General features: G+C 63.9%; 50 protein-coding genes and 1 tRNA gene (1 of these 51 only partly in view). 14 read left to right on the top strand and 37 right to left on the bottom strand.

The genetic code is table 11. The features are described 5' to 3' along the window. From SIN08_RS11560 to SIN08_RS11530, 7 genes are all read right to left on the bottom strand, one after another. Nucleotides 1-864, bottom strand: the 5' portion of a protein-coding gene (locus SIN08_RS11560; RefSeq protein ID WP_322451726.1) for a dihydroxyacetone kinase subunit DhaK. 759 nt of this gene lie to the left of the window's left edge; only the first 864 of its 1,623 coding nucleotides appear in the window; the start codon lies at nucleotides 862-864; its stop codon lies beyond the left edge, outside the window. Nucleotides 865-876: 12 nt separating this feature from the next. Then, nucleotides 877-1,872, bottom strand: coding sequence for an ABC transporter ATP-binding protein (locus SIN08_RS11555; protein WP_322451725.1), 996 nt, complete (start codon nucleotides 1,870-1,872; stop codon nucleotides 877-879). After that, nucleotides 1,865-2,962: an ABC transporter ATP-binding protein gene (locus tag SIN08_RS11550; RefSeq protein WP_322452148.1), complete on the bottom strand. Its 1,098-nt coding sequence runs from the start codon at nucleotides 2,960-2,962 to the stop codon at nucleotides 1,865-1,867. The genes SIN08_RS11555 and SIN08_RS11550 overlap by 8 nt, the downstream gene beginning before the upstream one ends. 3 nt (nucleotides 2,963-2,965) lie before the next feature. Next, nucleotides 2,966-3,193 (bottom strand): hypothetical protein, encoded by a 228-nt coding sequence (locus tag SIN08_RS11545; RefSeq protein ID WP_322451724.1) that lies wholly within the window; start codon nucleotides 3,191-3,193, stop codon nucleotides 2,966-2,968. Next, a complete protein-coding gene (locus SIN08_RS11540) occupies nucleotides 3,190-4,128 on the bottom strand; it encodes a carbohydrate ABC transporter permease (RefSeq protein ID WP_322451723.1) in 939 nt (312 codons plus the stop codon). Before SIN08_RS11540 ends, SIN08_RS11545 begins: the two co-directional genes overlap by 4 nt. After that, on the bottom strand, nucleotides 4,125-5,072 hold the full coding sequence (locus SIN08_RS11535) for a carbohydrate ABC transporter permease (RefSeq protein WP_322451722.1): 948 nt from the start codon (nucleotides 5,070-5,072) through the stop codon (nucleotides 4,125-4,127). The genes SIN08_RS11540 and SIN08_RS11535 overlap by 4 nt, the downstream gene beginning before the upstream one ends. Nucleotides 5,073-5,148: 76 nt before the next feature. Continuing rightward, entirely contained in the window at nucleotides 5,149-6,474 is a 1,326-nt protein-coding gene (locus tag SIN08_RS11530; protein WP_416208054.1) for an ABC transporter substrate-binding protein, read from the bottom strand. A gap of 284 nt (nucleotides 6,475-6,758) precedes the next feature. Between SIN08_RS11530 and SIN08_RS11525 the strand changes: the two genes are divergently transcribed. After that, complete coding sequence (locus SIN08_RS11525; protein ID WP_322451720.1) at nucleotides 6,759-7,781, top strand: LacI family DNA-binding transcriptional regulator; 1,023 nt, start codon at nucleotides 6,759-6,761, stop codon at nucleotides 7,779-7,781. An 856-nt stretch (nucleotides 7,782-8,637) separates the two neighbouring features. On the opposite strand, the gene SIN08_RS11520 is transcribed toward SIN08_RS11525, so the two are convergent. The 4 genes from SIN08_RS11520 to SIN08_RS11505 form a co-directional block, all read right to left on the bottom strand. Beyond that, nucleotides 8,638-8,714, bottom strand: a tRNA-Met gene (locus tag SIN08_RS11520). 287 nt (nucleotides 8,715-9,001) lie between these two features. Further along, the gene (locus tag SIN08_RS11515; RefSeq protein ID WP_322451719.1) at nucleotides 9,002-10,279 is read right to left on the bottom strand and encodes a TRAP transporter large permease; all 1,278 of its coding nucleotides are present in this window, start codon (nucleotides 10,277-10,279) and stop codon (nucleotides 9,002-9,004) included. Between the two features lies 1 nt (nucleotide 10,280). Continuing rightward, on the bottom strand, nucleotides 10,281-10,784 hold the full coding sequence (locus SIN08_RS11510; RefSeq protein ID WP_322451718.1) for a TRAP transporter small permease: 504 nt from the start codon (nucleotides 10,782-10,784) through the stop codon (nucleotides 10,281-10,283). Between the two features lie 66 nt (nucleotides 10,785-10,850). Beyond that, the gene (locus SIN08_RS11505; protein WP_322451717.1) at nucleotides 10,851-11,822 is read right to left on the bottom strand and encodes a C4-dicarboxylate TRAP transporter substrate-binding protein; all 972 of its coding nucleotides are present in this window, start codon (nucleotides 11,820-11,822) and stop codon (nucleotides 10,851-10,853) included. A gap of 476 nt (nucleotides 11,823-12,298) precedes the next feature. On the opposite strand from SIN08_RS11505, the gene SIN08_RS11500 reads away from it, so the two are divergent. Then, nucleotides 12,299-13,357, top strand: coding sequence for a phenylacetaldoxime dehydratase family protein (locus tag SIN08_RS11500; protein ID WP_322451716.1), 1,059 nt, complete (start codon nucleotides 12,299-12,301; stop codon nucleotides 13,355-13,357). Nucleotides 13,358-13,361: 4 nt separating this feature from the next. Here the strand turns inward: SIN08_RS11500 and SIN08_RS11495 are convergent, their stop codons facing one another. The 9 genes from SIN08_RS11495 to SIN08_RS11455 all read right to left on the bottom strand — a co-directional run bounded on the left by SIN08_RS11495 (nucleotide 13,362) and on the right by SIN08_RS11455 (nucleotide 22,656). Continuing rightward, complete coding sequence (locus SIN08_RS11495) at nucleotides 13,362-14,189, bottom strand: aspartate dehydrogenase (protein WP_322451715.1); 828 nt, start codon at nucleotides 14,187-14,189, stop codon at nucleotides 13,362-13,364. Further along, on the bottom strand, nucleotides 14,176-14,877 hold the full coding sequence (locus SIN08_RS11490) for an ABC transporter ATP-binding protein (RefSeq protein ID WP_322451714.1): 702 nt from the start codon (nucleotides 14,875-14,877) through the stop codon (nucleotides 14,176-14,178). The genes SIN08_RS11495 and SIN08_RS11490 overlap by 14 nt, the downstream gene beginning before the upstream one ends. Then, complete coding sequence (locus SIN08_RS11485; RefSeq protein ID WP_322451713.1) at nucleotides 14,871-15,629, bottom strand: ABC transporter ATP-binding protein; 759 nt, start codon at nucleotides 15,627-15,629, stop codon at nucleotides 14,871-14,873. The genes SIN08_RS11490 and SIN08_RS11485 overlap by 7 nt, the downstream gene beginning before the upstream one ends. Further along, nucleotides 15,626-16,609 (bottom strand): branched-chain amino acid ABC transporter permease, encoded by a 984-nt coding sequence (locus SIN08_RS11480; RefSeq protein ID WP_322451712.1) that lies wholly within the window; start codon nucleotides 16,607-16,609, stop codon nucleotides 15,626-15,628. The genes SIN08_RS11485 and SIN08_RS11480 overlap by 4 nt, the downstream gene beginning before the upstream one ends. An 18-nt stretch (nucleotides 16,610-16,627) precedes the next feature. Beyond that, nucleotides 16,628-17,542, bottom strand: coding sequence for a branched-chain amino acid ABC transporter permease (locus tag SIN08_RS11475; RefSeq protein ID WP_322451711.1), 915 nt, complete (start codon nucleotides 17,540-17,542; stop codon nucleotides 16,628-16,630). 65 nt (nucleotides 17,543-17,607) lie between these two features. After that, nucleotides 17,608-18,768 carry an ABC transporter substrate-binding protein gene (locus tag SIN08_RS11470; RefSeq protein WP_322451710.1) on the bottom strand — a complete coding sequence of 387 codons (1,161 nt, stop codon included), beginning with the start codon at nucleotides 18,766-18,768 and terminating at the stop codon, nucleotides 17,608-17,610. A gap of 64 nt (nucleotides 18,769-18,832) precedes the next feature. Continuing rightward, nucleotides 18,833-19,384, bottom strand: coding sequence for a 3-hydroxyanthranilate 3,4-dioxygenase (locus SIN08_RS11465; protein ID WP_322451709.1), 552 nt, complete (start codon nucleotides 19,382-19,384; stop codon nucleotides 18,833-18,835). 42 nt (nucleotides 19,385-19,426) lie between these two features. Beyond that, nucleotides 19,427-20,380 (bottom strand): dihydrodipicolinate synthase family protein, encoded by a 954-nt coding sequence (locus tag SIN08_RS11460; RefSeq protein ID WP_322451708.1) that lies wholly within the window; start codon nucleotides 20,378-20,380, stop codon nucleotides 19,427-19,429. Beyond that, the gene (locus tag SIN08_RS11455) at nucleotides 20,377-22,656 is read right to left on the bottom strand and encodes a xanthine dehydrogenase family protein molybdopterin-binding subunit (protein WP_322452147.1); all 2,280 of its coding nucleotides are present in this window, start codon (nucleotides 22,654-22,656) and stop codon (nucleotides 20,377-20,379) included. Before SIN08_RS11455 ends, SIN08_RS11460 begins: the two co-directional genes overlap by 4 nt. A gap of 122 nt (nucleotides 22,657-22,778) precedes the next feature. On the opposite strand from SIN08_RS11455, the gene SIN08_RS11450 reads away from it, so the two are divergent. After that, a complete protein-coding gene (locus SIN08_RS11450; RefSeq protein WP_322452146.1) occupies nucleotides 22,779-23,690 on the top strand; it encodes a LysR family transcriptional regulator in 912 nt (303 codons plus the stop codon). A 25-nt stretch (nucleotides 23,691-23,715) separates the two neighbouring features. On the opposite strand, the gene SIN08_RS11445 is transcribed toward SIN08_RS11450, so the two are convergent. From SIN08_RS11445 to bhcR, 5 genes are all read right to left on the bottom strand, one after another. Next, complete coding sequence (locus SIN08_RS11445) at nucleotides 23,716-24,594, bottom strand: alpha/beta hydrolase (RefSeq protein WP_322451707.1); 879 nt, start codon at nucleotides 24,592-24,594, stop codon at nucleotides 23,716-23,718. 143 nt (nucleotides 24,595-24,737) lie between these two features. Further along, on the bottom strand, nucleotides 24,738-24,995 hold the full coding sequence (locus SIN08_RS11440; protein WP_322451706.1) for a hypothetical protein: 258 nt from the start codon (nucleotides 24,993-24,995) through the stop codon (nucleotides 24,738-24,740). A 137-nt stretch (nucleotides 24,996-25,132) separates the two neighbouring features. Continuing rightward, a complete protein-coding gene (cueR, locus tag SIN08_RS11435) occupies nucleotides 25,133-25,531 on the bottom strand; it encodes a Cu(I)-responsive transcriptional regulator (protein WP_322451705.1) in 399 nt (132 codons plus the stop codon). A gap of 61 nt (nucleotides 25,532-25,592) precedes the next feature. Continuing rightward, nucleotides 25,593-28,106 carry a heavy metal translocating P-type ATPase gene (locus tag SIN08_RS11430; RefSeq protein ID WP_322451704.1) on the bottom strand — a complete coding sequence of 838 codons (2,514 nt, stop codon included), beginning with the start codon at nucleotides 28,104-28,106 and terminating at the stop codon, nucleotides 25,593-25,595. 107 nt (nucleotides 28,107-28,213) lie between these two features. Further along, entirely contained in the window at nucleotides 28,214-29,056 is an 843-nt protein-coding gene (gene bhcR, locus SIN08_RS11425) for an HTH-type transcriptional regulator BhcR (protein WP_322451703.1), read from the bottom strand. A 162-nt stretch (nucleotides 29,057-29,218) separates the two neighbouring features. Here bhcR and bhcA point away from each other — a divergent pair, with 162 nt between their 5' ends. From bhcA to SIN08_RS11380, 9 genes are all read left to right on the top strand, one after another. Continuing rightward, the gene (gene bhcA, locus SIN08_RS11420) at nucleotides 29,219-30,424 is read left to right on the top strand and encodes an L-aspartate--glyoxylate aminotransferase BhcA (RefSeq protein WP_322451702.1); all 1,206 of its coding nucleotides are present in this window, start codon (nucleotides 29,219-29,221) and stop codon (nucleotides 30,422-30,424) included. 5 nt (nucleotides 30,425-30,429) lie between these two features. Then, the gene (bhcB, locus tag SIN08_RS11415; protein ID WP_322452145.1) at nucleotides 30,430-31,383 is read left to right on the top strand and encodes a beta-hydroxyaspartate dehydratase BhcB; all 954 of its coding nucleotides are present in this window, start codon (nucleotides 30,430-30,432) and stop codon (nucleotides 31,381-31,383) included. A gap of 15 nt (nucleotides 31,384-31,398) precedes the next feature. Further along, entirely contained in the window at nucleotides 31,399-32,553 is a 1,155-nt protein-coding gene (gene bhcC / locus SIN08_RS11410; RefSeq protein ID WP_322451701.1) for a 3-hydroxy-D-aspartate aldolase BhcC, read from the top strand. Continuing rightward, on the top strand, nucleotides 32,553-33,527 hold the full coding sequence (bhcD, locus tag SIN08_RS11405) for an iminosuccinate reductase BhcD (protein ID WP_322451700.1): 975 nt from the start codon (nucleotides 32,553-32,555) through the stop codon (nucleotides 33,525-33,527). The genes bhcC and bhcD overlap by 1 nt, the downstream gene beginning before the upstream one ends. A gap of 450 nt (nucleotides 33,528-33,977) precedes the next feature. Further along, complete coding sequence (coxB, locus tag SIN08_RS11400) at nucleotides 33,978-34,805, top strand: cytochrome c oxidase subunit II (protein ID WP_322451699.1); 828 nt, start codon at nucleotides 33,978-33,980, stop codon at nucleotides 34,803-34,805. A gap of 58 nt (nucleotides 34,806-34,863) precedes the next feature. After that, the gene (gene ctaD / locus SIN08_RS11395; RefSeq protein WP_322451698.1) at nucleotides 34,864-36,639 is read left to right on the top strand and encodes a cytochrome c oxidase subunit I; all 1,776 of its coding nucleotides are present in this window, start codon (nucleotides 34,864-34,866) and stop codon (nucleotides 36,637-36,639) included. After that, nucleotides 36,636-37,343 carry a cytochrome c oxidase subunit 3 gene (locus SIN08_RS11390; protein WP_322451697.1) on the top strand — a complete coding sequence of 236 codons (708 nt, stop codon included), beginning with the start codon at nucleotides 36,636-36,638 and terminating at the stop codon, nucleotides 37,341-37,343. The genes ctaD and SIN08_RS11390 overlap by 4 nt, the downstream gene beginning before the upstream one ends. An 11-nt stretch (nucleotides 37,344-37,354) precedes the next feature. Next, nucleotides 37,355-38,077 (top strand): heme-copper oxidase subunit III family protein, encoded by a 723-nt coding sequence (locus tag SIN08_RS11385; RefSeq protein ID WP_322451696.1) that lies wholly within the window; start codon nucleotides 37,355-37,357, stop codon nucleotides 38,075-38,077. A gap of 9 nt (nucleotides 38,078-38,086) precedes the next feature. Then, complete coding sequence (locus tag SIN08_RS11380; RefSeq protein ID WP_322451695.1) at nucleotides 38,087-38,458, top strand: cytochrome C oxidase subunit IV family protein; 372 nt, start codon at nucleotides 38,087-38,089, stop codon at nucleotides 38,456-38,458. Between the two features lie 128 nt (nucleotides 38,459-38,586). On the opposite strand, the gene SIN08_RS11375 is transcribed toward SIN08_RS11380, so the two are convergent. The 4 genes from SIN08_RS11375 to SIN08_RS11360 form a co-directional block, all read right to left on the bottom strand. Beyond that, a complete protein-coding gene (locus SIN08_RS11375; RefSeq protein ID WP_322451694.1) occupies nucleotides 38,587-39,405 on the bottom strand; it encodes a DUF2189 domain-containing protein in 819 nt (272 codons plus the stop codon). Between the two features lie 317 nt (nucleotides 39,406-39,722). Then, nucleotides 39,723-40,559: a purine-nucleoside phosphorylase gene (locus SIN08_RS11370; RefSeq protein WP_322451693.1), complete on the bottom strand. Its 837-nt coding sequence runs from the start codon at nucleotides 40,557-40,559 to the stop codon at nucleotides 39,723-39,725. Nucleotides 40,560-40,576: 17 nt separating this feature from the next. After that, entirely contained in the window at nucleotides 40,577-41,893 is a 1,317-nt protein-coding gene (locus SIN08_RS11365) for an amidohydrolase (RefSeq protein ID WP_322451691.1), read from the bottom strand. Nucleotides 41,894-42,004: 111 nt separating this feature from the next. Further along, nucleotides 42,005-43,087, bottom strand: coding sequence for a class I SAM-dependent methyltransferase (locus SIN08_RS11360; protein ID WP_322451690.1), 1,083 nt, complete (start codon nucleotides 43,085-43,087; stop codon nucleotides 42,005-42,007). 68 nt (nucleotides 43,088-43,155) lie between these two features. On the opposite strand from SIN08_RS11360, the gene SIN08_RS11355 reads away from it, so the two are divergent. Next, complete coding sequence (locus SIN08_RS11355; RefSeq protein WP_322451689.1) at nucleotides 43,156-44,226, top strand: GlxA family transcriptional regulator; 1,071 nt, start codon at nucleotides 43,156-43,158, stop codon at nucleotides 44,224-44,226. Between the two features lie 86 nt (nucleotides 44,227-44,312). On the opposite strand, the gene SIN08_RS11350 is transcribed toward SIN08_RS11355, so the two are convergent. The 7 genes from SIN08_RS11350 to SIN08_RS11320 all read right to left on the bottom strand — a co-directional run bounded on the left by SIN08_RS11350 (nucleotide 44,313) and on the right by SIN08_RS11320 (nucleotide 52,884). Next, nucleotides 44,313-45,059, bottom strand: a complete 747-nt coding sequence (locus tag SIN08_RS11350) for an SDR family NAD(P)-dependent oxidoreductase (RefSeq protein WP_322451688.1) — start codon at nucleotides 45,057-45,059, stop codon at nucleotides 44,313-44,315. Between the two features lie 97 nt (nucleotides 45,060-45,156). Then, entirely contained in the window at nucleotides 45,157-46,707 is a 1,551-nt protein-coding gene (locus SIN08_RS11345; protein ID WP_322452144.1) for a SpoVR family protein, read from the bottom strand. A 12-nt stretch (nucleotides 46,708-46,719) separates the two neighbouring features. Next, nucleotides 46,720-48,027, bottom strand: a complete 1,308-nt coding sequence (locus tag SIN08_RS11340; protein WP_322451687.1) for a YeaH/YhbH family protein — start codon at nucleotides 48,025-48,027, stop codon at nucleotides 46,720-46,722. 23 nt (nucleotides 48,028-48,050) lie between these two features. Further along, entirely contained in the window at nucleotides 48,051-50,000 is a 1,950-nt protein-coding gene (locus tag SIN08_RS11335) for a PrkA family serine protein kinase (RefSeq protein WP_322451686.1), read from the bottom strand. A gap of 464 nt (nucleotides 50,001-50,464) precedes the next feature. Continuing rightward, nucleotides 50,465-51,226, bottom strand: coding sequence for a LuxR C-terminal-related transcriptional regulator (locus tag SIN08_RS11330; protein ID WP_416208053.1), 762 nt, complete (start codon nucleotides 51,224-51,226; stop codon nucleotides 50,465-50,467). Nucleotides 51,227-51,528: 302 nt separating this feature from the next. Further along, nucleotides 51,529-52,260, bottom strand: a complete 732-nt coding sequence (locus SIN08_RS11325) for a Crp/Fnr family transcriptional regulator (RefSeq protein ID WP_322451685.1) — start codon at nucleotides 52,258-52,260, stop codon at nucleotides 51,529-51,531. A 321-nt stretch (nucleotides 52,261-52,581) separates the two neighbouring features. Further along, nucleotides 52,582-52,884, bottom strand: a complete 303-nt coding sequence (locus tag SIN08_RS11320) for a hypothetical protein (RefSeq protein ID WP_322451684.1) — start codon at nucleotides 52,882-52,884, stop codon at nucleotides 52,582-52,584. On the opposite strand from SIN08_RS11320, the gene SIN08_RS11315 reads away from it, so the two are divergent. After that, nucleotides 52,874-53,869 (top strand): hypothetical protein, encoded by a 996-nt coding sequence (locus SIN08_RS11315; RefSeq protein WP_322451683.1) that lies wholly within the window; start codon nucleotides 52,874-52,876, stop codon nucleotides 53,867-53,869. The two genes, SIN08_RS11320 and SIN08_RS11315, sit on opposite strands and share 11 nt — an antisense overlap. 160 nt (nucleotides 53,870-54,029) lie before the next feature. On the opposite strand, the gene SIN08_RS11310 is transcribed toward SIN08_RS11315, so the two are convergent. After that, nucleotides 54,030-56,727: hypothetical protein (locus SIN08_RS11310; RefSeq protein WP_322451640.1), on the bottom strand; the 2,698-nt coding region annotated here is incomplete at its 5' end.

The following is a 56,727-nucleotide window of genomic DNA, read 5'->3' as shown; positions in this document are numbered from 1 at the left end:
TGCTGGCCCGACGATCCCCTCAAGCCGCGCCCCAATCGAGGATTGCGCGAGTTCATGGACCAACACCCCCATTTCAAGCATGGAGGTGCCGCCGAGATTGTTGAGAAGAGCCACATGCGGGCCGTCGGGCATGACAGCCGACAGCTTCTCGCACATGGCGCCGACCGCCGCCTTGGCGTTGGAGAACGGAACCTGCTCAACCCCGGCTTCACCGTGGATACCAAGCCCGAGTTCGGCCATGCCTTCGGGAATTCGCTCCTCCTTGGCGGCACCTGGAACGCGACATGTATCGAGTGACATGCCGATGCTTTTTGTGCCTTCGATCACCCGCTCAGCGGCTTTCGCGACTGTTGCGAGATCCGCGCCCTGCTCGGCCAGGGCACCGGCGATCTTGTGCACGAACAACGTACCGGCCAGGCCACGCGCCTGCGGCAAATCGGGAAGCGCGATATCGTCGTCGACAATCACCATGGACACCTTGTGTCCGAATGCGCGGGCACGCTCGACGGCAAGGCCGAAGTTCAAACGGTCGCCGGTGTAGTTCTTGACGATGACGAGGCAGCCTGCCGGCCCTGTGACGGCGAGGATACCGGCCAGCACGGCGTCGACCGATGGTGAGGCGAACACGTCACCGCAGACAGCGGCCGTCAGCATGCCTTCACCAACGAATCCAGCATGGGCCGGCTCATGGCCGGAGCCTCCACCGGAAACCAGCGCAACCTTGTCCTTCTTCCAATCCTTGCGGACCACCACACGGATATGCGGGTAGCCGTCGAGCCTCACGAGCCGGCCTCCGGAAGCCGCCACCACGCCGTCCACGGCCTCGGTAACGATGTCTTCCTTGCGGTTCAAAAACTGAGTCATCTTCAAATTCTCCTAGACGACGCGCGCGCCGTCGGCGTCAAAATAGTAAGCGTCCTGTGGCCGTACCTTCACCACGTCTCCCGGCTTGAGCGAGGTATGCGGGTCGGTGACCGTCACCAGATCATGTTGCTTGAAAGCGAGATGAAGGCGCGTCTGGTCACCAAGCCGCTCGACACGCACCACCGAACTCTCTTCACCCTCGCCCTGTACGATGTGTTCCGGCCGCAGCCCGATGGTACGAGCGCCAGTCGGAGCACCGGCGAATATATCAGCAGGCAGAAGATTGATGCGCGGCTGGCCAAGGCGACTGGCGGCATAGACGCTGACCGGGTTTTCGTACACATCCCTCGGCGAGCCGAATTGCGCCAGACGACCATGGTCGAGGACGCCGACATGGGTGGCCATGGTCATCGCCTCGACCTGATCGTGCGTCACATAGAGAAGCGTTGCGCCCGATTGCGCCTGTATACGTTTGAGTTCGATACGCAGCTCCGCACGAAGCTTGGCGTCGAGCGAACTCAACGGCTCATCCATCAGATAGATCGCTGGCTTGCGCACCAGCGCGCGTCCGATCGACACGCGCTGCATTTCGCCGCCGGAAAGCGCGGTCGCCTTGTTGTCGAGCTTATGAGCGATGCGCAGCACTTCCGCCACGTCCCGCACTTTGCGCTCCATCTCTTCCCTCGGCGTCTTGAGCAGAGGTGATTTGAGCGGGAACTCCAGGTTCTGACGCACCGTGAGATGCGGATAGAGCGAGTATTGCTGGAACACCATGGCGACATCGCGCTGCGCTGGCGTCAGGTCGAGCACGGAGCGCCCGCCAATGAGGATTTCACCGCTGTCGGGATGTTCCAATCCCGCCACAATGCGCAGCGTCGTCGTCTTTCCGGCGCCAGTCGGTCCCAGCAGCACCACCAGGGAACCATGCGGTACGGTCAATGAAACATCGTCGAGAGCCTTCTGGCCGCCGAAACTCTTGGAGATGCTGCGCAGGATCACTTCAGCCATGAGTGAGCACTCCCCTATTGGCTTCCGAAACAAGCGCCCGCCCGGTTTCCGCGTCGAAGACGGTGAGCGTGCGCGAATCAAGCGTCAGCCCGACCCTTTCTCCCACCGCAACCGGGTCGGCCGCAGAAAGCCGCGCCTTCATCGCACCATTCGGCGTCTCCAAGGATACGATCTGGGTGGTGCCCAGATACTCCGTCGCAGTGACTTCTCCTCTGTAGGGGGACGCGTCATCGAGGCGGATATGCTCCGGGCGCACTCCAAGAGCCAGCTTGCCTTCCGCGCCTTCGAGGAGCTCTGGAACCTTCATCGTCGTTCCGTTGAGGTTGACGGCGGCCGCACCAATGCCCAACACGGATTCGAAGCGCAGAAAATTCATCGATGGGGAGCCGATGAAATCGGCCACGAACATGGTTGCCGGCCAGTCATATATGTCCTGCGGCACCCCGAATTGCTCAACCACGCCATGGTTCATCACCACGATCTTGTCCCCCATCTGCATGGCTTCGAGCTGGTCGTGAGTCACGTAGACCGTTGTCGCGCCCATCCGATCATGCAGGTTGCGCAATTCATGAGCCATATGCTCTCGGAATTCGGCATCAAGGGCGCCGAGCGGCTCGTCCATGAAGAACGCCTTGGGTTCGCGCACGATCGCTCGCCCAAGAGCCACGCGCTGCCGGTCGCCGCCGGACAGTCCGCCAACAGGCCGGTCGAGGATGTTTTCTATGCCCAGAATGCCGGCGACCTCCGCCACTTTCTTCTTGACCTGTGCCCTCGGCGCGCCCTGGCTTACCAGCGGATAGGAGATGTTCTTGCGCACACTCATGTGCGGGTAGAGCGCGAACATCTGGAACACGAAGGCGATGTCCCGCTGGTTCGCCCGCTTTTGACTCACTTCCTCGTGGTCGATGAAAATTTCGCCTGAAGTCGGCAGTTCCAGCCCCGCCATCATCCGAAGCGTCGTCGTCTTGCCGCAGCCCGAGGGGCCGAGCAGCATGAAGAATTCGCCATCCTCGATCGTGAAGCTGGAGGATTGCACGGCGGTGAAGTCGCCGAATTCCTTGCGCAGATTTCTGATCTCGATCCTGGCCATCATCTACTCCGGAAAGTGCGAAACGATGATGAAGCCGACCGTCCCGACGAGCAGGACGATAAAGCTGTAGGTGTAGGCCCACAGAAAAAACGGCTGCATCAGCATCACGACCCCAAGTCCGATCAAGATGCTGGCACCCAGCTCCCATGGACCACGCACCAAGATCCGGCGGGCATTGCGTTGCTTCCGGCCGTCATGACCGGATGTGCGGGTGGTGTCGGACAGGCTCATTTGCGCACGGCTCCGAAGGTAATGCCGCGAAGGAGGTGTTTGCGCAGCAGGATGGTGAAGACCATGACAGGCACCAGGAACAAGGTGGCGCCTGCGGCCACTGCCGGCCAGTCCTGACCGCCCACGCCGATGATGGTCGGGATGAAGGGCGGTGCGGTCTGCGCCGTGCCGGAGGTCAGAAGTACGGCGAAAGCGTATTCGTTCCAGGCAAAGATCAGGCAGAAGATGGCGGTGGAGGCGATGCCGGTGGCGGCCTGCGGCAGCACCACCTTGTAGAAGGCCTGGAATCGCGTGTAACCGTCAATGAGTGCCGCTTCCTCATATTCGACCGGAATCTCGTCGATGAACCCCTTCAGCAGCCACACCGACAGCGACAGGTTGACCGCCGTATAGAGCAGGATCATGCCCAGATGCGTGTCGTTCAGCCCCAGGTGCCGGTACATCAGGAAAATGGGGATGGCGACGGCGATCGGCGGCATCATGCGCGTCGACAGGATGAAGAACATCAGATCGTCCTTCAACGGTACCTTGAAGCGCGAGAAGGCGTAAGCGGCGATGGTGCCGAGGAACACCGACAGGAAGGTCGAGCCAAAGCCGATGATGATGGAGTTGAGGAAGCGCTCGCCGTAACGCGACGGCCCGACGATCACCATGTCGTACTTGCGCACGATGCTGTCATACCAGGTTTGCGGTTCGCCCAGCTGCTCCAGCGTATCGGCGCTGGCGCGAGTGCGCGTGGTGAACAGGTTGACGTAACCCTCAAGCGTCGGATCGAAGACAACCTTCGGCGGATAAGCGATCGCGTCCGAGGGTGTCTTGAAGCCGGTGGCTATGATCCAGGCCAGCGGCATGAGGGTGACGGCCGCATAGAGGATCACGAGAAAGCCGGCGAACAGCTTCTGGCGATCGGACGGTTCCGTTACTGAGAAACTCATCTCTCTTTCACCTTGTTCAAGGCTTTCACATAGATCGAGGCGAGGCCGAAGACGGTCACGAACAGAATCACCGCGTAGGCCGAGGCAAAGCCCGTGTGCCACTTTTCGAAGGCTTCACGTTTGAGGTTGATGGAGGTGAGTTCGGTCGTGGAGCCCGGCCCACCACCGGTCAGCTGCACTACCAGATCGAACATCTTGAAATTCTCGATGCCGCGGAAAAGCACGGCCAGCATCAGGAACGGCAACACCATCGGAATGGTGATGGTCCAGAACTGGCGCCACTTGCTGGCACGGTCGCATTCCGCCGCCTCATAGATGCTTTCGGGGATGGAGCGCAAACCGGCGAGGCAGATCAGCATGACGAAGGGCGTCCACATCCAGGTGTCGACGATGACGATAGCCCAGGGTGCCAGCGCCACCTCGCCGATCATCGAGAAGCTGGACGGGTCGGCACCGGTCAGGAACCCAATCACGTAGTTGAACAGGCCGATCTGCGGCTGGTACAGAAATGTCCAGAAATTACCCACCACCGCCGGCGAAAGCATCATCGGCAGCACGATGACGGTGGTCCAGAGATCGCTTCCGCGGAACTTCTTGTTGATCAGATAGGCGAGTGTGAAACCAATCAGCACCTGAAACGCAATTGTCCAGAAAAGAAAGTGTGCGGTCGCCTGCATCGTGCCCCAAATGTCGCTGTCGGTCAGGATGCGCTCGTAATTGCGCGAGCCCACGAATTCCGCTTCGCGGTTGGGACGATTGACCCTGAAATTGGTGAAGCTCAGCCAGACTGTCCAAATCAGCGGGAAGATGTTGATGGCGAGCAGCAGCGCGATCGTCGGAGTGACGAAAATCCAGGCTATCGCGCGGTCGGACAAGCCTCTGACACGACGCACGACGCTACGCGGTGTCGCCTCGGCGACACGCTCTATCGGTGAGATGGACATTGTCTGGCCTTCATCCTGAAGCGAACGGGGGTGATGCCGGAATCGGGTCCGGCATCACCGGGAAGCGTATCGCGCGTCAGTATTTGCCTTCGTCCTCGAAGACCTCGGTCCAGTCCTCAGCGAGCCTGTCCAAGGCCTCCTGCGCCGTTCCGTTGCCGGCGACGACATAGTCGTGGACGCGGTCCTGCATGGCGAGCAGAAGCGAGGCATAGGCCGGCTCGGCCCAGAAATCCTTCACGATGGCCATGGAATCGAGAAAGGTCTGCGCGTAGGGCTGACTGGAGGCAAAGCCGGGATCCTCGACCACCGCCTTAAGCGCCGAGTAACCGCCCGACTGCCACCATTTCTGCTGAACTTCGGGCTGGGCGAACCACTTGATGTATTCAAGCGCCGCATCCTGCTTGTCCGAATAGGAGACAACCGAGATGCCCTGGCCGCCGAGCTGCGCGAAATGGCCGTCCGGACCTTTCGGATTGGCGAAATAGCCCGACTTTCCACCACCGACATTCGGGTCCGCTTCGACACCCGGCCAGATAAAGGCGAAATTCATCTGCAACGCCACCTGCCCCGATTTGTAGGCATCGATATTTTCCGACATGTACCAGTCCGAGGAGCCGGGCGGCGTACAGCAATCATAGAGCTCCTTGTAGAACTCCAGCCCCTTCACCGCGCCTTCGGAATTGACGAAGCCGTCAAGTTCATAGGGCTTTTCGGGGTTTTCATACTGGAAGCCGTAATTGTAGAGGGCGTTGGTCACACCCATCGTAATACCTTCGGAGCCGCGCTCGGTGTAGATCGCAGCACCATAGACCTTGCGCCCGTCGATCTCGCGTCCCTGGAAGAACTCTGCGACCTCCTTCAACTCGGCCAATGTCTCGGGAGCGGCCAGATCACGCCCATACTTCTCCTTGAATTCCGCCTGGATCTCGGGCCTGTCGAACCAGTCCTTGCGGTAGGTCCAGCCAACCACGTCGCCAAAGGCCGGCAGCGCCCAGTAATTCGGCGTCCCCTTCGGCCACTCTGAATAGCCGGTCACCGTCGCGGGAATGAAGTCATCCATGGTGATGCCTTCTTTCTCGAAGAAGTCGTTCAACTTCACGTAATGACCGCTTTCGGCCGAGCCGCCGATCCACTGGCTGTCGCCGATCATAAGATCGCAGAGTTGGCCACCGGAATTAAGCTCGTTGAGCATGCGGTCGGCAAAATTCGGCCACGGCACGAACTCGAATTTCATTGTATGACCCGACTGCTGTTCGAAGTCCTTGGACAATTCCACCAGCGCGTTGGCCGGGTCCCACGCGGCCCAGCAGAGCGTCAGTTCGTCCGCGTTCGCGGGCGCCGAAACAGCGAGTCCGGCGGCAAGGCTGCCGGCGGCAACGGAATTCACGATCTTGGTTTTCATGCGCATATCTTCCTCCCAAGCCGCCCCAGTTGGAGAAGCGGCGCACGCCTTTAAGGCGCTATTATCTGCGCGAGGAGCCCAGGCGTCTCCTGGCAGGTCCCCTCCCTCAGCACTTCCGGCAGCGCGGCCAACAATCCTCACATCCGCCGCCTGCATGAAACTAGACATAAATGAGGTGCGTACCTCATATCAAGTTCTTTTTGAGGTGCGTACCTCATTTTTCTTGCCATCAATGCCAGCTTGGCTGATAACGGCTCGCCGTTGCGTGGAGTTTAGGAGCGGGAATGCGTCCCACCACAAAGGATCTTGCCAGAGCGGCGGGCGTTAGCCTGGCGACAGTAGACCGCGTCCTGAACGAGCGCCCGAATGTCAGCGACCGTTCGGTGCGCAAGGTGCATGATGCCATCGAGCGTATCGGATTCGAGCGGAATCTCGCCGCGGTCAATCTCGCCCGCAGCAGGACCTACCGATTCCACTTCGTGCTGCCGGAGCGTGGCGACCAGTATCTTGCGGAACTGCTCGCCGAAGTCGACGCGGCGCGCGCGACCCTGAAATCCGACCTCGTCGAGGTCAACGTCATGCGGCTTGACATCGAAGACCCGCATGCTGTCGCCAACCAGCTCTCTTCCCTCGATCCCGGGGAGGTGGACGGTGTGGCGGTCATGGCGCCCGAATCCCCGCAGGTGCGCGACGCGGTAATGCGCCTCAATGAGCGCGACATTCGCGTCGTGCAGTTCCTGTCGGGCCAGGCAAATCTGGGGCATCACGACTTCGTGGGCATCGACAACGTCGCGGCGGGCGCAACCGCAGGACGCCTGGTCGGACGGTTCAGCAGTGGACGCCATGGCCGGATCGCGGTGATCACTGAAACCATACAATCGCAGGACAGCCTCAAGCGTCGACTGGGTTTCGACCGGGTGATCAACCAGGGATTCCCCGCTCTCCAATGCCTGCCCACGCTGGAGACGCATGGAGACGCCGGGCGTGCCGAGCGCATTATCCGGCAGACCTTCGCCAACTATCCCGACATCGTCGCAGTCTACATCATGAGTTCGGAAGCACGCGTGCCGCTCGAAGCCGTATCGCGCTACGCCGCACTCGAGAATCTCGTGGTGGTCGCCCATGAGCGGACCCCGTTCAACGAACAGGCTCTGCGTGATGAGCGCATCGACGCGATCATCGCCCAGAATCCGGGGCACGCCGTGCGTAGCGCCCTGCGCATCCTACGCGCCCGCGCCGATAAGCGTCAGCCTTTCGCCGCCCAGGAAAAAATGCGGATCGAAATCCTGCTGGCGGAAAATCTGTAGCTTACCAACTCCTGTGCACAATTCGATCCGGTCGAGCAGGTCTGGCAATGTCTGCGCGCCAGCTTCGCCTTCAACTGCGTCTGCGACACATACGACTTCATCATCAACCGCCTGCGACGCATGGCGAAACTGCTCGCCCAGGTACGGACGATCACTTCAATCGGAATGAGCAATTGGACGCAGACCGGTCAATTGTGGGGCTGTCGGCCGAGGACGACATCCTCACTTGGGGTTTTACAGCAGAGCGGGGGAGTAATCGTCTTGCCGGTTCCATTGACGCACCCGAGGTGGGCCTGAAGGGCGGTCGGCGCATACGCGTTGGTGAGCAGGTTCATGAGGTGGTTTGTGCCAAGTCTCTTGGCTACATCATCCAGGAGCCTGTAGCGGGGTAATCCGCTGTTAGCCCTTCGAACACCTGTGGTACGGAATATGGTGCGGATGCCTTCACGCGCCGTTACGGGCGGCGGCGGATGTGGACGGTTCGCCGCCGCCGCCTTATCCAAAAAAACACCTGAGATGACGACCGCGCGGAAAGCAGGCGAGGCCCATGTAGTACATGATGATGATGATGGCGATATGCCGTGCTGACGATCCCGACCAGCAAGTCCAAACTTACTCGTACAATCGTCGCTTTGCTCTAAAGTCAGTGTCAAAATTCCAGAAATCAGCGTCCGGCTACAATGCGGCGAAGAAGCTGATTGTTTGTGGACCGTGAGAAGGCTTTGAATGGCTCTCAAACGACTATCGAGCGGAACCGCGCTGCTGAAAAACCCGGTGTCAAAATTGAAAATCGCGCTGACCGGCTACACTTAGGTACGTTCTGTTACCTATGTCTCCGGGTCGTACAGGGGATTGGTGGTAGCGGAGGAGGGACTCGAACCCCCGACACAAGGATTATGATTCCTCTGCTCTAACCAACTGAGCTACTCCGCCGCATCGGATGCCGATGAGGCCGGCGCCCGAGAGGACGGGCGGATATAAGGTTCTGTTCTGGACTGTGTCAAGCTGTACGCCGGCTCGTTCAGCCATTTTTGCGGGGTGACGCTCACGGCCGGTGGCGATGCGCGCAGACCACCTCGGGCGAACGCTTTTCGGCTCGAAGGCAGCGCCCTCGCCTGCCGCCTTTCAATGGCCGCGAGCGGGCGCGGCAGTTCGGATCGCGTGCGGTGCCTGCGCCGGCTGCGGCCCTGGCGGAGGGTTCCATGCGGCACCTTATCCGCTCAGTGTCCGAGCGAGGGCAGCCACAGCGCGATCTGCGGGATGAAGGTCACGGCCAGAAGGGCTGCCAGCAACACGGCCAGGAAGGGAGCAGCCTCGCGCGTGAACTTGGCGATTGAGACACCCGTCACCGAGCAGGCGACGAACATCAGGGTGCCGAGCGGCGGCGTCATGCCGCCGATGGTGAGGTTGAGCACCATGACGATGCCGAAATGCACCGGGTCGATGCCCAGTGCCGTGATCACCGGCACGAGGATCGGTGTGAGAAGGATGAGAACCGCCGTACCCTCGATCAGCATGCCCACGCCAAGCAGAAGCACATTGATGAGCAGCAGGATGAGAACCGGGTTTTCCGTCAGGCCGGCGATGAAATTCGCGGCCTGCTTTGGGATGCCCACCCAGGACATGTAGAAACCGAAGGCGTTGGCTGCGCAGATGATCAGCATGATGGCGGCCGTGGCAAGCACGCTCTGCGAAAGCACCTTGGGAATCGAACGCCAGCTCAAGCCCCGATAGACAAGGCCGACGGCGATCGAATAGACGACGGCGACGGCGCCCGCTTCCGTGGCGGTGAACAGACCGAAGCGGATTCCGCCGACCACCCCGACGGGGATGAGAAGCGCCAGCCAGGCGCCCTTGAATGCTTCCCAGCGCTCCTGCCAGGAGGCGCGTTTTGCGCGCGAGGGCAGGTAGCCGCGGCGGCGCGCGATCACCCATGCCGCGATCATCAGGAGGATGGCGAGCAGAAGCCCGGGCAGGATGCCCGCCAGGAACAGCGCGCCGATCGAGACATTGGCGAGAAAGCCGTAGAGGATGAGGCCGATGCCGGGGGGAATGGTCGCCGCGATGATAGAGGAAGAAGCGGTGACCGCCGCGGAATAGCCGACATCGTAACCCCGGCGTGCCATCTCCGGCACTAGGAGCTTCGACTGCACGGCGGTGTCGGCGTTGGCCGAGCCCGACATGCCGCTCAAAAGCGTGCTGAGAACGATGTTCACCTGCGCCAGCCCGCCCGTCACGTGTCCCGTCAGGGTCTCGGCGAGATGGAGCATGCGGCGCGTGATGCCCGCCTCGTTCATGATCGCACCGGCCAGGATGAAGAAGGGCACGGCCAGAAGCGGAAAGGACTGGGTCGCGGCGATGAATCGCTGGACGAAGACCTGGACCGGCATCGCGCCGGAAACGACGAAGAAGGCCAGCGCCGCAATGCCGATCGCGAAGGCGACCTGCACGTTGAAGGCGAGCAGCACAAGCAGGGTAGCAACCGGCAGATAGTCCATGCTAGCCTGCCTCCTCCGCTTCCTGCGGCGGATAGGCGATGGTCCCGTCGGTGCTGCGCCAGACCGCGAAGAGCTGCAGGATGGCGTGAACCAGCATCAGGAACAACGCCGCCGCAATGCCCGCATAGACATAGGCGAAGGAGATACGCAGCACCGGCGAAGGCCGGTTGAACGACTGTGCCGAGAGCAGGCCGGCAAGGTAGAACGTATAGCCGAGAAAACCGATCACGAGCGCAAGCGAAAGAAGCGTGGCGGCTTTGCGCGCCGTCGCCGGCAGCATGTCGACGAAGATCGGAATGGCGATGTGCATGCCGCGCCGCATCGCCGCCGCCGCACCGAAGAAGACCACCCAGGCAAAGGCGATGGACGACAGCTCTGTCGTCCATACGGCCGGCTGGGAGACGACGTAGCGCGTCAGCACGCCCCAGGCCACGCTGGCGACCACCACCACAAGTGCAAGACAGGCCACGCCCAGGTCGAGATTTGCCGCTCCGCGCCGCAGCATGCGCATCATCCTTCCTGATCGGGAAAACGGGAGAGCGGCGGATACGCGCTCTCCCTTGGATCCGGGTTAGTCCGCGAGGATCTCCGACACCCGCTCGTAAAGGCCCGGCGTCCAGTCGGGAAAGGCCCCGTAGACTGATTCGGTTGCCTGCCGGAACGCCGCCTCGTCGACGTCGCGCACGATGGTCACGCCCTCGGCCTCCAGCTTGCCGGCATAGTCCTCTTCGGAAGCGATGACGAGGTCCGTCATGTAATCGCCGGCCTCGATGGCCGACCGGGTCAGCGCCTCCTGCACCTCCGGCGGGAAGGAGGCGAACAGGTCGGCATTCATGACGAGGCCGACAAAAGCCTTGAAATGCCCGGTCATCGAGACGGTCTTGGCCGGCTCGTAGAGCTTCGAGGCATGGAGCGCGGCAAGCGGCGCCTCGGCGGCCTGGACGACGCCGGTCGACAGGCCGGTATAGACCTCCGGCCAGGCGAGCTGCACGCCGCGGCCGTTCATGGCCTCGATGGTCTCGATCCACATCGTGTTCGGCGGCACGCGGATCGTCAGGCTCTCCATGTCGGCGGGCGTGCGGATCTCGCGGTCGGAGATGACGTGCCGGGCGCCGAAGAACCAGTTGGTCGCAAGCAGCTCGAATCCCGCGCTCTCGCGCAGATCGTCCTTCATCCCGGCAAAGAGGTCGGACTCCAGGATCTTGGAGAAATCGCGCGGGTCCGACAGGAGATAGGGCCCGTTCAGAATGCCGAAGTCCGGCACGTAATCGGACAGATAACCCGGATCGGAGTTCTGGATGACCGGCGCGCCGATCTTGACCTGCTCGTAGACCTCCTGGTTGCTGCCAAGCTCGCCGTTGGGATGGACCGTGATGGTGACCGCGTCTCCGACCTTCTCCTCCACGGCCTCGACGAAGAACTCCATCGCTTCGTAGATCGGCTCGCCGGTCGATGAGACGGTGGCCAGCCGTAACTCGATCTGTGCCAGTGCCGGCGTGGCGGCGAAGGCCAGCGCCCCTGCACCAATGAGCAAACGCATCATATTTCGCATAACTCTTCCCAATCCCGTGTCCAATTCGTGGAGGGAGTGACAGCCGTCGAAAAGCATATGCAGAAAGCGACAACTTCCTGACGCCGCTCCTCCCCTGTCCTCAGAATGGATTATTCATACGTAATTTTCAAGTTCATATATAAAAAATATAAATGGAGGTGCGGGCCAAAGGCCAGATCTGCCGCTTTGCGCAGCTTCCGGCTCGCGTTGGTGCATGGCCGCGAGCGCCACTCATTTCCGGGATTGCCGCTGGTGCTTGACGGCTCCACCGGCGCGATTGGCCTTGTGAACAGGGCAGACCGACCCGCGCAAGTTCTCGAAAAAACACTCGTCTGACCAAAACCAGAAATATGCATCATGCGGATTGATTAAAACTTTTTGGTGCAATACCATTTCGTCTGCACGGCTGGTCATCATCTTCAGGTGACACCGTTGCGGCCACATCAGCCAGGTCTCGGAGAGGAACGATGGAATCCGCAATCGACAAGCATCTTCAATGCCCAAGAGCACTTTCCCGCCGCGTGGCCGACGATTACGAACCGCCATTCCCGATGTGGGTCGCCAGAGCAAAGGAAGATCTCTGTCAGGTCGTGATGGGTTACTTTGGGGTTCAATATCTCGGGGCGGAGAAAAAAGAGACGGCGATGGCCGCGCTGCGTCGCATCGTCAGCGATTTCGCCCTCCCTGACGGACCCGGCCACTATGACCTGACATGCCACCAGGACGCCCAGGGATACGAGAATTTGATGGCTGTTGGCTACTGGCGCGATCCGAACGCATACAAGCGATGGCTGTCTTCGCCGGTGGTGTCCAGCTGGTGGGAATCGGAGGATCGGCTGCAGGAGGAAGTTGGCTATTTCCGAGAGATCGTGGCCCCTCGCGCAGAGCAGTTCGAAACCCTTTACGCCTTCAGAGAACAGCTGCCCGGCGTCGGTGCAATCATGGACGGTATCAGCGGCGAAGTCCAGGAACATGGCTATTGGGGCTCGATGCGCGACCGATTTCCGATTTCCCAAACCGACAGGATGCAGCCGTCCGGCAAGCTTGAAATGATTGAAGGCAACCCGCAAAGCCAGGGAAGGGTGATCATTCGTGGGCACGACAATATCGCGCTCATCCGATCAGGTCAGGATTGGGCGGAGACGGAGGGGGATGAGCGCGATCTTTATCTCCGAGAAATCGAGCCGACACTTCGAGCCGGCATGGATTTCCTCCGCGACAACGGCAAGGAGGTCGGCTGCTACAGCAACAGATATGTGCAATATATCGACCTTGACGGCTCCCGGTTGGAAAAGAGCTATAACATAGGCCACTGGCGGTCACTTGATCTGCTTGAGCGCTGGGCGGAAGCGCACCCCACACACCTTCGAATTTTCACCACCTTCTTCCGTGTCGCGGCTGATTTATCGAAGCTTCGGCTCTATCACGAAGTCTCCGTGTTCAACGCAAGCGACCAACTTTACGAATACGTTAATTGCCACCCCCAAACGGGAATGATGCGTGACGCAATGGTCCCGGATGGATGAAAGATCAATGCACCAGCGGCGCGACCCGCGCTTCGAGGTGGCGCGCCAGATTGAGCGCCGTCATCTCTGAGGATTTCGGGTTCGTGGCCAGCGGCTCGTTTTCGAGCCGTACGTGCAGCGCGCCGAAAGCGCCTGCAGCGTGCAGTTCATGCGCATTGCGCCGTGCCGACGGGTCGGCGACGAGCAGGACGCGCGTCCGGTCGAGGCCGATGCCGGCGAGCGCCGAAATGACGGCGACATTGGCATTCTGCGGAAAGCGGTCCGCCGCCTGCCTGGCACTCCCCTGAAAGAAGGTGACGGCGTCCTCGACGCGGTCGAGGTCGACGAGGGTTTCCGCCTGCGTGCCCCGCCACGCTTCCGGCGGCTTGACGATGGTATGCTCGACCGACTCCAGCGGCAGGAGGGCGGCCGCCGAAAGCGCATCGACGCCGCCAAGCGCACCCGGCGGCACCGCGATGCGGCCGCCGCTTTCCTCGGCGAGGTCGATCAGCCGGCGAAGCAGCCGCTCGTCGCAAAAGGCACTGGAGGACGAGACCACGAAATCCCGGCCCGCCCGCAGCGCGGCCTCGCCCCACGGCGCCACGGCGCCACGGCCCGCCGCCTCCACGACCACATCCACGTCGAGCCCGTCGAGTTCCTCGGGCCGCGCGATGAGACGCGCACTGTCAGGCAGATCATCCCTTGCCTGTGCCGTATCGCGCACCGCAACGGCGACGATCTCGATACGGTCCTCGTCGCGGGCGCGCAGGAGCTCTGCCACGCGCCGGCCGATCGCACCCCATCCCACGAGGCACAGGCGCAGTCTGTGCGGCTTTCCTTCAGATCCCGACATAGGCGCGCACCCGGTCCGCATCCCGCTCGATGTCCGCCGCCGTCCCGGACCATACCGTCCTGCCCTTTTCGAGGACGTAATGACGATCTGCGATCCGCTTGAGGATCGCAAGGTTCTTGTCAATGAGCAGGATCGACTGGCCCGTCTCCTTCAACGCCTCGATGCAGTGCCAGATCTCGCGGCGGATGACCGGCGCCAGCCCCTCCGTTGCTTCGTCCAGGATCAGAAGCCGCGGATTGGTCATCAGCGCCCGGCCGATGGCCAGCATCTGCTGCTCGCCGCCCGAAAGGGTTGACGCCCCTTGCTGTGCCCTTTCGCGCAGGCGCGGGAAAAGCGCATAGATGCGATCGAGTGTCCACGGCTCCGCCCGCTTGAGCCGGTTGGCGGCGGTGGCGACGAGGTTCTCGCGCACCGACAGCGTGGGGAAGACCTGCCGTCCCTCCGGCACGAGACCGACGCCGAGCCGGGCGATCGCTTCAGGCGCCGCGCCGCCGATCGGCCGGTCGGCGAAGGTCACCGTCCCGCCGTCCGGCTTCAGAAGACCCATGATGCACTTCACCGTCGTGGTCTTGCCCATACCGTTGCGCCCGAGCAGCGTCACCACCTCGCCATCGGCGATCTCGAGTCCGACATCGAAAAGCACCTGGCCCGACCCGTAGGCCGCCTGCAGACCGCTGACGCTCAGCACAATTCGTCTCCTTCGCCCAGATAAGCGGCGCGGACGTCCGGGTTGTTGCGGATCTCTTCCGGGTTGCCCGTGGCGATGATGCGGCCGTAGACGAGCACCGAGATGCGGTCCGCCAGGGCGAACACCGCATCCATGTCGTGCTCGACGAGCAGGATGCTCGTCCTGCCTTTGAGGCCACCCAGGACCTCGATCATCTGCCGGCTTTCCGCATGGCCGAGCCCGGCCATCGGTTCGTCGAGCAGCAGAAGGCGCGGCTTCGTCGAAAGAGCGACGACGAGCTCGAGCTGCTTGCGCTCGCCATGGGAGAGATTCGCCACCGGGACCTCCGCCCGGTTCGCCAGCCCGGCTTCGCTCAGAAGGTCCACCGAGCGGTCGACCAGGCCCGCGTCACGATGCACATTGCGGAAAAAGCGGAAGCTGTGCCCCTCGCTCACCTGCAGCGCAACGAGAACGTTCTCGAGCACCGTGTAGTCGGGCAGAAGGCAGGTCACCTGAAAGGACCGCGCCAGCCCCCGTGAGACGCGCGCATGGGTGGGAAGGCCGTTGATCGGCCGGCCCTGGAGGGCGATCTCCCCGGCATCCGGGCGCAACTCGCCGAAAAGCTGGGCGATCAGCGTCGTCTTGCCGGCACCGTTGGGACCGATCAGGGCGTGGATCTCGCCGGGCTCGACGGTGAGGTCCACCATGTCGGTCGCCACGAGGCCGCCGAAACGCTTGCTGAGGCCGCGGACTTCAAGCACGGGACCGGTCATGGCCGCCCTCCCCCGAGCCGGCGGACAAGCGCATCCACGCCGCCTTGCGTGTAGAGCACCACGAAAAGCAGCACCAGGCCGACGCCGAGCTGCCAGTGTTCCGTCCAGGAGGCGAGCATCGATTCCAGCACCAGGAACACCGCCGCGCCGATCACCGGACCGAACAGCGTGCCGACGCCGCCAAGAATGACCATGATCATCAGCTCGCCCGATTTGGTCCAGTGCAGCATGTCCGGGCTGGCATAGCGCAGGAAGTTCGCCATCAGCGCCCCGGCAAGCCCCGCGCCCATGCCCGAGATGACGAAGGCGGCGAGTTTATAGCGATAGACGGGCAGGCCGATCGCCGCCATCCGCCGCTCGCTCTGGCGCAGGCCTACGAGCACGTTGCCGAAACGCGAATTGACGAGCCGCCACAGGAGGAGAAAGAACCCGGCGGCGATGGTAAGGCACACGTAGTACATGGTCGGCCGGTCGCGCAGGTTCAGCCCCAGCGCCTCGTTGGCGCGGCGAATGATCAGCCCGTCGTCGCCGCCATAGGCCTTCAGCGAGACAAAGAGGAAGAAGAGCATCTGCGCGAAGGCGAGCGTGATCATGATGAACTGCACGCCGCTGGTGCGCAACGAGAGGGCGCCGATCAGCCCCGCCGCAAGCCCGCCGACAAGTATGGCCGCCGGGACCGTCACGAGGAACTGGTCCGTGCCGGGAATGAAGCCGAGAAACGGCGTGCCGTCCATGTAGTGCTGGTAGAGGATTCCCACGACATAGCCGCCGATGCCGAAGAAGGCGGCGTGCCCGAAGCTGACCATGCCGCCATAGCCCAGCACCAGGTTGAGGCTCGCCGCGGCGATGCCGTAGATGATGATGCGCGTGGCCAGTGACGTCATGGCCGGTTGGCCGGCGACCTCGGCGATCAGGGGCAGTGTGAGAAGGACGGCGGCGCCGAAGACCGCAAGCACTTGCACTGTTCTCGATGCTGTCATTGACGTGTTCCCGGGGCCTCAGCTCTGTTGGATGAAGAGCCCTTTGGGCCGGAAGAGAAGGACGATCGCCATGAGCAGATAGATGCCCATGGAGGAGATGCCGGCACCCAGCGCGTCGGCCTCGGGCCCCTGCATGATCTGCCGCAGGAAGGCGGGCATATAGGAGCGCAGAAGCGTGTCGATGACGCCGATGATGAGGCTTGCGAAGAAGGCGCCGCGGATCGACCCCACGCCGCCGACGACGACCACGACGAAGGTGGTGATCAGGATCTGCTCGCCCATGCCGATCTGGACGGCCTGGATCGGCCCCGTGACGAACCCCGCCAATCCGGCAAGAAGCGCCCCGAGCCCGAAGACCAGCGTGTAGAGCAGGCGCACATCCACGCCCAGTGCGCGGACCATGTCGCGATTGGTGGAACCGGCCCTGACCAGCATGCCGATCCGCGTGCGGTTGATCAGCAGGTAGAGCCCGAAGGCGACGGATAGACCGAGCCCGATGATCGCCAGGCGATAGACCGGATAGACGAGCCCCGGCAGAAGCTCCACCGACCCGTTCAGGAACGCTGGCGTGGGGATGAAGAGCGGCTGCCGGCCGAAGATGATGGTCACAAGCTGGTTGGCGATCAGGATCAGGGCGAAGGTGGCCAGGACCTGGTCGAGATGGTCGCGCTGGTAAAGGCGGCGCACCACGAGGAACTCGATGGCCATGCCGGCAAGCGCGGCCACGGCAAGCGCGGCGGGAACGCCCAGGAGGAACGATCCCGTCTCCGCGACCAGATAGGTCCCCGCATAGGCGCCGATCATATAGATCGAGCCATGGGCCAGATTGATGATTCCCATGATGCCGAAAATAAGCGTCAGCCCGGCCGCCATGAGAAAGAGCATCAGGCCGAACTGCAGGCCGTTCAGCAATTGCTCGAGGAACAATGTCATCGCTTACCGCCGATACCGAAAGCGCGGAATCGGGCGGGCGGCGGACCGCCCTGCCCGGAAGCCCGCTACATCTTGCACTCGGCGGCGTAGCTGTCGCCGTGGTCCGTCAGCACGGTCCCGGTGGTCTTCAGCGTCGGCGTGCCGTCCTCGCCCTCGACAACCTCTAGCGAGAACCAGTCCTGGACGGGGTGCTGGTTCGGGCCGAACTCGAAATCACCGCGGACCGATACGAAATCCGCCTTACGCAGCGCCTCGCGGAAGGCGTCCGCATCCTCGAGACCGCCGGTCTGCTTCAAGGCCGAGGCGATCAGGCGGGCGGTGTCGTAGCCCTGGCTGGCATAATAGGTGAGCGGCCGGTCATAGGCCTCCTGCCAGGCCGCGACGAATTCGCGGTTGGCTTCGTTGTCGAAGTCCGTGTTCCAGTGGCTCGACACCTTCAGCCCCAGGGCCGCCTCGCCCACGGCCGCGAGCGTCACCCCGTCCATCGAGGGCTCTGCCACGACCATGGGGATCGTGTCCATCAGGCCGGCCTGCTGGTACTGGCGCAGGAACGCGATACCGAGGCCGCCGGGATGGAACTGGAACACGACCTCCGGCGCCGCATCGCGGATTTGCGCCATCTCGGCAGCGAAGTCGGTCTGTTCGAGCTGGGTATAGATCTCGCCGACGATCTCACCCTCGAAGAAGCGCTTGAAGCCGGCGATCGCGTCCTGGCCGGCCTGATAGTTCGGCGCCAGCACGAAGGCCGTCTTGTGGCCGAGATCGTTGGCATACTGGCCCGCGCTCTCGTGCAGGCTGTCGTTCTGCCAGGAGACGACGAAGTAGTTCTCGTGGCAGCCCCGCCCGGCGAGGTTCGACGGAGCGGCGTTCGGACTGATGTAGAAGGCGCCGTTGTCGACGATCTCCGGCACGGTCGCCCCCGCGACATTCGAGAAGACGATGCCGGTGAACAGCTCGATGCCCTCGTTGCTCATCATCCGTTCGGCGATCTGGCGGCCGCTGCCCGGGTTCAGGCTGTCATCTTCCACGAGAAGCTCGACATCGACCCCGCCGAGTTTGCCGCCTTCCATGTCGATGGCGAGCTGAAACGCGTCGCGGATGTCCTGCCCCAGATAGCCGGCCGGGCCGGACAGGGTCGTGATCATGCCGATCTTCAGCGGTTCGGCATTCACCGCCGTCGCCAGCAGCGCCAAGGCGCCGGCACTCAGAAACGATTTGAAACGCATGTTCCCCTTCCTCTTCTTCTTGGTGGCAGCTTTGCTGCCGGAAACCCGGCCGGTCAACCGGCCATCACAGCTTTACCCAGCCCTCCGGCGGCTCCTTGCCGGGATGAACGCTGCCGCAGTTCGGGCAGGTGCGCGCCGTCTCATCGGCGTAGAAGGCTTGGTAAATGGGCGGGAGGTCGCGCACAATGCTTTTGAGCGAGACCTCGACCCGCTTCACCAGTGCCTGGCAGCCGAAGCAGTACCATTCGAAGGCGTCAAGCTGGTCGGGCTGGCGCTTCGGCTCGATGACGAGGCCGACGGAACCTTCCTGCGGGCGCTGCGGCGAGTGGCGCACATGCGGCGGAAGCAGGAAGATGTCGCCCTCGCGGATCGGCACATCATAGAAATCGCCGTTGTCGACGACCTTGAGCAGCATGTCTCCCTTGAGCTGGTAGAAGAACTCCTCCACCGGGTCGTCGTGATAGTCGGTGCGCTTGTTTGGCCCGCCGACCACCGTCACCATCATGTCGGCGTCTTCCCAGATCTGCTGATTGCCCACCGGCGGCTTCAACAGATGCTTGTGTTCATCGATCCACTTGGAAAAATTGAAGGCTGCGAGTCTCCTGCCGTCAGTCATCGTGGTCCTCCATCGGCTGGGTGATGCCCTCGGCCAAGCCGGTCACAGGCTGAGGCCGCATGTTTCGAAGGCGGCACGGGTCGCCCTCTTCTCCTCCTCGGTCAAAGGCTGGAGCGGCGGCCGCACCGCGCCCCCCACCTGCCCGAGAAGATCCTGCCAGTATTTCTGGTGCGCCTGGGGCTTTTCGGCCGGACGCGTCGAGCGCAAAGCGTGGCGCACCGGCTCCAAGCTGTCACGCACGGCGCGCGCCTTCCCGGCTTCGCCGGCGAACGCCAGATCGGTGTATTCACGCATGCGCAGATCGTTTTTCGTCTGCAGGAGGTAAGGAGGCGAGGAGCACAGATAGAGCTGCCAGCCAAGCTCCAGGATGTTGTCCAGCCACTCCTCCTCCGACGCGGTGCTGACGAGAATGCGGTCGCCGGCAAGCCGCGTCAGCTCGGCATACATCTCGCGCGGCACGCTGTACTTGATCGCCACGACGTTCTCGATATCGGCGAGACGGTTGCACAATTCGGGGCTCATCAGATAACCGCTGTCGGGATGGCTCCAGAGCGCGATGCCGATGTCCACCTTTTCGGCGATGGTGCGGTAGTAGTTATAAAGCGTCTCGTCGTGTGCCTTGAAGAAGTGCAGAACCGGCGCGTGCACGACGATATAATCCGCGCCCACCTTCTGCGCGTGGCGGGCGAGTTCGAGGACCACATCCATGTTCTGGTCCGAGCAGGACATGATGGTGGCCGCCCGCCCGGCGCACGCCTCCACCGCGATTTCGAAGCTGCGCTTGCGCTCCTCGACCGACATGGAGAAGAACTCGCCCTGCTTGCCGGCGACGAAGAAGCCGTCAATCCTCAGATCTTCGATCCAATGGTCGATGTTGCGGCGAAATCCGTCCTCGTCGACGGCGAGATCATCGGTGAACGGCGTCAGGGCGGCCGCCCAGATCCCCTTCATGTGCTGCCGTGCGTAGGTCTTGGCGTCGTTCTTGCTGTACTTCATCGTCTATCCCCCGGACGAGGCGCTTCGCCTTGTTGGAGAACGCGCCATATCTTTTCGCTGGTCAGCGGCATCTGCAGGTCGCACGGGCCGAGGGGCGCAAGCGCGTCGCGTACGGCGTTGTAAAGGGCCGCCGGCACGCCGATGCAGCCGGCCTCGCCCACACCCTTTGCGCCCAGCGGATTGGTGCGCGCCGGTGTCTCCAGCTTGTCGATCTCGATCGATGCCGGCATGTCGCCGGCGCGCGGCAGCGCGTAATCCATGAACGAGCCGGTCAGAAGCTGCCCGTCGCCGTCGTAGACGATGCGCTCCATCAGCGCCTCGCCAAGACCCTGCGCCAGCCCGCCAACGAGTTGTCCGTGAACCATCAGCGGATTGACGACCACGCCCGCGTCGTCCACCCAGAAGAACTTTTCGATCTTCGGCGTTCCGGTTTCGCGGTCGATCGCCACCACGGCGAGACAAATGCCGCTGCTCCAGGCCTCGCCGTCGGCGTGGTAGACGACCGATTCCGTCAGCGCGGCTTCTTCGATGCCGCCCGAGGGGGCGGAGAGCGCATGGCGTGCGACATCCGCCCATGAAAGGGTCACAGAGGTGTCTTTCGAGGTGATCGCTCCTTCCCCGAAACGCAGCGCTTCCTCGGCGCAGCCGATCAGCCCGGCAGCGACCTCCGCCACCTGACGGCGCAATGCCTGGCAGGCGCGCAGTATGGCGCTGCCCCCGATGGCGGTGCTGCGGCTGGCCAGCGCGCCGACACCGCTCGAAAGCTGGTCGGTATCGCCGTGGCGGATCGCCACCTGTTCCAGCGGGACGGAGAGCGTCTCGGCCACGATCTGCGCGAAAGCGGTTTCACGCCCCTGCCCCTGAACGCTGGAGCCGGTCGAGGCGACGATGCGCCCGTCGCGCCGTAAGGTCACCGAGGCGCTTTCCCAGCCCTGGCCGCACGGCTCGACATAAAGTCCCACTCCCATTCCCACCACCGCGCCTGCCGTGCGCCGGCGCGCCACCTCCGCGCGAAGACCGTCGTAATCGGCCATGGTGGCGAGCTTGTCGATCAGGCCGCCATAATCGCCGGAGTCCAGCGTTTCGCCCGTCGGGGTGCGGTAGGGAAAGGCTTGCGTGTCGATCACGTTGCGGCGGCGCAACTCCAACGGATCGAGCGCCAGTTCGCGGGCCGCCGCCTCGACGAGGCGCTCCATCAGCATCGCCGCTTCCGGCCGGCCGGCACCGCGGTAGATCCCCACCGCCGGCCCGTTCGTCATCCGCCCCTGCGCCGAGACATCGACCGCGCCGACCCGGTAGGGACCCGGCAGGATGCGCGCCGCGTTGCGCATCGGCACGACCGCGCTGTAGGGCATCCAGTGCCCGTGCGGAAACTCCATTCTTGCCCGCAAGGCAAGCATCCGTCCGTCGCACGACAGGGCAAGTTCGCCGTGGGTTCTTGCACCACGGCCCTGCGTTGCCGAAAGCAGATCGTCGCCGCGTGTCGAGCACCATTTGACGGGCCCGGCGAGTTCGCGTGCCGCCCAGGCCACCACCACGTCCTCGGGATAGATGGACGCCTTGCCGCCGAACGCGCCGCCCACATCGGGGGCGATCACCCGCACCTGCGCCATCGAAAGTTCGAGAATGCGCGCCAGATCCTCGCGCGCACGATAAGGCGTCTGGGTGGAAAGCCACGCCGTAAGATGCCCGTTCCGCCAGTCCGCCAGGGCCGCGCGCGGCTCCAGCGCGGCCGGCGAGACCAGCGCATGTTCCACCGTGGCGGAGACCACGCAGGCCGCATCGGCAAACGCGGCATCGACGTCGCCGTGGCTAATGTTGAGGGAACTCACCGCCGCGGTATTCTCCTCCTCGCCGCTCGGCGGCTCGACCTCGACCACCACGCATTGCGCAGCGTCCCGCGCAGCGGCGGGCGAGGTGGCGACCACGGCCGCAACCGCCTGGCCGGCCGCCTGCACCATGTCGCGCGCCAGAGGCTCGAGGGGCCTCACATCCACGTCCGGAACGAGAAGATTGACCGCTGCCGTGCCGAGCGCCCCCAGATCCCCCGCGGTGAAAACTGCGACGACCCCGTCGCAGGCGCGCGCCGCTTCGGCATCTATCGCCGTCAGCCGCCCGCGGGCATCGACGCTGCGGACGAATTCCAGGTGGAGACAGCCTTCCGGCGTGAGATCGTCGACATAGCGGCCGCCGCCGGTGAGGATACGGGCATCCTCGCGGCGCCGAACGCTGCGGCCAACCGGACCGCGCCCCTTCACCGCCTCGAATCGTCCCACTGCGTTCAAGCTCCCCCTCCATTCGACGCTGCATAGCAGTCAGGGGAAGGAAGCACTCGCACGATCTATATGACAATCCTCCTTTATTTTATATATTGATAGGTTCAGAATATGAATTGGCTATGCGCATCACGCTCAAGCAGATCGAGAACTTTCTCGCCGTCGCCGAGCTCGGCAACTTCTCGCGCGCCGCGCGGCGGCAGCACATGGCACAGCCAGCACTCTCGCAATCGGTGAAGGATCTAGAAGCGGAACTCGGGGTGCGCCTGTTCGACCGCACCACGCGCCGTGTCGAACTCACCGATGCGGGCCGGGAGTTCCGGACCTCCTCGATGAAGGCGTTGGAGGAGCTCGAACACGCCGTCCAGAATGCCCAGGACATCCTCGAGCGCCGTCGCGGCCGCATCCGCGTGGCGGCGCCGCCGCTCCTGGCGGCAGCCGTCCTGCCCCTTGCCATGGCCGAATTCCGCGCCCGTTTTCCGGGCGTGGCCGTCGAACTGATCGACGTGGGAACGAATGAGATCGTGGAAAGCGTGCGGACGGGAAAGGCCGACTGCGGGCTGGGAACGTTCCCCCCGGGGCAGGACGGCGTCGAGCGCATCGGACTGATCCGCGACAACCTGATGCTGTTCTGCGCCTATGACAATCCCTTTGCCGCCGCCTCGACGGTCCGCTGGCGCGATCTGGACGGCCACCCGCTCATTACGCTGACCCGCGAAAGCGGCATCCGCCTTCTTGTCGAGATCGGCTACGAGAACGCGCAGATCGCGCTCAAACCCCTCTACGAGGTCTCCCACATCACGACCGCGCTGGCATTGGTCGAGGCCGGGCTGGGCGTCTCGGTTCTGCCCACCTATGCCCTTTCGGCCGCCCGCCAGCACAAGGTCCTCGGCAAGCCGCTGGTGGAACCCGGTATCTCGCGCGAGGTCTCCTTCATACACGCAAGCGGACGTTCCGTATCGCCGGCCGTCGCCGCCTTCTCCGGCGTCGTCAGGCTTTACGCCCAAAAGCTCGTGCCGCGCGAGACCAACTGATGCGTGCTGCGGTCGGACGCGATCCTCAGGCAGCGCCGTCGCGGATCAATCCCACCAGACGCTCGAAAAGAACGCTCTTCTCGTCGGCAAGGTCTAAGATGACATCGAAGTGGTTGCGGCCGGGAATCGCAAGCAGGGAACCGTCGAAGCCCTTTTCCTGCCAAAGGCCGTGATACGTCTCCGACTGCCGGGCAAAGCCGGCCGGCTCCCCCTCGGCATAGGCGACCACAATCGGACAGCCGATGGACGGCAGGTTTTCGGCGGGGCTCAAGCGTGTCACCTCTTCTTCGGACAGGCTGATCCATTCCTGCACGAAGGAGCGGGCGATTGGCGCGAGGTGGAACAGACCGCTGACCGGGAACGCCCCTTTGACGAGGTCGCCCGGTACGCCGAAATCGTCGTGCCACCCGCCCGAAAGGATCGTGCCCGTCAGGTGACCGCCGGCGGAACTGCCGCCCACGAAAATGCGGGAAGGATCGATGCCATAAGCCGCTCCCTCGCGGTGGAGAAAGGCGGCGGCGGCACGGACCTCCCGCACAATCTCCGTCAGCCCGACCGCCGGGGCGAGGCGGTAGTCGACCACGGCCGTCGCGATTCCCTGGCGTGCCAGGGCCGGCGCCATGAAGGCCGAATCCTCTTTGGACAGGGCGCGCCAATAGCCTCCGTGGATGAACAGGAAGACGGGTCGCGGCTCTCCGCCGATCCCGTAGAGATCGATGGTCTGGCTGCTGAACTGGTCATAGACCAGGTCCGTGACCCCCGCCGCCCTTTCGCGCGCGGTCTCGGACAGGGCGCGATAGCGCCGCATGGCGTCCTCGAAGACATCCGGCTCCACCGAGGCGCGCGCGTTATAGTCGCGGTCGAGAACCTCTCGCGGCCAGTGCGCTTCTTCCGCCAGATCCATGCTGTTTTCCCCGCCTGCCGTCTCTCGTTGTCCTGTGCGCCGCACGGAACCAATCGACCGCTCCGCCACGCGCGGTTGCGAGACATAGTCGGCAATAGAACGGATGCCAAGCCTGCTTGCCGAAACCCCGACCGGACCCGGCGTCATGATCCCGTGCCGGCACTGCCGTTGGAGCGCTCGCCGCACCCGGCCTTCCGTACCCGCGCGATCATGTCGACTTCCTCCGATGTGAAGGTCAGGGAGAAACGCTGGCTGGCCTTCGCCGTGTAGATATCCTTCGCGACGACGGTCACGACGACGCCCCCCTCGGGAGATTCCACCAGGTTCTCCATTTCGAGAAGGTGGTCAAACAGCAGCTTGGGCTCCCCCTCCCGCTTGCCCGGCCGCACCGACAATTTCATAGCCGCACCCATGCAACGTTGTTCCACGTGCACGGTGCAATTCTTGTTCCGGACCGGATCGTTCGATTTTGGCTCAAATTGCGGCAGCGCGAGGAAGGTCTGTCCTGAAACGGGACAGCCTGGCACAGTCATGGCGGTCAGCGGGCCGGCCGCTCGGCGGCGAGTTCGTCGATGATGGGACAATCGGGGCGGTTGTCGCCGTGGCAGTTGTCGACCAGATGGCGCAGCGCATCGCGCAGGCTGATCAGTTCGGCGATCTTGCGCTCCATGTCCTCGAGCCTCGCCTTGGCGATCGCCTTCACGTCGGCACTTTCGCGCTCCCTGTCGTTGTAGAGCGACAGAAGCTGCCGGCACTCCTCCACTGTGAATCCGAGGCTGCGCGCACGCTGGAGAAAGCGCAGGCGATGAACGTCCGCCACCGAGTAGTTGCGATATCCATTCTCTGCGCGATCCGGCTGCAAGAGGCCGATATCCTCGTAATAGCGGATGGTCTTCGCCGGGAGCCCGGAACTCTGTGCAACGCTGCCGATGTTCATTGCCGCCTCCGATGCTGTGTCATGTTCGAACGATATAGGACATTGCGCAGCGCGTTGCCCCTCACCTCAGCGCGATCGACCTGAGCCGCAGCGCGTTGCCGATCACCGAGACCGAGGACAGGCTCATCGCAGCCGCCGCGATCATCGGCGACAGCAGCACACCGAAGACCGGATAAAGAATGCCCGCGGCGATCGGCACGCCGAGCGTGTTGTAGACAAAGGCGAAGAAGAGGTTCTGCTTGATGTTGCGGATCGTCGCCCGGGCGAGCAGGCGCGCCCGCACGATCCCGTCGAGATCGCCCTTCACCAGGGTGATCCCGGCGCTTTCCACCGCCACATCGGCGCCCGTGCCCATGGCGATGCCGACATCGGCCGCTGCGAGTGCCGGCGCATCGTTCACGCCGTCGCCGGCCATGGCGACACGCGCACCCCTGGCATGCAACTCGTCGATCAGCGTCTTCTTGCTCTCCGGCAGCATGTCGGCGCGCACCTCGTCGATGCCGAGCGCACTTGCCACGGCCTGCGCGGTGCGCGCATTGTCGCCGGTCGCCATGATGATCCTGAGACCGCTTTCGTGCAGCGTGCGGATCGCCTCGGCCGTCGTCTCCTTCACCGGATCGGAAACGGCAATAATGCCCGCCGGCTTTCCGTCCGCGGCCACCAGCATCGCGGTCTTGCCTTCTGCGCGCAGGGCATCGGCGCGCGCGGACAGCGCCTCGAAATCAACGCCGAGATCCGCCATCATCGCGGCATTGCCGAGCGCCACGGATCGTCCGGACACCGTGCCGGAAACCCCCTTGCCGGTGGCCGCCTCGAAATCGCTGGTATCGGTCAGCGAAACGCCGCGTCCCAGCGCGCCCTCGACGATCGCTTCGGCAAGCGGGTGCTCCGACCCGCGCTCAAGGCTGGCGGCGAGCTTCAGGAGTACGTCCTCGCTGATACCCTCGGCGGGCACGACATCGGTCAGCCGCGGCTTGCCTTCGGTCAGCGTCCCTGTCTTGTCGACGATCAGCGTGTCCACCCGGGCAAAGCGTTCCAGCGCCTCGGCGTCCTTGATGAGCACACCGGCCTGCGCCCCGCGCCCGGTCGCCGTCATGATCGACATGGGCGTTGCCAGCCCCAGCGCGCAGGGGCAGGCGATGATGAGCACGGACACCGCCGAGACGATGGCGAAGACCATGCTCGGCGCCGGCCCGAAGATCGCCCAAACGACGAAGGCGATGATCGCGACCAGTACCACCGCCGGCACGAAATAGGAGGCGACCTTGTCCGCCAGCCCCTGGATCGGCGCGCGCGAGCGCTGCGCCTTGGCGACCATCTCGACGATCTGCGACAGCATCGTGTCCTTGCCCACCCGCTCGGCCCGCATGACGAGAGAGCCGTTCTTGTTGAGCGTGCCGCCGGTGAGCGCGTCGCCCTCCGTCTTCTCGACCGGCACGGGCTCGCCCGTGATCATGGATTCGTCCACCGAGGAGCGGCCCTCGAGCACCATGCCATCGACGGGCACGCTGTCGCCCGGCCGCACGCGCAACCTGTCACCTTCCTGCACCTCTTCGAGCGGCACATCCGCCTCCGAGCCGTCTTCGGAAAGCCTGCGCGCCGTCTTCGGCGCCAGGTCGAGCAGCGCCCGGATCGCCGAGCCGGTGCGCTCGCGCGCCCTCAATTCCAGCACCTGTCCGAGGAAGACCAGCGCGACGATGACCGCCGCCGCCTCGAAATAGACCGGCACCATGCCGCCATGGGTGCGGAACTGCTGCGGGAAGGCGCCGGGGAACAGGGTCGCGATCACGCTGTAGACGTAGGCGGTGCCGACGCCGATGGCGATCAGCGTCCACATGTTCGGGCTGCGGTTGACGATCGAATCGTAGCCGCGGCGGAAGAAGGGCGCGGCCGCCCACAGCACCACGGGGGTGGCCAGCGCAAGCTCGATCCAGATCGCCGAGCGCTCGCCGATCCATTCGCGGATCTGCAGCCCGATCATCGAGCCCATGGTGAGCAGGAGCAGCGGGATCGAAAGCACTGCGCTCACCCACAGCCGGCGGGTGAAGTCGATCAGTTCCGGGTTCGGCCCCTCCCCTCCCGTGGGCACGCCCATCGGCTCCAGCGCCATGCCGCAGATCGGGCAGGAACCGGGCTTGTCGCGGATGATCTCGGGATGCATCGGGCAGGTGTACTGGACGCCCGCCACCGCCTCGACCGGCGGCCGCGGCGCCAGATATTTTTCGGGCTCGCCCTCGAACTTCCTCTGGCATCCGGCCGAGCAGAAATAGAAAGCCTCGCCCTCGCGGCGGGTAAAGTGCCGCGCGGTGGCGCGGTCGACCTTCATCCCGCAGACCGGATCGGTGGCCTCGATATAGCTGCCCGGGTCCTTCACGAACTTCTCGCGGCAGGACTCGCTGCAGAAGTGAAACGTCCTGCCCTCGTGCTGTGCCGTCGGCTTGCCGGCCTCGGGATCCACCGTCATGCCGCAGACCGGATCGCGCGTCACGACCTCCGCGCCCGGCGCGGCATGGCCGTGCTCGTGACAGACATGTTTCTTGTTGCCGTTATCGTGCGATCCGTGGTCGTGTTTCATGCCGATGCTCCTTGTCCACGGAAAGCTCGTAATCCTTCCAGTTACTGGAAGGTCAAGCCGAAAACCCGTTTGCCGTCCACGGCGCGCGAACCTCGGCCGACTTCGGGCTATATAAGACTCTCCTCCGCCACTGCATCGGGCAAGCGGCCACCGATTGCGCCGGTGACCTCATCGGCGGCAGCCCGCAGCATGCGGCCGAACTCGACGTCGCGCTCGTGCGTGACGCGCACCGACGGGCCGGAAACCGAGATCCCGGCCACGGCTTCGCCGTATTCGTTGAAGATCGGCGCGGCCACGCAGCGCATGCCGCGCGTGTGCTCCTCGTCGTCGACCGAGAAGCCGCGCGCGCGGATGCCCGCCAACTCGCCCTCCATCGCCTCCCGCCCCGTGATGGTCTTCTCGGTGAAGGCCGCGAAGGGGTAGGCGTTCAAAATCGCCTCGATCCGCTCCGGCCGCTGGAAAGCGAGCACCGCCTTGCCGATGCCCGATGCATGTACCGGCCCCCTCGTGCCCGGCCGGAAGAACGCACGGATCAGTTCATGCGTCTCGACCTGCGACAGGAAGACTACCTCGCGCCCGTCGACGATGGCGATATTCGCCGTCTCGCCGGTGGCCAGCATGATGCGCTGCATCACGGGCCGGCTCTGCTCGACAATCTTGGTGCGCCGCAGATAGCCGGTGCCGATGCGGTAGGCTTCGATCCCGACATGCCAGAGCTGTTCCGACTCGTCGAACTCGACCACGCGGTGCGCCTCGAGCGTGATCAGGATGCGATAGACCGTCGGCGCCGCCTCCCCGGCCTCGGCCGCGATCTCTGTGAGCGACATGCCGCTTCCCGTCGCCACCACCCTCAGCACCTCGACGGCCCGGTCCAGCGCCCTGATGCGCGTGGCAAGCCCGCTGTCGTGAAAGGACCGGGGCCGCCCCCGCGCGCGTCCTGATTTGGTCATAACCGCTCCACCCATTTTCCGGCATGCGAAAAACTCGCGATCGCCTCTTCGCCAAAGGGTTACCGCGTTTTTCGAAGGAAATGAAATAGTTTTTCAAAAAAATTGCCTTCGTGCTTCCCGAAGACTATTCTGCTTAGGAAGTGCGGCGATAAGGAAGAGACGATGCATACACAGAATCCGGTCTTCATTCCGGGCCCGACCAACATCCCCGAGCGGCTCCGCCGCGCCGTCGACTACCCCACGATCGACCATCGCTCCGCCGTCTTCGGGCAGATGCTGAAACCCGCGCGCGAGGGCGTGAAACGCATCCTCAAGACCGAAAAGGGCGAGGTCCTGCTTTTTCCTGCCACGGGAACGGGCGCATGGGAAGCTGCGGTGACCAACACGCTGTCGCCCGGCGACAAGGTTCTGGCCGCCTGTCACGGCATGTTCTCGCGTCGCTGGATCGACCTGTGCCGCGGCCACAAGCTGAACGTCGAGGTGATCGACCGGCCCTGGGGCGAAGGCGCACCGGCCGATGCGTTCGAAAAAGTGCTTTCAGCCGATACCGGACACAAGATCAAGGCGGTCCTCGTCACCCACAACGAGACCGCCACGGGCGTGCGCTCCGACGTGCGTGCCGTCCGCCACGCGCTCGACGCCGCAGGCCACCCCGCCCTCCTTCTCGTCGACGGCGTCTCTTCCATCGCCTCGATGGATTTTCGCATGGACGAGTGGGGCGTTGACATCGCCGTCACCGGCTCGCAAAAGGGCTTCATGCTGCCGCCCGGCCTGGCGATCCTGGGCTTGAGCCCGAAGGCACTGGCGGCGGTTGACAAGGCGGAATGCGCGCGCGCCTATTTCGATTTCCGTGCGATGCTGAAAGCGAGCGACGCCGGCGGCTTTCCCTACACGCCTCCCGTCGGCCTCATCCGCGGCCTGACGGAGGCGGTCGAGATGCTGGAGGAGGAAGGGCTGGAAAAGGTCTTCGCGCGCCATCGCCGCCTCGCCGAGGGCGTTCGCCGGGCGGCAGCGGCATGGGAACTGCCGCTCTGTGCGGCCGACCCGTCGCTCTATTCCGATACCGTCACCACGATCCGCGTGCCGGAAGGCTTTGACGGGACGGAGGTCGTCACCCTCGCCGCCGACAAATACCACACCGCCTTCGGCGTCGGCCTGGGCGACGTCGCCGGCAAGGTCTTCCGCATCGGACATCTGGGTGCGATGACGGATGTGATGGCGCTCGCCGGCATCGCCACGGCGGAAATGGCCATGGCCGACCTCGGCATCCCCGTCCGCCTCGGCGCCGGCGTCGCAGCCGCCCAGGATTACTACCGCAACAGCGCCGTGCCGCACGGCGCCGATCACCCCGTCTGGAAGGCAGCATGACGACAATGTTGATCCCGTCCTATGAGGATGTACTGGCCGCGCAGGAGCGCATCGGCCCCTACATCCACCAGACCCCGGTGCTGACGTCGGAGTTCCTGAACCGGCGCACCGGCGCGCAACTCTTCTTCAAGTGCGAGAACTTCCAGAAAGCCGGCGCCTTCAAGGCGCGTGGCGCATCGAACGCCGTCTTCGGGCTCTCGGACGCGCTCGCCGAAAAGGGCGTGGCCACCCATTCTTCGGGCAACCACGCGCTCTCGCTCAGCTACGCCGCCTCCCGCCGCGGCGTGCCCGTGACCGTGGTCATGCCGCACACCGCGCCCGAGGCGAAGAAGGCGGCCGTGCGCGGCTATGGCGGCAAGATCGTGGAATGCGAGCCCTCGACCTCCTCGCGCGAGGCGGTGTTCGCCGAGGTGGTGGCGGAGACGGGTGCGGACTTCGTCCACCCCTACAACGATCCGCGCGTGATCGCCGGCCAGGCGACCTGCTCGAAGGAACTGGTCGAGGAGGTCGGCCCGCTCGATGCCGTCATTGCCCCGATCGGCGGCGGCGGAATGGTGTCAGGCTGCTGCCTGACGCTTTCCAACATCGCTCCGGAGACGAAGATCTACGCCGCCGAGCCGGCCAATGCGGATGATGCCTGCCGCTCGCTGAAGGCGGGCCACATCATCGCCGACGATGCGCCGCAGACGGTGGCCGACGGGCTCAAGGTCCCGCTCAAGGATCTCACCTGGCACTTCGTCTCGCGCCACGTGAGCGACATCTTCACGGCCACGGAAGAGGAAATCGTCGACGCCATGCGCCTCATCTGGCAGCGCATGAAGATCGTCATGGAGCCTTCCAGCGCCGTGCCGCTGGCGACCATCCTGAAGAACCCCGGCACCTTCGCAGGCAAGCGTGTCGGCGTCATCATCACCGGCGGCAATGTCGATCTCGACAAACTGCCCTGGCTCAAGAGCTAACCAGAGGGAAGCCCCATGAACACGCAACCCAAGATCACCGACTTCGAAGTCGGCTACGACATTCCCGCCGCGATCGGCATGGACGAAAGCGAGATCCAGACCCCCTGCCTGGTGGTCGATCTCGACGCACTGGACCGCAACATAGACCGCATGCAGCACTTCGCCAACGCCATGGGCGTGCGTCTGCGCGTGCACGGCAAGATGCACAAATCCGCCGACATCGCCCTCTTGCAGATCGAGAAGGGCGCGGTCGGCATCTGCTGCCAGAAGGTGAGCGAGGCGGAAAGCTTCGCCCGCGCCGGCGTGAAGGATATCCTCGTTTCCAACCAGGTCCGCGACCCGGCCAAGATCGACCGCCTGGCGCGGCTGCCCAAGCTCGGCGCCCGCACCATCGTGTGCATCGACGACAAGGACAACATCGCCGACCTGTCGGAAGCCGCCGCCCGCCACGGCACCGAAATCGAAGTCCTGGTCGAGATCGACTGCGGCGCCGGACGCTGCGGCGTGGCTGCGGGCGAGCCCGTGGTGGAACTTGCCAAGGCAGTCGAGGCAGCGCCCAACCTCACCTTCTCCGGCCTGCAGGCCTATCAGGGCGCCGCCCAGCACGTCCATTCCTTCGAGGAGCGCAAGGCCAAGATCGACGCCGCCATCGACATGGTGCGCAAGACCGTCGACATGCTGAAGGCGGAGGGCCTCGAATGCGCCATCGTCGGCGGCGCCGGCACCGGCAGCTACTATTTCGAGGGCAATTCCGGCGTCTACAACGAGATGCAGTGCGGCTCCTATGCCTTCATGGACGCCGACTACCAGCGCGTGCTCGACAAGGATGGCAAGCCGATCAGCGAGTTCGAGAACGCACTTTTCATCCTCACCTCGGTGATGAGCCACGCCAAGCCGGACAAGGCCATCTGCGACGCCGGACTGAAGGCGCAATCAGTGGATTCGGGCCTGCCGGTGATCTTCGGCCGCGACGACGTGAAGTACATCAAGTGTTCCGACGAGCACGGCGTCATCGAGGATCCGAACGGCGTCCTGAAGCCCAACGAGAAGCTGAAGCTCGTTCCCGGCCATATCGATCCGACCTGCAACGTGCACGACTGGTATGTCGGCGTGCGCGGCGGCAAGGTGGAAGCACTGTGGCCCGTCACGGCGCGGGGTAAGGCGTACTGATGCCGAAGCTCGCGATCGTTCCCGAAGCGCTCTGCCCCGAGCTCGTGGATGAGGATGCGGCCTTCGAGGCCGTGTCCAAGGCCTTTGCCGCCATGGCCGAGGACAAGGCGTCCAATTTCCCGGTCGTGCGCGAGGCGATCGGGCATGCCGACGCGCTCTACGGCTTCAAGGGGGGCTTCGACCGCGCCGGCATGACGCTCGGGGTGAAGGCCGGCGGCTACTGGCCGCACAACATCGACAGGGGCGTTACCAATCACCAGTCGACGGTCTTCCTGTTCGATCCCGATACCGGTCAGCCGTCGGCGCTGGTGGGCGGCAATTATCTGACCGCCGTGCGTACGGCGGCGGCGGCCGCCGTCTCGATCCGCCATCTGGCCCGCGAGGATTCGAGGGTGCTTGGCATGATCGGCGCCGGCCACCAGTCGGCCTTCCAGATGCGCGCGGCGGTGCGTCAGCGGCATTTCGAAAAGGTCGTGGCCTGGAATCCGCACCCGGAGATGCTGCCCCGCCTCGCCGAAACGGCGAAAGAGCTGGACCTGCCCTTCGAAGCCGTGGAACTGGACCAACTGGGGGCCGAGGCCGACGTGATCATCACCATCACCTCGAGCTTCGCGCCGACCCTTCTGGCGGAACATGTCCGTCCCGGCACGCATATCGCCTGCATGGGCACCGACACCAAGGGCAAGCAGGAGGTCGAGCCGGCGCTCTTCAAGGCCGCCTCCGTCTTCACCGACGAGGTCGACCAGTCCGTCACCATCGGCGAGGCGCAGCACGCGATCGCCGAGGGTCTGGTGGACCGGGCGGCCATCACGCCCATCGGCGCCGTCATCGCCGGCCTCCATCCGGGCCGTACCAGCCGGGACGAAATCACGGTCTTCGACGGAACGGGCGTTGCCCTGCAGGACCTCGCCGTGGCGGCCGTGGCCGTCGCGCGCGCCCGGGAAAGGGGCGTGGCGCAGGAAATCGAGCTGTAAGAGGGCACACCTGACCGACATGCGGCGGGCCTTCCGCCCGCCGCATCACAGCGGGAGCAATCCGAAGCCGAACAGAAGTAGCGCGAAGATCGCCACCGCGACGAAAATCGACATCCTCAGGTCCATCGCACGAACCTCCGGAAAGCGCCTTCGCGCGCAGAACGGGCGCGAACAGGACACCCGACCGCCCGAGGCGGCAACGCTCCCTGTGCCGATACTACAGGAGATGAGCCAATCGGAGAAGCGGACCTCGCCCGGCGAACGCGCATCAGCTCATGTGCAATAGCGCCCAATAATTCAGGGGAACGAGCGGCCTGTCCGACCGCCTCACCACCCTCCGCAAAGCGCCTCCCAGCCCCGGCACTGGATATTCCCGGCCATCTTAAGCTATTATGACGGCGGCCGCCCGAGAGATCCGAGATTTTTGTGGGCGGCCGGGAGGACAATAGGATGGCCGCTGCCCTTGTGCTGGTCCTGGTCGTCGTGGGCTCGATACTGTTCCACTTTCTGAGCCCATGGTGGTGGACGCCTATTGCCTCGAACTGGGATTATATCGACCAGACGCTCATCATCACCTTCTGGATCACCGGCGCCGTCTTCACCGCCGTCGTCCTGTTCATGGCCTGGTGTGTCTTCCGTTTCCGCCACAAGGAAGGCGCGAAGGCGGCCTATGAACCGGAGAACAAGAAGCTGGAAACCTGGCTCACCATCGTGACCGCCGTAGGCGTGGCGGCGATGCTGGCGCCCGGTCTTTACGTGTGGTGGCAGTTCATCACCGTGCCGGACGAGGCCGGCGAGATCGAGGTCGTCGGCCAGCAATGGCAATGGAGCTATCGCCTGCCCGGCGAGGACAACAGGCTCGGCAAAGCCTCCAACCGCCTTGTCACCTTCGAGAACCCGCTCGGCATCGATCCCGACGATCCCGCGGGCCAGGATGACGTGGTGATCGTGGCAGACGCGTTGCACCTGCCCATCGAGAAGCCGGTGAAGGTTCTGTTGCGCTCGGTCGACGTGCTGCACGATTTCTACGTGCCCGAGTTCCGCGCCAAGATGGACATGGTGCCGGGCATGGTCACCTATTTCTGGTTCACCCCGACACGGACCGGCACCTTCGAGGTCCTCTGCGCGGAACTGTGCGGCACGGGCCACAGCTATATGCGCGGCACCGTCGTGGTCGACACCGAGGAAGACTATCAAGCATGGCTGCAGGAGCAGTCGACATTCGCCGCGCTTTCCGGTTCGCGGCAGGTCGGCGCGGCCGAAGGAGTGGAACCGTGAACCGGGAGGTTGCGACGTAGCAGGAAGTCCGGCGCGGCCGGAAGGAGGGAGAGAAACGATGGTCGATGCCACATCTCGCCCGGATGAAGGGATCCCGCCCGCGGAAGTTCCCGAGCTGGAGCTTTACCATCCGAAAAGCTGGTGGACGACCTATGTCTTCTCGCAGGACGCCAAGGTCATCGCCATTCAGTATTCCGGCACGGCGATAGCCATAGGTCTTGTCGCGCTGGTCCTGTCCTGGCTGATGCGGCTGCAGCTCGGCTTCCCCGGCACCTTCGACTTCATCACGCCCGAAGCCTACTACCAGTTCGTGACCATGCACGGCATGATCATGGTCATCTACCTGCTCACCGCCGTCTTCCTCGGCGGCTTCGGCAACTACCTGATCCCGCTCATGGTCGGCGCGCGGGACATGGTGTTTCCCTACGTGAACATGCTGAGCTACTGGATCTATCTGCTTGCCGTTCTCGTGCTTGCGGCAAGCTTTTTCGTGCCCGGCGGCCCGACGGGCGCGGGCTGGACGCTCTACCCGCCGCAGGCGATCCTGACCGGCACGCCGGGCGGCCAGAGTTGGGGCATCATCCTGATGCTCGTCTCGCTCATCCTGTTCATCATCGGCTTCACCATGGGCGGACTGAACTACGTGGTCACCGTGATCCAGGGCCGCACGCGCGGCATGACGCTGATGCGCATGCCGCTGACGGTCTGGGGCATCTTCACCGCCACGGTGATGGCTCTATTGGCCTTCCCGGCGCTCTTCGTCGCCTGCGTGATGATGTTGTTCGACCGGCTGCTCGGCACCTCCTTCTTCATGCCCGCACTCGTCGAGATGGGCCAGCAGCTAAGCTATGGCGGCGGCAGCCCGATCCTCTTCCAGCACCTCTTCTGGTTCTTCGGCCACCCAGAGGTCTATATCGTCGCCCTGCCCGCCTTCGGGATCGTCTCGGACCTGATCTCGACCCACGCCCGCAAGAACATCTTCGGCTACCGCATGATGGTCTGGGCGATCGTCGTTATCGGCGCGCTCTCCTTCATCGTCTGGGCGCACCACATGTATGTCTCCGGCATGCATCCCTGGTTCGGCTTCTTCTTCGCCACGACCACGCTGATCATCGCCGTGCCGACCGCGATCAAGGTCTACAACTGGGTGCTGACACTGTGGCGCGGCGATATCCATCTCACCCTGCCGATGCTGTTCGCGCTCGCCTTCATCGTCACCTTCGTCAATGGCGGCCTCACCGGGCTCTTCCTCGGCAATGTGGTGGTGGACGTGCCGCTTTCGGACACGATGTTCGTGGTCGCCCATTTCCACATGGTGATGGGGGTCGCGCCGATCCTGGTCGTCTTCGGCGCCATCTATCACTGGTACCCCAAGATCACCGGCCGCATGCTCGACGAGACAATGGGCCAGATCCATTTCTGGGTCACCTTCGTCGGCGCCTACGCGATCTTCTTTCCGATGCACTATGTCGGGCTCGTCGGCGTGCCGCGGCGCTACCCGGAGATCGGCGACACCGCCTTCATCCCGGAATCGGTGCATGACCTCAACGCCTTCATCTCCGTCACCGCCCTGATCGTCGGCGCCGCCCAGATGGTGTTCCTGTTCAACCTCATCTGGAGCCTGCGCTACGGCAGGGAGGCCGGCGGCAATCCCTGGCGCGCCACCAGTCTGGAGTGGCAGACGCCGACGACGCCGCCCCCGCACGGCAACTGGGGAGACGAGCGCCCGGTCGTCTATCGCTGGGCCTATGACTACAGCGTGCCCGGCGCGCCCGAGGATTTCATCGCCCAGAGCGATCCCTGGCCGCAGAAACCGGTGGCGGGGCGGGCATGAGCGTCATCCTCGTCTTCCTGGTGGTGGTGATCGGATTTTCCTTCTGGTGGCTCTTCCACCAGCGGATCCTGTCGAAGCCGTGGCTGGAACAGGGCGTGCATTCGGCCCTGCCCGAGACCGACGTCTCGGGCATGCCAACAGCCAAGATCGCACTCGGAATCTTCCTGGCCGTGATCGGCAGCCTCTTCGCACTCTTCGCCAGCGCCTATTTCATGCGCATGGAGTATGCGGACTGGCAGGCCCCGCCCGTGCCGCGCGTGCTCTGGCTCAATACCGGCATTCTCGTCCTCGCGAGCGTGGCGCTTTCCTGTGCCGTGCGCGCGGCGCGCGAGGCGCGCATGGACATGATGCGGCTTGCCCTTGCGGCGGCCGGCCTCGCCTCGCTGGTCTTCCTGGCCGGGCAGTTGCTCGCCTGGCGTGACCTCTCCGCCGCCGGTCACTATCTCGAAGTCAATCCCGCCAACAGCTTCTTTTACCTGCTGACCGGCATGCACGGCCTGCACATCCTGGGCGGTCTCGTCGCCCTTGGAAACGTGCTGGCAAGAGCCTGGCAAGAGGACGCAGAACCGGACCGGCTGCGCCTCGGTGTCGAGCTTTGCGCCATGTACTGGCATTTCCTGCTCTTCGTCTGGCTGGCGATCTTCGTCCTGCTTGCCGGCTGGGCGGGCGACTTCCTTGCCGTCTGCCGGCAATTGCTGACCTGAAGGGGAAAAGGATGGCCGAGACCACACTGAACGGCTTCGGGGCGAAACAGGACCGCAAGGAAGGGCTGCAGGGCGTGGCCGCCGACTGGGCGTCGGACCAGCGCGCTTTCAAGTCCGCCTCATGGGGAAAGGCCATGATGTGGATCTTCCTCCTGTCGGACACTTTCATCTTCGGCTGTTTCCTGCTCGCCTACATGACGGCGCGCATGTCGACCACAGAGCCTTGGCCGAACGCCAGCGAGGTTTTCGCCCTGCATATCGGGGGCGTTAACATGCCGCTCCTCCTCATCGCCATCATGACCTTCGTGCTCATCTCCTCGAGCGGCACCATGGCGATGGCGGTGAATTTCGCCTACCGGCGCTCCCGCGGACCGACGGTGGCCCTGCTTCTGCTGACGGCGCTCCTCGGCGCAACCTTCGTCGGCATGCAGGCCTTCGAGTGGACGAAGCTGATAACCGAAGGCGTGCGCCCATGGGGCAATCCCTGGGGTGCGCCGCAGTTCGGCGCCACCTTCTTCATGATCACCGGTTTCCACGGAACCCACGTCACCTTCGGCGTGATCTTCCTCTTCATCGTCGCCCGCAAGGTCTGGCGTGGCGACTACGAGAAAGGCACCCCGGGGTTTTTCACCAGCCGGCGCGGCGACTACGAGCATGTGGAGATCATGGGCCTCTACTGGCACTTCGTCGATCTGGTCTGGGTCTTCATTTTCGCTTTCTTCTATCTGTGGTGAGGAACGGCCATGGCTTCCCCGGCTGAACACGCACGCCCCGGCTATTCGCAGACCGCCATCGCGGAGCACGCCGAAGGACAGCAGCATCCGATCAGGCTTTATCTGATGGTCTGGTTCTGGCTGTTCGTCTTGAGCGCCTGCTCCTACCTGGTGGACTATGTCGGCTTCGAAGGCTATCTGCGCTGGAGCCTGATCCTGGTCTTCATGTTCCTCAAGGCAGGTCTGATCGTGGCGGTTTTCATGCACATGGTCTGGGAGCGCCTGGCGCTGGTCTACGCCATCCTGCTGCCGCCGGCCGCCGTGCTCGTCTTCGTCGCCATCATGGCGATCGAATCCGACTACACTGCCCTTACCCGGATGAACCTCCTCGGCGGCGGATAGCCGATGCTGGCCGAAGCCCGGGGGCATCGGCCTCATGCGTCCATGCGGTCACATGGGGCCGTCGTTCGTTACCCGGCGGCTTTTTCACTCATTTCCCGGCGTGGGCGGGAGGCGCCTCTCCTGTAGCCCTATCGCCGCCGTTTTCGCTCCGGCGGCGCGACCACCGTCTTGCGGTAAAGGTGCCATGTCGCATGGCCGAGAATGGGGAAGATCACCGCAAGCCCGACGAGCAGCGGAATGGTGCCGAGCACCAGAAGCGCCGCCACCATCAACCCCCACAGCAGGATGGGCAGCGGGTTGGTCAGCATGACGCGCGCCGAGGTCGCGACGGCGGCATAGGCGCCGACATCCCTGTCGAGTAGCATGGGAAAGGCAACGGACGTCGCGCTGAGCACGACCAGAGCAAAGAGGAATCCCACGAAATTGCCGACGAGGAGCAATGTCCATCCCTGGCGCGTGGTCAGGACTTCGTAAATGAAACCGATCAGCGCATCCGGCGCCGTCGGCCCGTAAAGCCAAGAATAGAGCGCCTGCGCGGTGAAAATCCAGACGAGGAAGATGGCCATCAGCATCGCCCCGACTGCGAGGATCGAGGGAATGGCCGGCGACTTCACGACTTCGAACGCATACCGCCACGATGCATCCTCGCCCCGCTCGCGGCGCCTGCTGATCTCGTAGAGCCCGATCGCCGCCAGGGGCCCCAGAAGTGCGAAACCGGCAACGAGCGGAAAGATCAGCTGCAACGCGTTGCCCGTGGAAGCCCATGTAAGCAGGATCATTCCGATAACGGGATAGATCAGGCACAAGAAAACGTAGTGGGAGGGCCTGTCCCAGAAATCGGCCAGGCCGCTGCGCATGGCATCGAGGATATCGGAGACACCGATGCGGCGCACTTTCGGATGCGCGATCGTGCTCCCGGAACCGGTAAGTACGTGAAAACCCGCCATAACCATCCCTCCTGGACTTGGTCCGGTATGGTTGCGGCTCGCGATGGACAGAAGGTCACGCCGAACCGCAACCCTTGTCTGTTTCAAGATACCATGCTCGGCCGGTTTTGTCGCCGGTTTTTCCGGTCTTTGGGGGAAGCGCTGTCGCCTGTTTGCACCGCCAGGGTGTCGAAACAGGACGCTCCGCCTGCCGGGAGTTTTTCTTGATCGCCGGAACCGACGGGCGCGATCGGCGTTGCTTTCGCAAGCGACAGTGTTGCCCTTCTGTCGCCCGTATGCAGGCCGGCCTATCCCCCCTTCGGGCCGGCCTGTTGTCGTTACCGCGACGGCAGCGCCGGCAGCAATTCGCACAACAGAGGCGCGATCTTCTCGCCGCAGCGCACCGCGTTCGCCAGCACCGCCTCCACAGTATCGACCGCCTGATCCGGCCCGCCGGTAGCCTGGTTGGTGATGGCAGAGATACCGAGGACCGGCAGGCCCGCATGGGCTGCGGCGATCACTTCCATGACGGTGGACATGCCGACCGCATCCGCTCCCGAGCCGCGCAGGAAGCGACGTTCGGCCGAGGTCTCCAGCGACGGGCCCAGCACGCCGGCATAGATGCCGTGCCTGACGGGCACCTCCGCGCGGCCGGCGGCCTGGCTTGCCGATCGCAGAAGATCGGGATCATAGGCCCGCGACATGTCGGGAAAACGCAGACCGATGGCCTCATCATTCACGCTCACCAGCGGGTTGAGCCCGGTGAAGTTCAGGTGGTCCTCGATCAGCATTACCTCTCCCGCGCGATAGTCGGGGTTGAGGCCGCCAGCAGCGTTGGTGACGATCAGGGTCGTCGCGCCGAGACGCTTGAGCAGATAGACGGCGAGCGCGATGTCGCGCGGCGACCACCCCTCGTAAAGGTGCAGCCGGCCCTGCATGACGGCCACGCGCCGGCCATGAAGCATCCCGAAAATGAGCTCGCCCCTGTGGCCCGGCGCCGTGGAGACGGGAAAATCCGCGATCTCCGCATATGGGATCCGGACCGCGTCCTCGACCGCTTCGCCGATCTGCCCCAGGCCCGAGCCGAGCATGATGGCGATTTCGCAGTGCGCACCCACCCGGCTTTCGATCGAGGCATGGGCGCGTTCGAGGCGCGAAAGCTGACTTTCCCTCATGATCCGCCAGCCCCTTTTCAGGCAATGCTCTGAGCGATCTTCGGCGCGAGCCGCTCCACCGCCTCGATCGTCTCGTGAAGCCCGTGGCGCGTCAGGGCGCCGTCGCGCACCACCTGCTCGCCGCCGAGGAAGACATGGCGCACATCCGACTTCGCCGTGGAATAGACGAGATGCGTCACGGGATCGAACATCGGAACGGCGTGCGGGCGTTTCACGTCGATCAGGATCATGTCGGCGAACTTGCCCGGCTCCAGGCTGCCGATCCGGTCCGAGGCCGCAAGCGCCGCCGCCCCTGCCGACGTCATCATGGCAAGAGCCTGCCCGGTCGAGACCGCGTCCGCCCTGCCGGAAACGCCCTTGTGCAGGGTGGCGGCCAGCCGCAGCGCCAGCCACATGTCAAGATCGTTGCCGCTGATTGCCCCATCCGTGCCGAGCGCCACCCGTACACCCGCCGAAATCATCTCCGGCACGCGCGCAACACCGGAGGCGAGCTTCAGGTTCGACACCGGATTGTGTGAGACGGTGGCGCCGGTGCGCGCGAGGATCTCGATCTCCTCGTCGTCCAGATGGACGCAGTGGGCAAGCACCGTGCGCGCGTCGAGCAGTCCCAGATGGTCGAGGTGACGGATGACCGAGCGGCCATAGCGGCTGGTCACGTCCGCCTGCTCCGCCTTCGTCTCGGCTGCATGGGTGGTAAACAGGGCACCGTGGCGCTCGGCGATCTCCTTGGCGACCTGCAGATTTTCCGGGCCGACGGTATACGCCCCGTGCGGCAGAACCGCCGGCAGGACGTCCTCGGCATCGCCGAATTCCTCGAAGAAGCGCTCGGCCGCCGCGACCCGGCCCTTCAGGTCGTGGCCGGTCACCCCCGGCGGATCGAAGAAGATGCCGCCGGTCGAGACCCGCATGCCCACCCTGCGGGCTGCCTTCACCGTCTCGGCCGGGTACCAGAACATGTCCATCACCGTGGTGACGCCGGAAAGCAGGAGTTCGGAAAAGCCGAGCACCGTACCGAGATAGGTGGTCTCCGGGTTGAGGATCGCGCCCTCCGCCTTCCATACCGTCTGCAGCCAGGGCTCCAGCGGCAGGTCTTCGATGAGGCCGCGGAACAGGCTGTCGCCGCCATGGCAATGGGTGTTGATCAAACCGGGCATGAGGATGTGGCCCGCACCGTCGATCACATGCCTTGCATTGTCTGCCCGGGCCTCGAGCTCCGCCGTCGAGCCGAGATGCGTGATGCGGCCGCCGGCGACGGCCACGCCGCCGTCGGCAATCACGGTGCCAACATCGTCGCAGGTGACCACGGTTGCGTTGGTGATGACGAGATCCGTCATGGCGCCTCCTCCGGATGATCCGTTCACAGCGCCACAAAGCGGACCGGAATGTCAATTGCGCGATTGCCGGCGGGCGCGCGGCGGTCCCTGCCGCGCAGCCCGCCACGCGCCTCACACGCGGGAGACGAACCAGACGTTCATCGGGTCGTGCGGAAGCACGTTGCGCTCGACGGAACTGAAGCCCGCTTCCTTCAGCATGCCTTCGGCCGTCTCCCAGCCCCACATGGTGCCGAGCCCCAAGCCGCCCTGCCCCAGAGAGACGGGCGTGCAGTGGGCGCAGGAAACCGCATAGAGCATCGCTGCCATCGGGAAATCGGCGTTGTTCTCGAGCTTCGCCGAGCCGCCGATGTCCTGCATGAGATAGACCCCGCCGGGCCGCAACGCACCGTGGAGACCGCGGATCAGCGCTTGCGGGTCTTTCTGGTCGTGCACCGCATCGAAGCTGGTGATGAAGTCGAACCGCGCCTTCTCGTGGTAGCCGGTGAGATCGCGTTTCTCGAACCGGATATTGGCGAGGCCCTCCTCCTGCACCTTGCGGTTGGCGAATTCGATCGCATCAGCGCACAGGTCGTAGCCCAGGAAGCGGCTTGCCGGAAAGCGCCGCGCCATCTCGATCAGCGCCAGCCCGCGCCCGCAGCCGGCGTCGAGCACGTCGATACCGGCTTCCAGCCGCTCCACGATACCGTCCACCAAAGGCAGGACGGAATCGAAAAGCTGCGCGACGACCGTTTGGCCGCTGTCTTCCTCCATGAATTCATGGAAGCAAGGGAAATCACCATAGGCGAGCCCCTGCCCGGTTTCGAAGCAGGCGAGCAGCCGCTCCTGAATCTGTCCCATAAGCGCGACGGGCTGCGCGTAGACCGCGAGATTGCCGAGCGGGGCTCCTCGTGTCAGGCAGGCCGCGTGCTCGGGCGGGAACCGATAGGAATTGTCGGCGGGATCGTACCGGACGATTCCGCCCATAACCATCACCGCCAGCCACTCACGGATATAACGCTCGGAAAGCTGGGCGCGCCCCGCGATCGCGGCGCTAGTGGACGGCGGCATTTCCGCCAGCAGGTCGAACAGTCCCAGCCGGTGACCGATCGACATCATCACCGCCACCGCACCCGAATTGAGGATGCCGCCGACATTTTCAGCGAAGGCCTCCGCCGCCGCCATGTCCGCTTTCTCGATTTCCGCAGCCACACTCATTGCAACCTCCTCCTATTCACGATCTGACGTGGTGCTACCTTTCAAGCGATATCGGCTGAAGGTACGGAATGGACAGAAAAGTGGCTTTCATGCCATTGTCACGCATGCGAGTGGACAGCGCACCAGCCAGGATCAGCCTGCTTGCCCTGCCCGAGACCACGCCCGGCGCCCTCTACGGGCTGCACGAGATCTTCTCTTCGGTGGGGGTGGCATGGCACGAAATGACCGGCGAGGCGATCAGCGTCCGTCGGCTGGAAACGTCCATCGTGGCAAGAGACGCCGCGCCTTATCCCTCGCTCTTCGGCCCGCCCATTGCCCCGCAGGCACGCCTTTGCGACGCCGGCCAGGCGGATCTCGTCATCGTGACCGACCTTGCTCTAACATCCGACGGTTCGCCGCGCGGCCGGTGGGAGGAGGAAGCCGCTTGGATACGTCGTCAATTCGAGGGCGGCGCCGTCGTCTGCTCCGTCTGCACGGGCACGATCTTCCTGGCCGAATCCGGCCTGCTCGACGGCGTCGAGGCCACAACCCATTGGGCCGTGACGCACTTCTTCGATGAATACTACCCGGATGTGAAGCTGCATCCGGAGCGCATTCTTTGTCCGGCCGGTCCGGAGCACCGCATCGTCACCGGCGGCGGTGCCGGCTCATGGACGGACATGGCGCTTTACTTCGTCGCCCGTTTCTGCGGCGCCGCCGAGGCTGTTCGCATCGCCAAGATCTTCGTGCTGGGGGACCGCAGCGAGGGCCAGCTCCCTTTCGCCGCCATGACGCGGGTGCCACGCCGCGAGGACACGGTGATCAACCGGTGTCAGTCGTGGCTCGCCGACCATTATAGCGAGCCGAACCCGGTCGCCCGCATGGCGGCCCTTTCGGGATTGTCCGAGCGCACCTTCAAACGCCGCTTCAAGGCGGCGACGGGCTATGCGCCCATCGACTACGTGCAGGCCCTGCGTATCGAGGAAGCCAAGCAGATGCTGGAGACGACCGCCGAGCCGACGGACGTCATCGCCGGCGCCGTCGGCTACGAGGACCCCGCCTATTTCCGCCGCCTCTTCAAGCGGGCAACCGGCATCACCCCGGCCCGCTACCGCCAGCGCTACCGCTTCATCGGAATGGCGATGGGGGCAGCGGCGTAGGCTTTGCGGCGCACGTGGGCGCATGGGCAAGACGGAGAAGTCGGCACCCCATCGGAACGCCTTGAAACATTACGAATACCGCATCCTCAATAGGTCGTGCGCCCGCCCGACAGGTCGAAAACGGATGCGGTCGTGAAGCTGTTTTCCTTTGAAACCAGCCAGGCGACCATGGCAGCCGCTTCCTCCACTTCCAGAAACCGGCCGCGGGGAATGCGCACCAGCATATACTCGATGAACTCCTCGGTCAGCGTGTCGAGAATGCGCGTCTTGGCGGTGGCCGGGCTGATGGCGTTGACGGCGATGTCGTATTTGGCGAGCTCCTTGCCGAGCGATTTCGTCAGGCCGATGACGCCGGCCTTGGCGGCCGAATAGGCCGACAGGTTGGGATTGCCCTCCTTGCCGGCGACGGAGGAGATGTTGACGATGCGACCATAATTGCGCGCCTTCATCGACGGCACGACCACCTTGTTCACGTAGAAGGTGCCGTTGAGATTGATCTCGACGACACGGCGCCATTCCTCCGCGTCGTATTCGTCGAGCGGCGCGTTTCCGCCGGCCACGCCGGCCGAATTCACCAGGATCGAAACCGGCCCGACCTCGCGCTCCACCGCGGCATGGGCCTCTTCCAGGGCGGGCAGGTCGGTGATGTCGACCACCTTGCCCGATGCCGCGGAGCCTAGCGCTTCCACCGCCTGGCCGAGGAGGTCGGCGTTCATGTCCCAGAGGCTCACCTTCGCGCCGGAATCGGCCAGCCGCTTGGTAATGGCCAATCCGAGCCCCTGCGCGCCGCCCGTCACCACGGCAACCTGGCCCTCGAGATCGATCCTGTTCATCTCCTGCCCATCCTCCTGTGTTCCGATTCAGGCGGCGAGTTGAGCAGGTTTCAGGCGGCAATGTCCATGGGCAAGATGCCGGCCGCACGGCCGGAGTTCACATGGTCAGCTGCTTGGTGGAGGACTCGTAGACCACCTTTCCCGTCCCGGCTTCGATCCCCTCCAGGGTCACGTCATAGCCCCACAGATTGCGGATGTGGCGCAACGTGGTGTCCCGGGCCTCCTCCTGCAGCCGAATTCCGTTCCTGACCTGATGCTGCAGCTTCAGATGACGATCGCCCAGAAGATCGACATCGACGACCTGCACGTCCGGCTGGAGGACGCCGACATCATAGTTGCGGGCGAGCGCGGAGCGCACCTTCTCGTAGCCGCGCTCGTTATGGATCGCGGTGACCTCGCAATAGGGATCGCTCGACCTGTCGGCCAGGAGGAAGAGCCTGAAATCGCGGATGAGCGTCGGGCTCAGATATTGCAGGATGAAGGACTCGTCGCGGTGATTGGCCCAGGCATCGAGCAGCGTCTCGCGCCATTCTCCCTTGCCGGCGATGTCGGGGAACCAGTCGCGATCCTCCGCCGTCGGCTGTGTGGAGACCCGCTGAATGTCCCGCATCATCGCAAAGCCGAGGGCGTAAGGGTTGATGCCCGAGAAGCGCGGATCGTCGAAATCGGGCTGGAAGACCACGTTCGAGTGGCTTTGCAGGAATTCCAGCATGGTGCCTTCAGAGATCCGCCCCTCATCGTAGAGCTGGTTCATGACGGTGTAGTGAACGAAGGTGGCACACCCCTCGTTCATCACCTTCGTCTGGCGCTGCGGATAGAAATATTGCGCGATCACCCGCACGATCCGCAGGATCTCGCGCTGCCAGGGCTCCAGGATGAGGCTGTTCTTCTCCAGGAAGTAAAGCAGGTTTTCTTCCGGCAGGTTGAGCGAACGCTTGCGTTCCAGGTACTCTTGCTCGCGCGCGTCCGAGCGCCCTCCGGACTTGGCCTTCGGCAGCGTGCGCCACAGGTCGCTGTAGGTCTGCTCCTCGTATTCCAGCCGCTCGCGCACCCGCTCACGCTCCTTCTCCGAGGAAAGCCGCGGCGCTCGCCGGTAGCGGAAAACACCCTGGTCCATCAGCGCATGGGCGGAATCCAGAATGTTCTCCACGGCGGCGAGGCCGTAGCGCTCCTCGCAGCGCGCGATGTATTTCTTGGCGAAATCCATATAGCTGAGAATGGCGCTCGCATCGGTCCAGCGCTGGAAGAGATAGTTGTTCTTGAAGAAGTGGTTGTGACCGAAGGCGGCGTGAGCCGTCACCAGGGCCTGCATCGTCATGGTGTTTTCTTCCATGAGATAGGTGATGCAGGGGTTCGAGTTGATGACCAATTCGTAGGCCAGCCCCCGCTGTCCCTTGCGGTAGAGGTGCTCCTCGAACACGAAGCGCTTGCCGAAGGACCAGTGCTGATACATCAGCGGCATGCCGATCGAGGAATAGGCGTCGAGCATCTGCTCCGACGAGATGATCTCGAGCTGGTTCGGATAGATGTCGAGCCCCAGGTCTCCGACCGCGATCTCCTCGATCGCGTCGTAGACGCGCGACAGCGTTTCGAAGTTCCAGTCGGAACCCTCGAACAGCAGACCCGCTCGTTTCGCCCCTTTTTTCACACCCATCGACGCCTACCTGCGCATCTGGACAATCGGCTGCTTGGCGAAAAGTTTGCGGAAGACCGGATAGATATCCGCCGGACGGGCGATGCGCGTTATCTGGAAATTCGGCCATTGCTCGGCCACCGTCCGGTAGGCCCGCCAGAGCGAGGTGCCGTTGTCGGTCGCCCCGAAGATCTCCGTCTCCCGCTCGTCAATGATCTCGACATAGGCGTAGTACTGGCTCAGTCGCATCACCTCCTCGTGCAGAAGCGAGGCGCAGCGTTCCGAGTCGCCGGCAATGTTGTCACCATCCGATGCCTGCGCGGCGTAGATGTTCCACTCGCGCGACGGGTAGCGCTCGCGGATGATGTGCAGCATCTCCTCGAGCGCGGTGGAGACCACCGTGCCGCCGCTCTGGGTGGAATAGAAGAAAGTCTCTTCATCCACCTCCCGCGCCTCGTGCGTATGGCGAATGAAGACGATGTCGATCCGCTCGTAACGGCGCTTCAGGAAAAGGTGCAGGAGCACGAAGAATCGCTTGGCGAGGTCCTTCTCCCGTTCGCCCATGGAACTTGAAACGTCCATCAGGCAGAACATCACCGCGCTCGCATTGGGCAGCGGCTGCGGCTCGAAACGGTTGAAGCGGATGTCGAGCGGATCGACGAAAGGGATTACCTTGCGGCGGCGCTCCAGAGTTTCGAGCTCCTGCCGGAGCGTCTCGAGACGCTCCCGATTTCCAGCGGGGTCCGCCTCCAGTCTGGCGACCTCCTCGGCAAGCGCCTCCACTTGCCTCCGGCTCGGCCGGCGCAGAGCCAAGCGGCGGCCATAGCTGTTGCGCATGGTGCGCCCGACATTGATGTTGTTGGGGGTGCCGGAAGTGGCGTAGCCGGCCCGGCGCGGCTTGTGTGCGATCGCTTCCTTCAGATTGAGCTTCACCATGTCGGGAAGCTCGAGATCCTCGAAAAAAAGGTCCAATACCTCCTCACGCGACAGGACGAAGCGGAAATCGTCTTCGGCTTCGCCGATGCCGGCATTCGAACCGCCCTCACCGGCGCCGCCACCGGGCTTCGGCAGCCGGTCGCCGGGCGAGAACTCCTTGTTGCCGGGCAACACGTGCTCGCGCTCGCCGCCCGTCCGGGCCTTCTGAAAAGACGGCTCGCTCGTGTCGCGGTCGGGCATGGGCACCGAATGCTTGGTGTCCACGTCCGCGATCTTGCCGGATTTGACCTGTTCCTTGATAACGCGCTTCAGTTCTTCGCGCGCCCGCTTCAGGAAGCGCCGCCGATTGCCGAGGCTCTTGTCCTTCGGGTTAAGGCGACGGTCGATGAAATTCGGCATCGGTCATCCTGCGCGCGCCCATCTCAGCCCGCCTTGTTCACGCGCATGTACCAGTCGACCAGCCGCCGGACCTGGCGTTCGGTGTAACCGCGCTCCACCATGCGCTGGACGAACTCGGCATGCTGCTTCTCTGTCTGCGAATCCTTCTTGGAGCCGAAGCTGATCACCGGCAGGAGATCCTCGACCTGGCCGAACATCCGCTTCTCGATAACCTCCCGCAGCTTCTCGTAGCTCGTCCAGGAGGGATTGCGCCCGTGGTTCCTGGCGCGTGCCCTCAGCGTGAACTTCACCACCTCGTTGCGGAAATCCTTCGGATTGGCGATGCCGGCCGGCTTTTCGATCTGCGACAGCTCGCTGTCGAGGATTTCCCGGTTGAGGATCTGCCCCGTGTCCGGATCCTTGAAGTCCTGGTCTTCCAGCCAGGCATCCGCATAAGCGATATAGCGGTCGAAAAGGTTCTGACCGTACTCGCTGTAGGATTCGAGATAGGCCTTCTGGATTTCATGGCCGATGAACTCCGCATAGCGCGGCGCGAGCTCCGACTTGATGAAATCGAGATAGGCGGTCTCCTGCTCCTTGGGGAACTGCTCCCGCTTGATGGCCTGCTCAATGATGTACATGAGGTGCACCGGGTCGGCGGCCACTTCCTTCGTGTCGTAGTTGAAGGTCTCCGACAGCACCTTGAAGGCAAAGCGCGTGCTCACACCGGTCATGCCCTCGTCGACGCCGGCGGTATCCCGGTATTCCTGCACCGACTTCGCCTTGGGATCGATATCCTTCAGGTTTTCGCCGTCATAAACCCGCATCTTCGTGTAAAGTGGCGAGTTCTCATGCTCGTGCAGCCGGGTGGACACGGTGAAGCGGCTCAGGATCTCCAGCACCTCCGGTGCGCAGGGATTGCTGACGAGTTCGCTTTCGCGCAGGAGCTTTTCGTAGATCTGCTTCTCCTCCGTCACCCTCAGGCAGTAAGGCACCTTGACCACCAAGATGCGGTCGAGGAAGGCCTCGTTGTTCTTGTTGTTCTTGAACTGCAGCCACTCCGACTCGTTGGAGTGGGCCACCACGATGCCCTGATAGGGAAAGGCGCCGAAGTTCTCCGTTCCGTTGTAATTGCCTTCCTGGGTGGCCGTCAGAAGCGGATGCAGGACCTTGATCGGTGCCTTGAACATCTCAACGAATTCGAGCAGGCCTTGCGTCGTGCGGTTGAGCCCGCCGGAATAGGAATAGGCGTCCGGGTCGGCCTGGCTGAAATTTTCGAGCTGGCGGATATCGACCTTGCCCACCAGGGAGGAGACGTCCTGGTTGTTCTCGTCACCGGGCTCCGTTTTGGCGATGCCGATCTGGCGCAGCCGGGACGGTATCAGCTTGACGACGCTGAATTTGGAGATATCGCCGTCGACCTCATCGAGCCGCTTGGTGGCCCATGGCGAGATCAACCCGGTCAGCCGCCGCCTGGCGATGCCGTACTTGTCCTCCAGAAGCTCGGCCATACGGTCGGGATGAAACAGGCCCAGCGGCGACTCAAAGACCGGACTGATCTGCCCGTTCATGGCCAGCGTATAGATGGGCCGCTGCTCCATCAGCTTCTTCAGCCGCTCGGCAAGGGAAGACTTGCCCCCGCCGACGGGCCCCAGGAGGTAGAGGATCTGCTTGCGCTCCTCCAGCCCCTGCGCCGCATAGCGGAAGTACCCCACGATACGCTCGATCGTGTCCTCCATGCCGTAGAAATCGGCGAAGGCGGGATAAATCTTGATGGTCCGGTTGGCGAAAATGCGGCCAAGGCGTTCGTCCGCACTCGTATCGACGAGGGTCGGCTCTCCGATCGCGTCCACCATCCGCTCGGCGGCGGTGGCATACATGGACGGGTCGTCGCGACAGGCGAGAAGATACTCCTGCAGGCTCATCTCCTCGCGTGTGGTGCTCGTGTAAATCTCCGAAAAGAGATCGAAGACTTCAGATTCTCTCCTTTGCATCGTGCTCTCTCGTGACAGGGCGGGTTGAGGGCGTTTGCGTCGCGGCCTGTCGGCTCCTGTGTCGGTTGAACGGTTTCTCACCTGCAAAGGTTCCTCGCGGAACCCACACGACTCAACACATTCGGAAAGGTTACCGTAGTCCTGTCAACGTGGATAGGCCGTCGCACCGTACCCCGCGCACATTTGCACCCCGCATTTTCAAGACCGTCCGGTTCCTCGTTCCGACGTTCCTGGCGGTATCACTTCGCAGTTGGACAAGCGCGGCCCTATCGGCCCATCACCGTGCGCTGGCGGGTGGCTTCACCACCTGCGGGTCGGTGCGCCCATCCAGCTTGCTGACTGTCTTTCAGATGGGGATCATAGGAGGAGTGAGTCAAGCGCCAAGGGCGGCCGACCGGTACGCTTCGCACGGCCGTCCCCGATACGGTCGGCCGTGCGAAGGCAGACAAGAACCCAAGGGCCGGCTAGGGCATCATCTCCCTGATCTTGTAGGCGACCTCCGTGCGGTTGGTCGCGTTTAGCTTTTTCATGATGTTACGGATGTGGACCTTGACCGTGCTTTCGCAAAGCTGCAGTTCGTAAGCGATGATCTTGTTCGCTTTGCCGCGGCGCAGTGCTTCGGCAACCTCCGCTTCCCGCGCGGTCAAAAGATTGTCCAGGCCGCTGACCCGGTTGCTCCGCGCGTTGATCACGTCGCGCATGGCCAGGACCCCGCTGGCAGGCACGAAGACGCCGCCCGCGCGCGCCAGCAGAATGGCCTCGGCGGCCACACCGACGCCGACATTGCTAGGAATGTAGCCCCGTGCACCAGATTCCAGCGCCTTCAGAATCTGACCGAGATCGTCCGTATCGGCCACCACGATGACGGGGCTGGCCACGAACTCTTCCGACAGGCGCTGGATCTCACCGCTGACGGTCGGCTCCGTCACCCTTCTGCTCCCGGCGATGAAGAGCACCGCCGAGGGTTCGCGCAAATCATGACGCTCGCGCCATTCATCCGCCGAACCCACGGCGATGAATTCCATCGCCGGATTCTGTGTTGCGAGACTGCGGGAAAGACACTCTCTGTCGAGCGCACGCGGATCGATCAGCAGCACAAGATCCCGTTGGGCCTCCCCGCCGAGTCCACGTCCTGCTTCGTAACCCTTAATCTTCTGCAGCGTCCCCGTTATTTGCGGCGCCTGTCCAAAACCAGGCGTCTGCGTAATCGCGTTTGTCAACTCCACGACACAACTCCCCTGACAATTTATGCGGAGTCCCGAACTCCACATTTGTAGGCACATGGCCTCTCGGATACTTTTCCTGAACTTCCAGCAGTGTTGCCACTCATTTCTTGGTAGATAAACTTACCCCACCCCAAAGCATCGGTATGGTTCCGACTTGGGCAACTTGGATGATAGTATCTGCACAGTTGTGTACTACGCGCACTAACTTGGATTAATCTCTAGTCATTTTTTTACCAATTGATAAGAGATTAGGCAACTAAAGATTGTTTCTTCATACACATTACAATTTAAAATTGTTAACTCTAGCGGGCTCTCAATGCGAGGTATGACGCATCAAACTGAGCAAGTTGGACCAGTCCCTCGAAATCAGTGATTTCGACGACCCCGCCGCGAAATGACACGTATCCGGCTTCACGCAATTCCTTCAGAACGCGGTTGACGTGAACGGCTGTCAGGCCGAGTGCGTCAGCGAGGTCGGCCTGCGTCAGGGGACACGAAAAGCGCCGCACCCCGTCCTTCTCCCGGACATTGACGCGGTGTGCGAGTTCGACGAACAGATGCGCAGTGCGCTCCACCGCGCCGCGCCGGCCGATATTGACGAGATGCTCGGCCAGCCGCGCATAGCGCCGGGCCATTCCCTTGAGAACCGCCTCTGAAACAGGCTCAGGATAGCGCAGCAATGTTTTGTAGCTAGGGCCCGGCAATTCAATGATCGTCACGGGAGACAGTGCCGTGATGATCTCGCGCGCCCACTCGGTGGTGCCGATGGTCACGATATCGCCGGGGAGGGATAGGTCGAGCACCGTCCGCGCCCCGCTGGTCAGTGCCTTTCCGGAGGCCACCCAGCCGGAAACGATCAGGAGGATAGCCTGCCTGCTGTCGTCCCAATCGGCGATCGTCGCACCGGTTGCGTAGGTTCGCCGCTTGATCCTGCCGCCGAGGTCGTCTTTCGAACGCTCGGGGCGGGACGGCCCCCTATCGGCCGAGGCAATCGCATCAAGGGACTTCAGAATGTCTCCGAAAAACCCCACCATGCCTGAAGCATGCCCCTTCCCGCGGGCCGGCGACCTAGCCGACGCCAAGCCCGGATTTAGTCATTCATAACATGCATATTTTCCTCTAGGGATTTCTCCTAAGGTGGTAGCAGGGACCATTTCGAAGGGTTTTTGGCCTAACGAACGAACTTTTCAGGGAAAAACATGCTTAGAACATGGATCACATTGTCGTGATCCGTCTAAACGACGGCCGATCCACAAAGAGGAATCCGGCTTTCCCGCCTGATAGGCGCAGGAATGCTGCCGCACGCTCGAGGTGTCGTCACGCCGATCGCACCGCGCAAGTAGCTCTGCAGCCTCTCAAACGGAGTAGAGCGATCGTCTGCCTAGCCCGAGTTGGTAGCGCGCTAACACCATTCGTCTCTGGGTTTGCACAAAAATCTTAGCTGGTTCAAACGGATACGGCTTTATGATCCGCGCCGCCGGCGCTGAAAGGGGCCGGCGCGTCATGTGAGATTCCGAAGCAGGAAAATCGGCCGTTTCCTTCATGAGCCGCCGCACGGCACGCGGTTCGAAAAGCGAGCGGCGGCCGTCGGCATAGAAGAAGATGTGGCACGCCAGCAGTTCTCGAACGATGATCGGGCAGACCGAGATGCCGCGCATGCTGGCCCTGATCCAACGCTGCGCCGAAAGACTTACGCTCGATCTGTCGGATCTGCATGTGGTTGCGCCGGCCACGACGGGCTATCAGGCGGCGACGGCAACGCTGGCGCTTCTGGCCGGCGCAGCCAGCGTGACCGCCGTCACCCGTCCGTCGAACCGGTACCATTCCGCCGGCGAATCCGCGGACGTTACGGAGTCGCTCGCCGCGCTCGCCGGCGTGCACAACGAATTGCGGATCTGCGAGCGCATCGATCACCAGACCTGCAGCAGCGCCAACATTCTGATTAACTGTGATCCGGTACGCCCCATCACAAGATCCCTCATAGAACGCCTCCCCGACCGCGCCGTCATCGCCGTGGCAGGCGAGCCCTGGACGTTGCTGGCTGGCGACATCGACGTGAAGGCGAGCAGGGAACATCGGATCCCCGTATCCGCGGTCAACGAATCCCACCCGGACGTGGGCGGCACAGACTATCATCCAGCTTTGTGTATGAAGCTCTTCAGCGCCGCGCGCGTGGCGGTCCGCGACGCCAGGGTGGCACTGATCTGCGGCAATCCGCTGGCTGGCAACCTCGAACGGGGACTGCGCGCCGCGGGCGCCCGGATTGTCGTGTTCCCCCGTCCCGACATGGTGTTCGAACACGCCTGGAATGCCGTCGTGCTCGCCCAGCGGCCGACCACGGACATGCAGCTGGATATCCGAGATCTCGGCCACCTGGCCAAGGTCGCGCCCGACGCCGTCATCCTCCAATACTGGGGCGACATCGACCGCAAGGCGGCCCGCTATTTTGGCCTCGAGGTGTGGCCGCCACGAACGCCCGGCCGGGGCAGGCTGGGACTGCCCCTGGAAGTGCTGGGTCCCGAGCCGACGGTCCAGCTTGCCGCCAGCGCGCTGAAAGCGGCGGAACTCGTCCTGGCCGGCAAACCGCTGCATCCGGGTGGGCTGGCGCAGGTCCTCAATCCCAATGAATGGATCGAAAGCTGAATGCCCCGTGGCCGGCAGCGCAAGCGCTCCTGTGCGACCGGATGCGAAAGGGCTGGCACTGCGCACCGGCCCTCTCTCTCATCCGCCCCCTGGAGAAGGTCGGGCCCGGTCAATCCGCTCATTTTTCGGTCTCGATTCTGGTTTCGATTTCGAGGCGGTATCATGCGGGGGTTGTTTTCCAGAGTTCGGTGAGGGCGCGGCGGACGGTTCGGGTGCGGTCCCTGGCGAGGCGGCTGTCGGCGGCGGCGTCGATGTAGGCGAGGCGCAGCACCGAGGGCTCGGCTTCCAGGAGGTCGATGAGGGTGAGGAGCTGGCCGTGCCATTCGGGCTTGAGTTCCACCGTGCCGGGCAGGAAGGCGGCGTCGGAAAGGTCGAGCCGGACGACGCGGCCGATGGCGGCGCCGAAGTTGAGGCGCGAGGCCTTGCCGGCGGTCAGCCGCACCGTGCGCGGGTTCTCCGTCGTTAGCCGGTAGCCGGTGGGCAGCGTGCGCGGGTCGAGCTTCATGATGAAGGTGGAGCCGATGCGCTGATCGGGCAGGTCGGCGCAGGCGACGTGGAAGCGGCCGTGCTTGTCGGTGGTGATGCGCAGGCCCTTGACCGTCGTCACCCTGACCCCCGGCAGGCCCGGCTCGCCGGCGTCCTGGTAGCCGTTGCGGTTCAGATCGTCGAACACCTTGCCGATGAGGTCGCCGCAGTCGAACACCGGCTCGGGGACGATCTCGACCTCGGCCCGCGCCTCCTTCGAGAGGAGCCGGCCGTCGGCACCGACGACGCGCGCCCGGTTGACGTACTTGCCCGGCTGGGCAGCGCCCGACGGCATCAGCGACAGGGTGATGACCGTCTCCTGGTCGGTGATCGTCAGGCCGGTAAAGGAGAGCGTCCGGCCCTCGACCGCGGGCTCGACGGCGCGGCCGTCGAGGCGCGCCGTACCCTCCACATAGGAGAAGCCGGCCGGCATGATGTCGATCACCCTGCCGGTCACGGGATCGTCCGTGGTCGAGGCGACGGTGATGGTGTAGGGCACGCGCTCGCCGCGGCGTATCTCGGTCAGCGCCGCCACCTTGGTGATGGCGGCGCCGGGCAGCGACAGCCCGCCGGAGGTGCCGGGCGCCGGCTCCGAAGGCGGCGAGGTGATCTTCTCGCCGTCCGGCGTGGTGCCGGTGGCCGTGGCCGTGTTGGTGACGCCGTTCCTGACGCCGACGGCGTGGTCGATGTCGGCCTGGGTGAGCGTGTAGGCGGCGGTGAAGTCCTGCGTGTCCTTCGGCGCCAGGGTGACCGGCCCCGGCGTGAAGGCCGACAGGGTGCCGGTGCCGGGCTTGCCGTCGAAGCGCGGGCCCTCGTCGTGGGGCGCAACGTCGTGGAGCGTCACGTTGCCCGTGTTGGTGACGGTGACGGTGTAGAGGAGCCGGTCGCCGGGATCGGCCGCACCGTTGCCGTCGACGTCCTCGAACACGCCGCCCTTGACCGTCGACAGCGCCCCCTTGCGCGGCAGGTCCACCGCCACCGGGTCGTCGGGAATGTCGTCGCCGTTCAGGTCGACATCGGCGGCCTCGCCCGGATCGTCCGACAGGTCCTCGACCGTGCTGCCGTCGGGGGCGCCGCCGCCGGCGCGCACCTGCGCCAGCGCCAGGCCGGCGTCGATGTCGGCCTGGGTGAGCGTGTGGGTGGCGGAAAGGGTCGCCGTTTCGTCGGCGGGCAGGCTGGCGAGGGGGCTGCCGTCGACGGCGAGCGTCAGGATGCTGGCCGGCACGCCCGGATCGGGCGCGGCCACGCCGGCGACATCGACATTGGTGAGCGTCACATTGCCTTCGTTGTAGACGGTGACCGTGTAGGCGACCGTCTCGCCCGCCTCGGCAAGGCCGTCGTCGTCGGCGTCGTCGAAGGCGCCCGTCATCTCCAGCCGCACGGCAGGCTTCTGCTGGAACGCGATCACCGTCGGGCCGGTGCCGCCCTCGCCGTGCGAGTCGGCCATCACCGTCGTGCCGTCGGGGGCGGTGCCGTGCACCGTGGCGGTGTTCTCGAAATGCCCGCGGTCGATATCGGCGGGCGTGATCGTGTAGGTGGCGGTGAAGGTGGTTTCGTCGCGCTCCTGCGCTTCCAGGCTCGCCAGCGGCCCGCCCGAAACGTCCGCCTTGTCGTCGTCGATGGTGATGCCGGTGAGCGTCACATTGCCGGTGTTGGTGACGGTGAAGGCATAGGTGAGGGTCTCGCCGACATCGGCGTAGCCGTTGTCGTTGGTGTCCGCGAGTTCCACGGTCTTGACGAGGTCCAGCTCCGGCTGCTGGTCGAGCACCAGCCGCGTCGGGTCGTCGGGGTAATGGTCGCCGTCCTGATCCTGGTCGGTCGGGTCGGCCGGGTCGTCCGACAGCGCCGCGACCCGCGTGCCGCGCGGCGAGACGGCGGTGGCGGTGGCCTGGTTGACCACCTCCCCGGCGTCGATGTCGGCCTGGGTGACCGTGTAGCTGGCGCTGAAGGTGGTGCTGTCGGTCGCCCCCGGCGCCAGGCTGGCCAGCGGCCCGCCCTGGACGGTGGCCCTGTCGTCGCTGACGGTCAGGTTCGACAGCGTCACATTGCCCGTGTTCTCGATCGTGAAGGCGTAGTCGATCGTCTCGCCGACATCGGCAAAGCCGTCGCCGTCGCCGTTGAGCGTGGCTTCCTTGAGGAAGTCGGCGGCGATATCCTGCGCAAAGACCACCACCGTCGGATCGTCCGGCTCCCCGTCCCCTTCCGAATCCACATCCGCCGCCTCGTTCGGATCGTCCGAAAGATCGGTGAGCGTACCGCTGGAAGCCTGCGCATGCGCCGTCGCCTGGTTCTCCAGCCGGCCCGAATCAATGTCAGCCTGCGTCAGCGTGTAG

It is taken from the genome of Chelativorans sp. M5D2P16, from assembly GCF_034427935.1.
Lineage (GTDB): Bacteria > Pseudomonadota > Alphaproteobacteria > Rhizobiales > Rhizobiaceae > Chelativorans.
Note: the sequence above shows the minus strand (reverse complement) of the source record. Positions and strands in the feature narration are given on the sequence as shown.

What these genes read in the sequence shown, in the direction of transcription:
- SIN08_RS11555 (WP_322451725.1), bottom strand. Translation starts at nt 1,872, where the DNA reads ATGGCTGAAGTGATCCTGCGCAGCATCTCCAAGAGTTTCGGCGGCCAG.
- SIN08_RS11550 (WP_322452148.1), bottom strand. Translation starts at nt 2,962, where the DNA reads ATGGCCAGGATCGAGATCAGAAATCTGCGCAAGGAATTCGGCGACTTC.
- SIN08_RS11545 (WP_322451724.1), bottom strand. Translation starts at nt 3,193, where the DNA reads ATGAGCCTGTCCGACACCACCCGCACATCCGGTCATGACGGCCGGAAG.
- SIN08_RS11540 (WP_322451723.1), bottom strand. Translation starts at nt 4,128, where the DNA reads ATGAGTTTCTCAGTAACGGAACCGTCCGATCGCCAGAAGCTGTTCGCC.
- SIN08_RS11535 (WP_322451722.1), bottom strand. Translation starts at nt 5,072, where the DNA reads ATGTCCATCTCACCGATAGAGCGTGTCGCCGAGGCGACACCGCGTAGC.
- SIN08_RS11530 (WP_416208054.1), bottom strand. Translation starts at nt 6,474, where the DNA reads ATGAAAACCAAGATCGTGAATTCCGTTGCCGCCGGCAGCCTTGCCGCC.
- SIN08_RS11525 (WP_322451720.1), top strand. Translation starts at nt 6,759, where the DNA reads ATGCGTCCCACCACAAAGGATCTTGCCAGAGCGGCGGGCGTTAGCCTG.
- SIN08_RS11515 (WP_322451719.1), bottom strand. Translation starts at nt 10,279, where the DNA reads ATGGACTATCTGCCGGTTGCTACCCTGCTTGTGCTGCTCGCCTTCAAC.
- SIN08_RS11510 (WP_322451718.1), bottom strand. Translation starts at nt 10,784, where the DNA reads ATGCTGCGGCGCGGAGCGGCAAATCTCGACCTGGGCGTGGCCTGTCTT.
- SIN08_RS11505 (WP_322451717.1), bottom strand. Translation starts at nt 11,822, where the DNA reads ATGATGCGTTTGCTCATTGGTGCAGGGGCGCTGGCCTTCGCCGCCACG.
- SIN08_RS11500 (WP_322451716.1), top strand. Translation starts at nt 12,299, where the DNA reads ATGGAATCCGCAATCGACAAGCATCTTCAATGCCCAAGAGCACTTTCC.
- SIN08_RS11495 (WP_322451715.1), bottom strand. Translation starts at nt 14,189, where the DNA reads ATGTCGGGATCTGAAGGAAAGCCGCACAGACTGCGCCTGTGCCTCGTG.
- SIN08_RS11485 (WP_322451713.1), bottom strand. Translation starts at nt 15,629, where the DNA reads ATGACCGGTCCCGTGCTTGAAGTCCGCGGCCTCAGCAAGCGTTTCGGC.
- SIN08_RS11480 (WP_322451712.1), bottom strand. Translation starts at nt 16,609, where the DNA reads ATGACAGCATCGAGAACAGTGCAAGTGCTTGCGGTCTTCGGCGCCGCC.
- SIN08_RS11475 (WP_322451711.1), bottom strand. Translation starts at nt 17,542, where the DNA reads ATGACATTGTTCCTCGAGCAATTGCTGAACGGCCTGCAGTTCGGCCTG.
- SIN08_RS11470 (WP_322451710.1), bottom strand. Translation starts at nt 18,768, where the DNA reads ATGCGTTTCAAATCGTTTCTGAGTGCCGGCGCCTTGGCGCTGCTGGCG.
- SIN08_RS11465 (WP_322451709.1), bottom strand. Translation starts at nt 19,384, where the DNA reads ATGACTGACGGCAGGAGACTCGCAGCCTTCAATTTTTCCAAGTGGATC.
- SIN08_RS11460 (WP_322451708.1), bottom strand. Translation starts at nt 20,380, where the DNA reads ATGAAGTACAGCAAGAACGACGCCAAGACCTACGCACGGCAGCACATG.
- SIN08_RS11450 (WP_322452146.1), top strand. Translation starts at nt 22,779, where the DNA reads ATGCGCATCACGCTCAAGCAGATCGAGAACTTTCTCGCCGTCGCCGAG.
- SIN08_RS11445 (WP_322451707.1), bottom strand. Translation starts at nt 24,594, where the DNA reads ATGGATCTGGCGGAAGAAGCGCACTGGCCGCGAGAGGTTCTCGACCGC.
- SIN08_RS11440 (WP_322451706.1), bottom strand. Translation starts at nt 24,995, where the DNA reads ATGAAATTGTCGGTGCGGCCGGGCAAGCGGGAGGGGGAGCCCAAGCTG.
- cueR (WP_322451705.1), bottom strand. Translation starts at nt 25,531, where the DNA reads ATGAACATCGGCAGCGTTGCACAGAGTTCCGGGCTCCCGGCGAAGACC.
- SIN08_RS11430 (WP_322451704.1), bottom strand. Translation starts at nt 28,106, where the DNA reads ATGAAACACGACCACGGATCGCACGATAACGGCAACAAGAAACATGTC.
- bhcR (WP_322451703.1), bottom strand. Translation starts at nt 29,056, where the DNA reads ATGACCAAATCAGGACGCGCGCGGGGGCGGCCCCGGTCCTTTCACGAC.
- bhcA (WP_322451702.1), top strand. Translation starts at nt 29,219, where the DNA reads ATGCATACACAGAATCCGGTCTTCATTCCGGGCCCGACCAACATCCCC.
- bhcB (WP_322452145.1), top strand. Translation starts at nt 30,430, where the DNA reads ATGTTGATCCCGTCCTATGAGGATGTACTGGCCGCGCAGGAGCGCATC.
- bhcC (WP_322451701.1), top strand. Translation starts at nt 31,399, where the DNA reads ATGAACACGCAACCCAAGATCACCGACTTCGAAGTCGGCTACGACATT.
- bhcD (WP_322451700.1), top strand. Translation starts at nt 32,553, where the DNA reads ATGCCGAAGCTCGCGATCGTTCCCGAAGCGCTCTGCCCCGAGCTCGTG.
- coxB (WP_322451699.1), top strand. Translation starts at nt 33,978, where the DNA reads ATGGCCGCTGCCCTTGTGCTGGTCCTGGTCGTCGTGGGCTCGATACTG.
- ctaD (WP_322451698.1), top strand. Translation starts at nt 34,864, where the DNA reads ATGGTCGATGCCACATCTCGCCCGGATGAAGGGATCCCGCCCGCGGAA.
- SIN08_RS11390 (WP_322451697.1), top strand. Translation starts at nt 36,636, where the DNA reads ATGAGCGTCATCCTCGTCTTCCTGGTGGTGGTGATCGGATTTTCCTTC.
- SIN08_RS11385 (WP_322451696.1), top strand. Translation starts at nt 37,355, where the DNA reads ATGGCCGAGACCACACTGAACGGCTTCGGGGCGAAACAGGACCGCAAG.
- SIN08_RS11380 (WP_322451695.1), top strand. Translation starts at nt 38,087, where the DNA reads ATGGCTTCCCCGGCTGAACACGCACGCCCCGGCTATTCGCAGACCGCC.
- SIN08_RS11375 (WP_322451694.1), bottom strand. Translation starts at nt 39,405, where the DNA reads ATGGCGGGTTTTCACGTACTTACCGGTTCCGGGAGCACGATCGCGCAT.
- SIN08_RS11370 (WP_322451693.1), bottom strand. Translation starts at nt 40,559, where the DNA reads ATGAGGGAAAGTCAGCTTTCGCGCCTCGAACGCGCCCATGCCTCGATC.
- SIN08_RS11365 (WP_322451691.1), bottom strand. Translation starts at nt 41,893, where the DNA reads ATGACGGATCTCGTCATCACCAACGCAACCGTGGTCACCTGCGACGAT.
- SIN08_RS11360 (WP_322451690.1), bottom strand. Translation starts at nt 43,087, where the DNA reads ATGAGTGTGGCTGCGGAAATCGAGAAAGCGGACATGGCGGCGGCGGAG.
- SIN08_RS11355 (WP_322451689.1), top strand. Translation starts at nt 43,156, where the DNA reads ATGGACAGAAAAGTGGCTTTCATGCCATTGTCACGCATGCGAGTGGAC.
- SIN08_RS11350 (WP_322451688.1), bottom strand. Translation starts at nt 45,059, where the DNA reads ATGAACAGGATCGATCTCGAGGGCCAGGTTGCCGTGGTGACGGGCGGC.
- SIN08_RS11340 (WP_322451687.1), bottom strand. Translation starts at nt 48,027, where the DNA reads ATGCCGAATTTCATCGACCGTCGCCTTAACCCGAAGGACAAGAGCCTC.
- SIN08_RS11335 (WP_322451686.1), bottom strand. Translation starts at nt 50,000, where the DNA reads ATGCAAAGGAGAGAATCTGAAGTCTTCGATCTCTTTTCGGAGATTTAC.
- SIN08_RS11325 (WP_322451685.1), bottom strand. Translation starts at nt 52,260, where the DNA reads ATGGTGGGGTTTTTCGGAGACATTCTGAAGTCCCTTGATGCGATTGCC.
- SIN08_RS11315 (WP_322451683.1), top strand. Translation starts at nt 52,874, where the DNA reads ATGCCGCGCATGCTGGCCCTGATCCAACGCTGCGCCGAAAGACTTACG.
- SIN08_RS11320 (WP_322451684.1), bottom strand. Translation starts at nt 52,884, where the DNA reads ATGCGCGGCATCTCGGTCTGCCCGATCATCGTTCGAGAACTGCTGGCG.